The 56783-nt window shown below is 70.9% G+C and carries 53 protein-coding genes (1 of these 53 cut by a window edge); 35 read left to right on the top strand and 18 right to left on the bottom strand.

Annotated elements, in window-relative coordinates:
• Both ABKW26_RS05905 and ABKW26_RS05900 read left to right on the top strand, forming a co-directional pair.
• Positions 1–3286, top strand: the 3' portion of a protein-coding gene (locus ABKW26_RS05905; RefSeq protein ID WP_348591741.1) for a helix-turn-helix domain-containing protein. It extends 665 nt beyond the left edge of the window; only the last 3286 of its 3951 coding nucleotides appear in the window; its start codon lies off the left edge, out of view; the stop codon is at positions 3284–3286.
• Positions 3287–3368: 82 nt separating this feature from the next.
• Positions 3369–3830, top strand: a complete 462-nt coding sequence (locus ABKW26_RS05900; protein ID WP_348591739.1) for a hypothetical protein — start codon at positions 3369–3371, stop codon at positions 3828–3830.
• Between the two features lie 25 nt (positions 3831–3855).
• Here ABKW26_RS05900 and ABKW26_RS05895 read toward each other — a convergent pair whose 3' ends face one another.
• Entirely contained in the window at positions 3856–4230 is a 375-nt protein-coding gene (locus ABKW26_RS05895) for a helix-turn-helix transcriptional regulator (RefSeq protein WP_348591737.1), read from the bottom strand.
• 501 nt (positions 4231–4731) lie between these two features.
• Between ABKW26_RS05895 and urtA the strand changes: the two genes are divergently transcribed.
• From urtA to ABKW26_RS05830, 13 genes are all read left to right on the top strand, one after another.
• Complete coding sequence (gene urtA / locus ABKW26_RS05890; RefSeq protein ID WP_348591735.1) at positions 4732–5985, top strand: urea ABC transporter substrate-binding protein; 1254 nt, start codon at positions 4732–4734, stop codon at positions 5983–5985.
• A 95-nt stretch (positions 5986–6080) separates the two neighbouring features.
• Complete coding sequence (gene urtB / locus ABKW26_RS05885) at positions 6081–6965, top strand: urea ABC transporter permease subunit UrtB (RefSeq protein WP_348591733.1); 885 nt, start codon at positions 6081–6083, stop codon at positions 6963–6965.
• Positions 6962–8161 carry an urea ABC transporter permease subunit UrtC gene (urtC, locus tag ABKW26_RS05880; RefSeq protein WP_348591732.1) on the top strand — a complete coding sequence of 400 codons (1200 nt, stop codon included), beginning with the start codon at positions 6962–6964 and terminating at the stop codon, positions 8159–8161. The genes urtB and urtC overlap by 4 nt, the downstream gene beginning before the upstream one ends.
• Positions 8154–9152: an urea ABC transporter ATP-binding protein UrtD gene (gene urtD / locus ABKW26_RS05875; protein ID WP_348591730.1), complete on the top strand. Its 999-nt coding sequence runs from the start codon at positions 8154–8156 to the stop codon at positions 9150–9152. The genes urtC and urtD overlap by 8 nt, the downstream gene beginning before the upstream one ends.
• A 1-nt stretch (position 9153) precedes the next feature.
• Positions 9154–9846, top strand: coding sequence for an urea ABC transporter ATP-binding subunit UrtE (gene urtE / locus ABKW26_RS05870; protein ID WP_348591728.1), 693 nt, complete (start codon positions 9154–9156; stop codon positions 9844–9846).
• Between the two features lie 127 nt (positions 9847–9973).
• Entirely contained in the window at positions 9974–10708 is a 735-nt protein-coding gene (locus ABKW26_RS05865) for a hypothetical protein (RefSeq protein ID WP_348591726.1), read from the top strand.
• 252 nt (positions 10709–10960) lie between these two features.
• Positions 10961–11263: an urease subunit gamma gene (locus ABKW26_RS05860; protein ID WP_348591724.1), complete on the top strand. Its 303-nt coding sequence runs from the start codon at positions 10961–10963 to the stop codon at positions 11261–11263.
• 9 nt (positions 11264–11272) lie between these two features.
• A complete protein-coding gene (locus ABKW26_RS05855; protein ID WP_348591722.1) occupies positions 11273–11674 on the top strand; it encodes an urease subunit beta in 402 nt (133 codons plus the stop codon).
• Positions 11667–13382, top strand: a complete 1716-nt coding sequence (locus ABKW26_RS05850; protein WP_348591720.1) for an urease subunit alpha — start codon at positions 11667–11669, stop codon at positions 13380–13382. The genes ABKW26_RS05855 and ABKW26_RS05850 overlap by 8 nt, the downstream gene beginning before the upstream one ends.
• Positions 13382–14146 (top strand): urease accessory UreF family protein, encoded by a 765-nt coding sequence (locus ABKW26_RS05845; RefSeq protein ID WP_348591718.1) that lies wholly within the window; start codon positions 13382–13384, stop codon positions 14144–14146. The genes ABKW26_RS05850 and ABKW26_RS05845 overlap by 1 nt, the downstream gene beginning before the upstream one ends.
• A complete protein-coding gene (gene ureG / locus ABKW26_RS05840) occupies positions 14139–14936 on the top strand; it encodes an urease accessory protein UreG (protein WP_348591716.1) in 798 nt (265 codons plus the stop codon). Before ABKW26_RS05845 ends, ureG begins: the two co-directional genes overlap by 8 nt.
• 11 nt (positions 14937–14947) lie before the next feature.
• A complete protein-coding gene (locus ABKW26_RS05835; protein WP_348591714.1) occupies positions 14948–15724 on the top strand; it encodes an urease accessory protein UreD in 777 nt (258 codons plus the stop codon).
• 23 nt (positions 15725–15747) lie between these two features.
• Positions 15748–16761: an energy-coupling factor ABC transporter permease gene (locus tag ABKW26_RS05830; RefSeq protein ID WP_348591712.1), complete on the top strand. Its 1014-nt coding sequence runs from the start codon at positions 15748–15750 to the stop codon at positions 16759–16761.
• Here the strand turns inward: ABKW26_RS05830 and ABKW26_RS05825 are convergent.
• From ABKW26_RS05825 to ABKW26_RS05770, 12 genes are all read right to left on the bottom strand, one after another.
• The gene (locus ABKW26_RS05825) at positions 16724–17005 is read right to left on the bottom strand and encodes a DUF4031 domain-containing protein (RefSeq protein WP_348591710.1); all 282 of its coding nucleotides are present in this window, start codon (positions 17003–17005) and stop codon (positions 16724–16726) included. The two genes, ABKW26_RS05830 and ABKW26_RS05825, sit on opposite strands and share 38 nt — an antisense overlap.
• A gap of 123 nt (positions 17006–17128) precedes the next feature.
• Positions 17129–17419 (bottom strand): WXG100 family type VII secretion target, encoded by a 291-nt coding sequence (locus tag ABKW26_RS05820; RefSeq protein WP_348591709.1) that lies wholly within the window; start codon positions 17417–17419, stop codon positions 17129–17131.
• 160 nt (positions 17420–17579) lie between these two features.
• Positions 17580–18335: a hypothetical protein gene (locus ABKW26_RS05815; RefSeq protein WP_348591707.1), complete on the bottom strand. Its 756-nt coding sequence runs from the start codon at positions 18333–18335 to the stop codon at positions 17580–17582.
• Between the two features lie 141 nt (positions 18336–18476).
• Complete coding sequence (locus ABKW26_RS05810) at positions 18477–20090, bottom strand: HAMP domain-containing sensor histidine kinase (protein ID WP_348591705.1); 1614 nt, start codon at positions 20088–20090, stop codon at positions 18477–18479.
• Positions 20087–20815: a response regulator transcription factor gene (locus ABKW26_RS05805; protein ID WP_348591703.1), complete on the bottom strand. Its 729-nt coding sequence runs from the start codon at positions 20813–20815 to the stop codon at positions 20087–20089. The genes ABKW26_RS05810 and ABKW26_RS05805 overlap by 4 nt, the downstream gene beginning before the upstream one ends.
• A 68-nt stretch (positions 20816–20883) precedes the next feature.
• Positions 20884–21462, bottom strand: a complete 579-nt coding sequence (locus ABKW26_RS05800) for an NYN domain-containing protein (protein WP_348591701.1) — start codon at positions 21460–21462, stop codon at positions 20884–20886.
• A 23-nt stretch (positions 21463–21485) separates the two neighbouring features.
• The gene (locus ABKW26_RS05795) at positions 21486–23561 is read right to left on the bottom strand and encodes a TPM domain-containing protein (RefSeq protein WP_348591699.1); all 2076 of its coding nucleotides are present in this window, start codon (positions 23559–23561) and stop codon (positions 21486–21488) included.
• 4 nt (positions 23562–23565) lie between these two features.
• On the bottom strand, positions 23566–24339 hold the full coding sequence (locus tag ABKW26_RS05790; RefSeq protein ID WP_348591697.1) for a PspA/IM30 family protein: 774 nt from the start codon (positions 24337–24339) through the stop codon (positions 23566–23568).
• A gap of 77 nt (positions 24340–24416) precedes the next feature.
• Positions 24417–26477, bottom strand: a complete 2061-nt coding sequence (locus ABKW26_RS05785; RefSeq protein ID WP_348591695.1) for a TPM domain-containing protein — start codon at positions 26475–26477, stop codon at positions 24417–24419.
• An 81-nt stretch (positions 26478–26558) separates the two neighbouring features.
• Entirely contained in the window at positions 26559–28253 is a 1695-nt protein-coding gene (locus tag ABKW26_RS05780; protein ID WP_348591694.1) for a DNA repair helicase XPB, read from the bottom strand.
• Between the two features lie 87 nt (positions 28254–28340).
• Entirely contained in the window at positions 28341–30767 is a 2427-nt protein-coding gene (locus ABKW26_RS05775; protein WP_348591693.1) for a helicase-associated domain-containing protein, read from the bottom strand.
• 228 nt (positions 30768–30995) lie between these two features.
• Complete coding sequence (locus tag ABKW26_RS05770) at positions 30996–32054, bottom strand: hypothetical protein (protein WP_348591691.1); 1059 nt, start codon at positions 32052–32054, stop codon at positions 30996–30998.
• Between the two features lie 444 nt (positions 32055–32498).
• Here ABKW26_RS05770 and ABKW26_RS05765 point away from each other — a divergent pair, with 444 nt between their 5' ends.
• From ABKW26_RS05765 to ABKW26_RS05755, 3 genes are read left to right on the top strand one after another with little or no spacing between them, the layout of a single operon-like run.
• On the top strand, positions 32499–32882 hold the full coding sequence (locus ABKW26_RS05765) for a cold shock domain-containing protein (protein WP_348591689.1): 384 nt from the start codon (positions 32499–32501) through the stop codon (positions 32880–32882).
• 4 nt (positions 32883–32886) lie between these two features.
• Complete coding sequence (locus ABKW26_RS05760) at positions 32887–33756, top strand: DUF3027 domain-containing protein (protein ID WP_348591687.1); 870 nt, start codon at positions 32887–32889, stop codon at positions 33754–33756.
• A complete protein-coding gene (locus tag ABKW26_RS05755; RefSeq protein WP_348591685.1) occupies positions 33753–36971 on the top strand; it encodes an ATP-binding protein in 3219 nt (1072 codons plus the stop codon). Before ABKW26_RS05760 ends, ABKW26_RS05755 begins: the two co-directional genes overlap by 4 nt.
• 9 nt (positions 36972–36980) lie before the next feature.
• Here ABKW26_RS05755 and ABKW26_RS05750 read toward each other — a convergent pair whose 3' ends face one another.
• The 5 genes from ABKW26_RS05750 to flgN are packed head-to-tail and all read right to left on the bottom strand — an operon-like array spanning position 36981 to position 41501.
• Complete coding sequence (locus ABKW26_RS05750) at positions 36981–38258, bottom strand: HDOD domain-containing protein (RefSeq protein WP_348591683.1); 1278 nt, start codon at positions 38256–38258, stop codon at positions 36981–36983.
• Between the two features lie 58 nt (positions 38259–38316).
• Positions 38317–38703 (bottom strand): flagellar assembly protein FliW, encoded by a 387-nt coding sequence (locus tag ABKW26_RS05745; RefSeq protein ID WP_348591681.1) that lies wholly within the window; start codon positions 38701–38703, stop codon positions 38317–38319.
• On the bottom strand, positions 38700–39596 hold the full coding sequence (flgL, locus tag ABKW26_RS05740) for a flagellar hook-associated protein FlgL (protein ID WP_348591679.1): 897 nt from the start codon (positions 39594–39596) through the stop codon (positions 38700–38702). Before flgL ends, ABKW26_RS05745 begins: the two co-directional genes overlap by 4 nt.
• On the bottom strand, positions 39593–41011 hold the full coding sequence (gene flgK / locus ABKW26_RS05735; RefSeq protein WP_348591677.1) for a flagellar hook-associated protein FlgK: 1419 nt from the start codon (positions 41009–41011) through the stop codon (positions 39593–39595). The genes flgL and flgK overlap by 4 nt, the downstream gene beginning before the upstream one ends.
• A gap of 7 nt (positions 41012–41018) precedes the next feature.
• Positions 41019–41501: a flagellar export chaperone FlgN gene (gene flgN, locus ABKW26_RS05730; RefSeq protein ID WP_348591675.1), complete on the bottom strand. Its 483-nt coding sequence runs from the start codon at positions 41499–41501 to the stop codon at positions 41019–41021.
• Positions 41502–41859: 358 nt separating this feature from the next.
• On the opposite strand from flgN, the gene ABKW26_RS05725 reads away from it, so the two are divergent.
• The 17 genes from ABKW26_RS05725 (at position 41860) to ABKW26_RS05645 (ending at position 56714) form a co-directional block, all read left to right on the top strand.
• Positions 41860–42753 (top strand): sigma-70 family RNA polymerase sigma factor, encoded by an 894-nt coding sequence (locus ABKW26_RS05725; RefSeq protein WP_348591673.1) that lies wholly within the window; start codon positions 41860–41862, stop codon positions 42751–42753.
• Positions 42754–42969: 216 nt separating this feature from the next.
• Entirely contained in the window at positions 42970–44145 is a 1176-nt protein-coding gene (locus ABKW26_RS05720; protein WP_348591671.1) for a flagellin, read from the top strand.
• A gap of 161 nt (positions 44146–44306) precedes the next feature.
• Complete coding sequence (gene fliD, locus ABKW26_RS05715; protein WP_348591669.1) at positions 44307–45692, top strand: flagellar filament capping protein FliD; 1386 nt, start codon at positions 44307–44309, stop codon at positions 45690–45692.
• A 42-nt stretch (positions 45693–45734) separates the two neighbouring features.
• The gene (gene fliS, locus ABKW26_RS05710) at positions 45735–46196 is read left to right on the top strand and encodes a flagellar export chaperone FliS (protein WP_348591667.1); all 462 of its coding nucleotides are present in this window, start codon (positions 45735–45737) and stop codon (positions 46194–46196) included.
• Positions 46186–46533: a hypothetical protein gene (locus ABKW26_RS05705; protein ID WP_348591666.1), complete on the top strand. Its 348-nt coding sequence runs from the start codon at positions 46186–46188 to the stop codon at positions 46531–46533. Before fliS ends, ABKW26_RS05705 begins: the two co-directional genes overlap by 11 nt.
• A 153-nt stretch (positions 46534–46686) precedes the next feature.
• Complete coding sequence (locus tag ABKW26_RS05700; protein WP_348591665.1) at positions 46687–47028, top strand: flagellar basal body protein; 342 nt, start codon at positions 46687–46689, stop codon at positions 47026–47028.
• A complete protein-coding gene (gene flgC, locus ABKW26_RS05695) occupies positions 47028–47432 on the top strand; it encodes a flagellar basal body rod protein FlgC (protein WP_348591663.1) in 405 nt (134 codons plus the stop codon). The genes ABKW26_RS05700 and flgC overlap by 1 nt, the downstream gene beginning before the upstream one ends.
• The gene (fliE, locus tag ABKW26_RS05690) at positions 47432–47761 is read left to right on the top strand and encodes a flagellar hook-basal body complex protein FliE (protein WP_348591661.1); all 330 of its coding nucleotides are present in this window, start codon (positions 47432–47434) and stop codon (positions 47759–47761) included. Before flgC ends, fliE begins: the two co-directional genes overlap by 1 nt.
• The gene (gene fliF, locus ABKW26_RS05685; RefSeq protein WP_348591659.1) at positions 47761–49359 is read left to right on the top strand and encodes a flagellar basal-body MS-ring/collar protein FliF; all 1599 of its coding nucleotides are present in this window, start codon (positions 47761–47763) and stop codon (positions 49357–49359) included. Before fliE ends, fliF begins: the two co-directional genes overlap by 1 nt.
• The gene (fliG, locus tag ABKW26_RS05680) at positions 49356–50369 is read left to right on the top strand and encodes a flagellar motor switch protein FliG (protein WP_348591657.1); all 1014 of its coding nucleotides are present in this window, start codon (positions 49356–49358) and stop codon (positions 50367–50369) included. The genes fliF and fliG overlap by 4 nt, the downstream gene beginning before the upstream one ends.
• Positions 50359–51018, top strand: coding sequence for a FliH/SctL family protein (locus tag ABKW26_RS05675; protein ID WP_348591655.1), 660 nt, complete (start codon positions 50359–50361; stop codon positions 51016–51018). The genes fliG and ABKW26_RS05675 overlap by 11 nt, the downstream gene beginning before the upstream one ends.
• Entirely contained in the window at positions 51015–52358 is a 1344-nt protein-coding gene (locus ABKW26_RS05670; protein ID WP_348591653.1) for a FliI/YscN family ATPase, read from the top strand. Before ABKW26_RS05675 ends, ABKW26_RS05670 begins: the two co-directional genes overlap by 4 nt.
• Entirely contained in the window at positions 52355–52762 is a 408-nt protein-coding gene (locus ABKW26_RS05665) for a flagellar export protein FliJ (protein ID WP_348591651.1), read from the top strand. The genes ABKW26_RS05670 and ABKW26_RS05665 overlap by 4 nt, the downstream gene beginning before the upstream one ends.
• Positions 52759–53475 (top strand): C40 family peptidase, encoded by a 717-nt coding sequence (locus ABKW26_RS05660; RefSeq protein WP_348591649.1) that lies wholly within the window; start codon positions 52759–52761, stop codon positions 53473–53475. Before ABKW26_RS05665 ends, ABKW26_RS05660 begins: the two co-directional genes overlap by 4 nt.
• Before the next feature lie 5 nt (positions 53476–53480).
• A complete protein-coding gene (locus tag ABKW26_RS05655) occupies positions 53481–55031 on the top strand; it encodes a flagellar hook-length control protein FliK (RefSeq protein WP_348591647.1) in 1551 nt (516 codons plus the stop codon).
• 12 nt (positions 55032–55043) lie between these two features.
• Positions 55044–55517 carry a flagellar hook capping FlgD N-terminal domain-containing protein gene (locus ABKW26_RS05650; protein ID WP_348591645.1) on the top strand — a complete coding sequence of 158 codons (474 nt, stop codon included), beginning with the start codon at positions 55044–55046 and terminating at the stop codon, positions 55515–55517.
• A gap of 24 nt (positions 55518–55541) precedes the next feature.
• The gene (locus tag ABKW26_RS05645; protein WP_348591643.1) at positions 55542–56714 is read left to right on the top strand and encodes a flagellar hook protein FlgE; all 1173 of its coding nucleotides are present in this window, start codon (positions 55542–55544) and stop codon (positions 56712–56714) included.
• Positions 56715–56783: the final 69 nt, after the last annotated feature.

Below are 56783 nucleotides of genomic sequence, written 5' to 3'. Positions count from 1 at the left end.
TTGGATCTCTGAGCGGCTCGGATTGCATCCTCGGGACGCGCAAACGTTGGCGAGGTGGTGGGACTCCTTCCAAGGGCGATCTAAGCACGCTCTCCCTGCTGAATTCTTCACGGCCGGCCGCGCCAAAGAGGTTGATGGATTGCTCGCCGGACTCAAGAGCGGGGGAGTGGACGAAACCATCATCACTGTGATGGCTCCCTGGCGTGACGAGGCGCTGGCATTTGTATACGCCTCGCTGGAGACGCAGCCAGCATTGCTCCGTCGGGCGGTGATTGTGACAGATGCCGCAGCGTGGGATCGTCTGGCGGCCTCTAAGCAGCAGATGATCCTCGTGCCGCAGTTCGAAGGGGCCGACCTCAAGGCGGCGGAGGACGAAGGGCATCGAGTCGTTCTAGCAGCCGGTGGCGAGGTGCCTTTGCGAACCGCGAGAGTCATTGAGTTGCCCAAGGTCGATCGGACGAGCGCAACTGAGGCGCTCAGGAGCTCGAAGATACCTTCTGACAAGGCTGACTCCATCGTGGCTATGGCCAGGCGCAGCGTGCCAGCGATGTTGCGCTCGATCGCACGCGATCCGCGCGCTGCTCCAGCGTGGGCGCAAGATCCTAAGACTTCCTCGGTTTTGGCGCCCTTGGTGCTGGCCAGCTCGTGGGAGCGGTTGCCGGGCGACGGGCAGATCATTCAGAGGTTGACGGGCGTCCCCGCCGACGAGGTCGAGCGCTTGCTCAAGTTGCTCGCGAAGCGTGCCGACCCTCCGTTCGTTCTCTCAGGCGGTTTGTGGCGTCTCGCGTCGCCGGCTGAGGCCGCGTTCCTGCTACTTCGTGATATCGAGCAGGAGACGCTCGAGCGCTGGGCGCAGGTCGTACCCTCTGTGCTCTTGGAGGAGGCTCCGCTGCTAGAGGCATCCCCCGCTGAGCAGATCGCGGCTAGCGAGAAAAGGCTTGCGACCACCTACTCAGCCACACTCCGGGAACACATCGCGCAGGGCCTCGCGCTTGCAGCTTCGACTGCAGCTGATCTGCCAGGTGAGCTCAAGATGCGGGCGAGGCTCGATGCGATCGTGAACCGGATACTCGAGGCGGCTTCTGCGGATGAAACAGGAGCGACGTGGGTCCGACTGTCCCAGTATCTGCCGTCACTTGCTGAGGCCTCTCCCGAAGTGTTCTTGGATGCGATAGACGACGACCTCGCCCGTCAGCGCCCTCTGCTGAGCGCGATGTTCACCGACCGGGACGGAGACGCTGACTTCTTCGGACCGTCTTCGCCGCATCCCAGTCTGCTGTGGGCGCTCGAAACCCTCTGTTGGGCTCCCGAGTACTTCGGTCGCTCGAGCTGGTTGCTATCGAAACTGGCTACGATCGATCCTGGCGGGAGGTTGAGCAACCGTCCTCTCGGAAGCCTCGTCAATGTCACCACGGGGTGGATCGCGAACAGCGGCGCAACCACTCAGGACAAGGTCGAAGTGATCAGGCGCGCACTCGAGCGCTTCCCCGAGGTGGGATGGTCGTTGCTGCTAGAACTCTGGCCTGGAGGTCACCAGTTCGCATTCCCCCCGCAGCGCGCGACGTTCCGCGACTGGGCTCCCGCCACACAAGCGGTCACCTACGCCGACTGGGGCCACTTCGTCCACGAACTCGTCCGGCTCGCTGTAGACGGAGCTCGAGACCGGGCAGAGCGCTGGGCCCAATTGGTGCCCAACATCGATGATGTGCCTCCCGTTGAACGGAACGTGATGATCGAGGCGCTGCGAGGCGTTGCCACAGAATCTGAGTGGACCTCCGAAGAGCGATATCGTGTGTGGGAAGCGCTGAGTTCCGAGATTGGACGACACGAGAGACACCCGGACGCAGCATGGGCGCTTCCTACAGAACAACTCGAGCCGCTCGTCAATCTCGCCGCGAAACTCGAGCCTTCTAGCGATCCGCGCCGGCTCTCCAACCTGTTCGGGTGGAACCCGCCCGTTCCAGGCCTGAGTCTGGATGACGACCGCTTTAGCGAAGCCCTCTCTGATCTCCAGCGCAATGCGATCACAGACTTGCTGGCGCACGGAGTGGATCAGCTAGAGTTGCTGATCGCCGACGTCAAAGCCCCTCACACTATCGGCTGGCACCTAGCTCGGATGACCGACGCTCCGGAGGGTGCCGTCGTCGCCTGGCTCGATTCCGAGGTGCCCAATCTTAGAGAAGCTGCCCTCGCTTACGCGCGTTGCAGGATTCTCGACGACGGGATGGGCTGGCTGCGATCGATAATCCTGGTCTACCAACAGCTCAGCGTTGACGCGCTCTCGTCGTTGATGAAGGCGGTCCCATTCTCGATGGACTACTGGACTGAGGTCGACACGCTAAATGAGGAACTAGTTGCTGCCTATTGGGCAAGCGTCGAGCCCTACGGCGTGCCGGAGGTCGAGCGGCGCGAGGCGGCCGCGAAGCTCCTCGAGAAGGGTCGCCCCTGGCAAGCAGTCAATCTCGTCAGCGGAATGCTTCACAGCAAACAAGATCCTGGTGTGGACCTCGTCAAATCGGCACTCAACGGCGTGCTCGAGTCAAACGGGCCAGTCGAAGACCGTCAAATGAGCGGATACAACGTTGAGATGCTCCTAGAATATCTTGAAGAGACGGCCGCGACCGATCCCGATCTACCTCAACTTGAGTTCTGGTTCTTCCGCCTTGTGCCGGACCATCGACCCTCAGCCGCGCTCTATCGCTCGCTGGGCCAGGACGCAAACCAGTTTGTAGAATTGATCAAGCTCGTCTTTCGCAGGGAGGATGAACCAAGGCGTGAGGCTTCGGAGCAGCAGAAGGCGCATGCTGGCCTTGCCTGGAGCGTGCTGCACGAGTGGTCATTGCTACCCGGCCTCAGGCCTGACGGGACGATCGACGGCGAGCATTTGAGTACCTGGGTTAGAGATGTTCGCAACGCCCTTGCGGACGTCGGGCGCGCAGCCATCGGCGACGAGCAAATCGGTCAGGTCTTGGCATCGAGCCCGCAAGGAAGGGACGGTGTGTGGCCCGCGGAGGAGGTCAGGGACATCGTCGACAACCTCGTCAATAGGAGAATCGAGACCGGGCTAATCATCGGCCGAACTAACCAACGGGGCGTCACGACTCGTGGAATCTACGACGGTGGCGACCAGGAGCGTGCGCTTGAGAACGAGTACCGCGACATGGCCGCACGTATCGCCACCCGGTGGCCCCGGACGGCGCGCCTGCTTCGGGACATCGCTGACAACTATCAGCGGGAGGCGAGCTATAACGACGCTGACGCTGAGAGACTCGGGGATCAGGGGTGAAATCCTCGGCGACAGGTAGGCGAGAATATGCCCAGTGGACCAAACTTCGGCTTTCCCTGCCTCGGACCGTGGAGTCAGCGCCATGAACAGGAAGCGCAAATTGGCCTCGCCGGTTCAGCCGCGGTCCGGCCCGCTGCCTTCGGACCCTCACGAGATTGTCTTCTACAAAGATTCCGCTGGGGTGTTACCGGCGCAGGAATTCATCGACTCCTGCCCCGAGACCATCCGAGCGCGGATTCGCGAAACCGCAATCACCGTAGCTGCGTCCCCGCCTAATCGATTCTCCGGGGGCGGGAAGTGGGAGGCGATGCATGGAGCGATGTCCGGGTGGTTCGAGATTCGGATCGACGGCACACCGAGCCGGACTCACTACCGCGTCTATTGTCTGCTCGATTACGAGGCGGCGGGTGCGGTGAAGCCTTACCTCGTTCTCGTCGATGGGCGCAAGAAGCCTTTCCGTACCACGCTCGCTCCGTCAGAGTATGACAAGGTGAAGTTGCTAGGTGGGCGTTACCTGAGCAGCAAGGACCGCTCGATTGGATGATCGAGCGGTCCTTCACGGTGCGAGCTCAGGCTGCGATAGTTACCTTCTTCACCAACGGCGCCTTAGCGGCAGCGACCATTGGCTTCGTGATCGCGTCACGCTCGCTTCGCCCCATAGGCTCGAGTGTGATCTTGAGGCCGAGCGCCGCAGCGATCTCGGAGAGCGTTCCCAAGGTCGGGTTCACCGATTCGGCATTGAAGATTCGACGCACCACGGCAGGGTCGGACCCGATTGCCCGTGCAAGAGCAGCCTTGCTCAGCCCGCTCTCCTCGAGTGCGTGATCGAGAGTATTCATTACCTCATCGATCGTACGAGTGCGGATCGACTCGGCCGCAAACTCTCGGGCGTACTCGGGGGATTCCATGTCACGCTGGTGGTCGTCCCAGAAAGCACTACGCATGCGGTTCACCTCAGATCGGGTCGCGAGTCGACCTCTCGCCGACCTCCGCAACGTAACATAGAAGTCCTGCCTCGACCAAGGTTGACATGCGCTTGTCGCCCGCCGCGGACCGAACGTCTGTTGAGTGTCCGCGGCTGGGTCCGCCCCTGTTCGGGGCGTCATCGAGTGTGTGCGGAGAGGGGCGACACGTCACTAGTGTCTCGCGGTCACGACCTGGCTTGAGCCGGTCGCCGGGACTCTCGTGCCGATCATCTCGCCCCCTGAGACCCCTCTGTCTGCCCGCACCCGCCAGGATCGGCCCCTCGCCGTCAGCGTGTCTGGATCGTGACACTTTGAAATCTTCTGTTCACGTGAGTCGGTCACCCCCGAAACAGGGCGTCCTTAGCGTCTACCCACGTGAGCGGCACGAACGTACAGGTCTGGTCCCCGGATCCCCGGAGACCGTCCGTCGCTCACGTCGGCTGATTCCCGGTGGCTCCGGCCACGGCGAAAGGACCCCCGATGACCTCATCGCGACGACTGGCCCGCGTTCTGCCGGCCTCGGCACTCGTTCTCGTGCTCGGCCTCTCCGGCTGTGGCGCCAAGGCAGGCGACAGCGCCGCTGGAACCTCTGCCGCGGCCTCCTGCGTGGAGACCGACGGCGAGACCGTGAAGATCGGTTTCCTCAACTCCCTCTCGGGGACGATGGCGATCTCCGAGCAGACCGTGCGTGACTCGCTCGACCTCGCCGCCAAGGAGATCAACGCCGCGGGCGGCGTCATGGGCAAGGAGCTCGAGATCGTCGCGGAGGACGGGGCGTCCGAGCCCACCGTCTTCGCCGAGAAGGCCGAGAAGCTCATCACGAGCGACTGCGTCGCCGCCGTCTTCGGCGGCTGGACCTCCTCCAGCCGCAAGGCCATGCTCCCGGTGTTCGAGTCGAAGGACTCGCTCCTGTTCTACCCCGTCCAGTACGAGGGCCTCGAAGCGTCCGAGAACATCTTCTACACGGGCGCGACGACGAACCAGCAGATCGTCCCCGGTATGGACTACCTCAAGGAGCAGGGCAAGACGAAGGTCTTCCTCGTCGGCAGCGACTACGTGTTCCCGCAGACCGCGAACAAGATCATCAACGCGTACGCCGAGGCGAACGGCATCGAGATCGTCGGCGAAGAATATGCGCCGATGGGTCACACCGACTTCTCGACGATCGTCAACAAGCTCAAGGCCTCCGGCGCCGACGCCGTCTTCAACACCCTCAACGGTGACTCCAACGTCGCCTTCTTCAAGGAGTACAAGAACGTCGGCCTCGCCGCCGAGACCACCCCGGTCGTCTCCGTCTCCATCGCCGAGGAAGAGGTCGGCGGTATCGGCATCGACAACGTCGAGGGCCAGCTCACCGCCTGGAACTACTACCAGACCGTCGACAGCCCCGCGAACACCGCGTTCGTCGAGGCGTTCAAGGCCGAGTACGGCGAGGAGCGCGTGACCTCCGACCCCATGGAAGCCGCCTACACGTCGCTCTACCTGTGGAAGAACATGGTCGAGAAGGCCGAGTCCTTCGACGTGGCCGACATCCAGGCCGCCGCCGACGGCGTCACCTTCGACGCCCCCGAGGGCACCGTCACCATCAACGGCGACAACCACCACATCGCCAAGACCGCGATGATCGGCAAGATCGGCGCCGACGGCCTCATCTACACCGAGTGGAGCTCCGACGAGCCCATCGAGCCGGACCCCTTCCTCGAGGGCTACGACTGGGCTGCCGACCTCTCCTGAGCACCTGAGCCGCACCTGAGCGAGGGAGGGAGCGCACGCTCCCTCCCTCGCCCCGAGCCGGGACCACCGGCCGACACGACCCTCGGAGGCGCTCGATGGATGTTCTCTTCTCCCAGCTCTTCGCAGGACTGAGCCTCGGCTCCGTCCTGCTCCTGGCCGCACTCGGCCTCGCCCTGACCTTCGGCCAGATGGGCGTCATCAACATGGCGCACGGCGAGTTCATGATGGCCGGCGCCTACACCGCCTACGTCATCCAGGGGATCGTCTCGAACGCCGGAGCGTCCCTGCTCATCTCGCTCGTCATCGGCTTCCTCGTCGGCGGCACGCTCGGGCTCATCCTCGAGATGACCCTCATCCACCGGATGTACCGGCGACCGCTCGACACGCTCCTCGTCACCTGGGGCGTCGCGCTCATCCTCCAGCAGGCCGCCCGCAACATCTTCGGCGCACCCAACGTCGACGTCCGCGCCCCCGAGTGGCTCCAGGGAGCGTTCGAGATCGTCGGCCTCGCCGTCCCACGCACCCGCCTCTTCATCATCGCCCTCGCGATCGTGTGCGTCGTCGCCCTCGCGCTCGTCCTCAAGCTCACGCCGCTCGGGCGCCGCATCCGCGCCGTCGTGCAGAACCGCGACCTCGCCGAGACCAGCGGCATCTCGACCAAGGCCACCGACCGCCTGACGTTCTTCATCGGCTCCGGCCTCGCGAGCGTCGCCGGCGTGGCCCTCACCCTCCTCGGGTCGATCGGCCCCACCCTCGGCACCAACTACATCGTCGACGCGTTCCTCGTCGTCGTGGTCGGCGGGATCGGGCAGATCAAGGGCGCCGTCATCGCCGCCTTCGCCCTCGGCATCCTCCAGGCCACCATCGAGTACTCCACGACAGCGAGCATCGCCAAGGTCCTCGTCTTCGTGGTCATCGTCGCCTTCCTCCAGGCCAGGCCCCAAGGCCTCGTCTCCGTCCGACAGAGGGGGATCGCATGAGCACGCTCACCGGGCTGCTCGCCCGCCCCGGCCGCACCCGCACCCTCGCAGGCTTCGCGCTCGCCGCCGTCCTGCTCTTCGCCGTCGCACCGGTCGTCCTCTCCGACTTCCGCCTCAACCTCCTCGCCAAGTTCCTCTGCTTCGCGATGGTCGCCGTCGGCATCGGCCTCGCCTGGGGACGCGGCGGGATGCTCACCCTCGGCCAGGGCGTCTTCTTCGGCCTCGGCGCCTACATCATGGCGATGCACCTCAAGCTCGCCGACGCCGGGCCGGGCGGTGTGCCCGACTTCATGCTGCTGTACGGCACCGGAGAGGTCCCCGGCTGGTGGGAGCCGCTGCGCTCCGCACCCGTCGCGATCCTCGCCATCGTCCTCGTGCCCTGCGCGCTCGCCGCCGTCCTCGGCTTCGCCGTCTTCACGCGGCGCGTCCGCGGCGCCTACTTCGCGATCCTCTCCCAGGCGCTCGCCGCCGCCTTCGCCATCCTCCTCATCGGCCAGCAGCAGGTCACCGGCGGCACCAACGGCCTCAACGGCTTCCGGTCCTTCTTCGGCTACGACCTCGCGGACCCGATCAACAAGCGGATGCTCTTCTTCATCGCCGCCGGCGTTCTGCTCCTCATGGTCGCCCTCGTCCGCCAGCTCATGGTGTCCCGGTTCGGCGAGCTCCTCGTCGCCGTGCGCGACCAGGAGAACCGCGTCCGCTTCCTCGGCTACGACCCAGCCGTCATCAAGGTCGTCGCCTACGTCGTCGCCGCCGGCATGGCCGCGATCGGCGGGGCGCTGTTCGTGCCCATCGTCGGCATCATCTCCCCGGCCGACGTCGGCGTCGTTCCCTCCATCGGCTTCCTCGTCGGTGTCGCCATCGGCGGACGAGCCACGCTCCTGGGCCCCGTGCTCGGCGCGATCGCCGTCTCGTGGGCACAGACGTCGCTCTCCGAGTCGTTCCCGTCCGGGTGGATCTACTTCCAGGGGGCGCTCTTCATCATCGTCGTCGCGTTCCTGCCCGGCGGGCTCGCGTCGCTCGTCGGCAAGCTCCGGCGCGCACCGCGAGAGCCGGCCGCGCCGAAGCCCGGCACGGCGCCGCCGAGCGCGGCGAGCCCGTCCGCGACGAGCCCGACCGGCCCCACCACGACCACGGCGCCCGACGCACCCGCCACGTCACCCGTCACTGCGACCACCGGAGGCCACGATGACTGACCCGACGCCCACCACCGCCGCGCCGGTCACCGGTCCTGACCGGGCCGTTCCCGACGCCATCAACCCCGACGCAGTCGGGCTCGGCCTCGAGGGCGACGGCATCGACCTCTCGTCCGCCGAGGCGGTCCTCGGCGGCGACGCCGAGCGCTTCCGCCACGACTACCTCGAGGTCCGCGGCCTGCACGTCGAGTTCGACGGCTTCGTCGCCGTCGACGACGTCGACCTCACGGTCGTCCAGGGCGACCTGCGCTTCCTCATCGGCCCCAACGGCGCAGGCAAGACGACCATCGTCGACGCCATCACCGGCCTCGCGAAGGCGAGCGGGTCCGTCCAGTTCGGCGGCACTGAGCTCCTCGGTCGCAAGGTGCACAAGGTGGCGCGCGCCGGGGTGGGGCGCACGTTCCAGACCGCGAGCGTCTTCGAGGAACTCACGGTCCTGCAGAACCTCGACATCGCCGCCGGCGCCGGCCGCGGCCCCTGGGAGCTGCTGCGCCGACGCGGCGGCGTCCCCGAGAACGTCGAGGCCGCCATGGAGACCATCGGCCTCACCCACCTGCGCGACGTCCAGGCCGGCATCCTCGCCCACGGCCAGAAGCAGTGGCTCGAGATCGGCATGCTCCTCGTCCAGGACGCCCGCCTGCTCCTGCTCGACGAGCCCGTCGCCGGCATGAGCCACGCCGAGCGCGAGCAGACCGGACTCCTCCTCCAGCGGATCGGCGAGCAGCGCACCGTCGTGGTCGTCGAGCACGACATGGAGTTCCTCCGCGCCTTCGCCTCCTCGGTCACCGTGCTCCACATGGGCTCCGTCCTCTCCGAGGGGACGTACGCCGAGGTCCAGGCCGACCCGCGCGTCCAGGAGGTCTACCTCGGCACCGCAGGCGCCTCGCGCGGCGCCCGCCGCACCCGGCCGCGGGCCGGAGCCGCAACCAGCCCTGCGACGACGAGCCCGGCGAAGCCCGCTCCCACGACCGCGCCGACGACGGAGGCCTGACATGCTCGAGATCCGCGACCTCCACGTCGGCTACGGCCGCAGCCTCGTCCTCTACGACGTCTCGGTCACCGTCCCGGCCGGGGGAGTCGCCGCCGTCCTCGGCCACAACGGCGCCGGGAAGTCGACCCTGCTCCGCGCGACGCTCGGCCTCCTCAAGCCGCGCTCGGGCACCATCACGTTCGACGGCGAGGACATCACCTCCATGCCGACGTACCAGCGGGTGCGCCGCGGGCTCGCGTACGTGCCGCAGGGCCAGCAGTCCTTCGGGGACCTCACGGCGCGCGAGAACCTCCAGCTCGTCGCCGACACCCGCAAGGACGGGGCGAAGCGGCTCGACGAGGCGCTCGACCTGTTCCCGGCCCTGCACGGACTCCTCGGACGGCGAGCCGGTCTCCTCTCCGGCGGTCAGCGCCAGCAGCTCGCGATCGCCCGCGCGCTCATCACCGGCCCGCGCCTGCTTCTCCTCGACGAGCCGACCGAGGGCATCCAGCCGTCCGTCGTCACGGAGATCGAGGACGCGATCGTCGCGCTCACGGACTCCGGGGAGATGTCGGTCATGCTCGTCGAGCAGCACGTCGGCTTCGCCCTCGGGGCGGCGGACGCGTACTACGTCGTCGAGTCCGGCCGCGTCGTCGACTCCGGCGGCGGTGGCGTCGAGGCCGAGGACCACGTCCGCGCGGCGATGGCGATCTGAGGGGTTGGTGCCCGGTGGACCAGGTACGCCCGTCGTCCTCCGAGGCCTAGGACGCACGCCTACCACTCGAGGACTCTGTGGCGGTTTGTCCTATGCTCAGCGCATGACTCGACCTGGCGTGGCGCGCGTGCTCCTCATCCTCGGTCCGGCGCTCGTCGCGCTCGCGGTCACGCTGTCCACGCTCGTCCGCGACGACGAGGGATACGCGCTCCTCGAGAACGTTGCCGTGGGATACCGAGGAGACCCCTACTACTTCCCGACCTCCGACTTCCTCTCGATGATCAGTCTGGCGCTCGTCGGCGTAGCGCTTCTCGTCTTCGCCGTGTCGATGAAGCACTCTGGGCCGGGCGACACGGAGCTCCACGTGTCTCGTGGCGACGTGACGCACGCACTCTTCATTCTGGGCTCTGCACTTCTCGCGATGGCGGTCGTGCTCTCCGTGCTCATCCCTGACGGCATGGGAAACACGCTCGTTGGTGCACTGGTGGAGGGGTATCCCAACTACTCTCCGACATCTTTGCGAGTGTCGACGATCGTCCTGACGTCGCTCGGTGCAGGCATTCTCATCGTGGCCGTCGAGATGAATCGACCTGGGCGGGAAGCCCTCGGCCGCTCGGGCACTCGCGCCGATGTGGCGCGCGCACTCCTCGTTCTGGGATCTGCACTTGTAGCGGCAGCAGCAGCGGTCTTCGCGCTCGTCCCTGAGGACTACCCGAGAATCACGCTTCTCGACTCTGTCGTGAAGGGATCCTCCTCCTATCCGCCGTCGTTCCTGCGTGACTCGACGATCATCGTTGCTGCGTTAGGCGCCGGGATCGTCGTCATCGGCGCAGCACTGAGGGCGGACAGCCAGCGAACCTGAGAGCGGGGCGACGCCGCGGCCGATGCCCGCGCATCGATTCCGAGGAAATCTCGTGTTCACACGACGGCGCTCCTCCCGAAACAGCACGTCCCTACGGTCGAGCCAGCGAACGGCACGCACGTACAGGTCTGGCGTCTGACCCATCAGGGGTGCAGCCTGGTCGTGCCGGCCGATCCAGACGGCTCCGGCCACGGCGAAAGGACTCCGATGCGCTCACCGCGACGACGGCACCACACCCGAGGGGCGATCTGAATGCACTTCTCACCAGCGGACCAGGAGAAGCTCCTCCTCGCCGTCGCCGGGATGGTCGCTCGCGACCGCCGTGCCCGCGGGATCAGGCTGAACTACCCCGAGACCGTCGCGCTGCTCACCACGTGGGTCATCGAGGAGGCCCGCGCCGGGGGGAGCGTCGCCGACCTCATGGTCTCCGGCCGCGAGGTCCTCGGGCGCGACGACGTCATGGAGGGCGTCGCGGAGATGCTCCCCGACGTCCAGGTCGAGGCGACCTTCCCCGACGGGCGCAAGCTCGTCACCATCCACAACCCGATCGCCTAGGAGCCCGCCATGGCTGGAATCTCCACCACCGGTCCCGGCGCCGTCCGGCTCGGCTCCGACGCGCCGATCGTGCTCAACGGGGACCGCACCCCGGCCGAGCGCCTCACGCTCGTCATCGAGAACACCGGCGACCGTCCCGTGCAGATCGGCTCCCACGTCCATCTCCCGGACTCCAACTCGGCGCTCGCCTTCGACCGCGAGGCCGCCCGCGGCTTCCGGCTCGACATCCCGTCCGGGACCTCGCGCCGCTTCGAGCCCGGGGCGTCCGCCGAGGTCGACGCCGTCGCCCTCCGCGGTCTGCGGCGGGTGCCCGGGATCCAGCGGGACAAGACCGAGGCCGACGTCGACGTCTCGCAGCCCGCCGCACCGGCAGCGACCGTCCCCACCGAAGGAGACCGCACCGATGGTTGAGGTTCCCCGCGCCCAGTACGTCGCGCTCTACGGTCCCACCACAGGCGACCAGGTGCGCCTCGGCGACACCGACCTGTGGATCGAGATCGAGGAGGACCGCACCGTCGGCGGCGAGGAGGCCGTGTTCGGCGGCGGAAAGTCCATCCGCGAGTCCATGGCTCAGGGCACGACGACGCGCGCCGACGGGGCCCTCGACACCGTCATCACCAACGCGATCGTCCTCGACTGGTGGGGGATCGTCCGCGCCGACGTCGGCATCCGTGACGGCCGCATCGTCGCGCTCGGCCGCGCCGGCAACCCCGACATCGCCGACGGCGTCCACCCGCAGCTGCACATCGGCCCGAGCACCGACGTGGTGAGCGGCGAGGGCAAGATCCTCACCGCCGGCGGCATCGACTCCCACGTCCACCTCATCTCCCCGTCGCAGATCGTCGAGGCGCTCGCCACCGGGCTGACCACCGTCATCGGCGGCGGCACCGGTCCGAGCGAGGGCACCAAGGCGACGACGGTCACGCCGGGTGCCTGGCACCTGCGGAACATCCACCGCAGCCTCGACCGGCTGCCGGTCAACGTCATCCTCTTCGGCAAGGGCAACACCGTGAGCGCCCAGGCGCTGCGCGAGCAGGCCATGGCGGGCGCGGGCGGCTACAAGGTCCACGAGGACTGGGGCTCCACGCCCGCCGCGATCGACGCCGCTCTCACCGCCGCGGGGGACTGGGGGCTGCAGGTCGCACTCCACTCCGACTCCCTCAACGAGGCCGGCTTCGTCGCCTCCACCCTCGCCGCGATCGGCGGACGCTCCATCCACGCGTTCCACGCCGAGGGCGCCGGCGGCGGCCACGCGCCCGACATCCTCACGGTCGCGAGCCACCCCAACGTCATCCCCGGCTCGACGAACCCGACCCTCCCGCACACCGTGAACACCGTCGCCGAGCACCTCGACATGCTCATGGTCTGCCACCACCTCAACCCGCGCGTCCCCGAGGACCTCGCCTTCGCCGAGTCCCGCATCCGCGCCACCACCATCGCGGCGGAGGACATCCTCCACGACATGGGAGCCATGTCCATCACGTCGTCGGACGCCCAGGCGATGGGCCGCATCGGCGAGGTCATCACCCGCACCTGGCAGGTCGCCCACGTCATGAAGGCCCGCCGCGGAACCCTCGAGGCACCCGGACCCGGCGTCCTGCCCGCCGACAACCTCCGCGCACGCCGCTACGTCGCCAAGTACACGATCAACCCCGCCGTCGCGCACGGCATCGACGCCTACGTCGGCTCCGTGGAGCCCGGCAAGATCGCCGACCTCGTCCTGTGGGAGCCCAGGTTCTTCGGCGTGCGGCCCTCCGTCGTCATGAAGGGCGGCGCCCTCGTCTGGGGCGCCCTCGGTGACCCCAACGCGTCGATCCCGTCCCCGCAGCCCGTCCTCATGCGGCCCGCGCTCGCGGACGCGACCGCCGCCGACGTGTCCTTCACGTTCGTCTCCCCGGCAGCGCTCGACGACGGCCTCGCCGAGCGCCTCGGCCTCGACCGGAGGCTGCTCCCCGTCGCCGACACCCGCGGGGTCGGCAAGGCGCAGATGCGCAACAACGACGCCCTGCCCACCATCGACATCGACCCCGAGACCTTCGCCATCCACGTCGACGGCGAGCTCGTCGAGCCCGCCCCCGCCGCGAGCCTCCCGCTCGCCCAGCTCTACTCGATGTTCTGATGCACCAGGTCACCGGCACGAGCCCCGACGTCATGATGATGCTGCTCGCCGACGCGCGCCTGCCCACGGGCGGGCACACCCAGTCGGCCGGTCTCGAGCCCGCGCTGCGCGCCGGTATGCCGGCCCGTGACGTGCCCGCGTACATCGCCGCGCGCCTCGCGACGACCGCTCGGGTCGAGGCAGGGACAGCCGTCGTCGCTCGGCACGTCGCGCTCCAGCGCTCCGGGTCGGCGGCGCCGACGAGGCCCGACCTCGCCGACGTGCGCGCCGCCTGGGCCGCCCGGACCCCGAGCCTCGCGCTCCGCGAGACGTCCGAACGGCTCGGCCGCGGCTACCTGCGCCTCGTCCGGCGGCTCTGGGCGGACCACCCGGCCCTCGCGGCGCTCGAGCACGACCTCCCGTCCCGCGGGCGACGACCCGGCGGTGTCGTCCCGCTCGTCGACCGGGTGAGCCGCACCGGCGTGCCCCGCCCGGTCGTCCTCGGCGTGCTCGCCGCCTGCTCCGGTCTCGACGCCGGTCGCCTCGCACGCCTCGTCGCGTACGACGACGCCCAGACTGTCGCCGCGGCGTCGCTCAAGCTCGAGCCCGTCGACCCCGCCGACGCGACCGCCTGGGTCCTCGCGGCGGGACCCGACATCGACGACCTCGTCCAGAAGGTCGAGCCCCTCACCCACCCGGACCACATCCCGGCCCACGGCGCGCCGCTCATGGAGCAGTGGGCCGAGCACCACGCCCGCACCACGGAAAGGCTCTTCAGTGCCTGAGAACAACGTCACCGACGTCACCGCCGACACCACGGCACCCGCACCCGTCCGGACCCGCTCGCTGCGCCTCGGCGTCGCCGGGCCGGTCGGCACCGGCAAGAGCTCGCTCATCGCCCTCGTGTGCCGCGAGCTCGCCGGCGAGCTCGAGCTCGGCGTCATCACCAACGACATCTACACCGACGAGGACGCCCGCTTCCTGCGCTCCGCCGGCGTGCTCGAGCCCGAGCGCATCCGCGCCGTCGAGACGGGCGCGTGCCCGCACACCGCCATCCGCGACGACATCACCGCCAACCTCATGGCGGTGGAGGACCTCGAGGAGGACTTCGCGCCGCTCGACGTCGTCCTCGTCGAGTCCGGCGGCGACAACCTCACCGCGACGTTCTCCCCGGCCCTCGTCGACGCGCAGATCTTCGTCCTCGACGTCGCGGGCGGCGGCGACGTCGCCCGCAAGGGCGGGCCCGGCATCGCGCGGGCCGACCTCCTCGTGGTGAACAAGACCGACCTCGCGCCCTACGTGGGCGTCGACGTCGAGCAGATGGTCGCCGACGGCGAGACCGCCCGCGAGGGCCGGCCCGTCCTCGCGCTCTCCCGAGACGACGCCGCGTCGCGGGCGACCCTCAAGGCGTGGGTCCTCGAGATGCTCGCCGCGCACACCGGCGGCAACCACGTCCCCCAGGACCCGGGACCGATGGCCCCGCACTTCCACGCCGACGAGGACGAGGCGCACGAGCACGGCGACGGGACCCACACCCACGACCACGAGCACCCGCACGACCACACCCACGCCTGATCGCTGACGTCATGACACGGATCGAGGTGCACGTCGACGGCGGCAGGGCCCGGTGCTCGTTGAGCACCGGGCTCCTCAGCCCGCGCGTGCTGTCCTCGGACGCGTCGGGGGCGCGGGTCGCTCTCGTCGCGACCGGGGCACTGCTCCTCGCCGGAGACCACGTCCGCATCGACGTCCACGTCGGTGCGGGCGCGTGGCTCGAGGTCGTCGAGACCTCCGGGACCGTCGCCTACGACGCACGCGGCGGCACGGCGGCCTGGGACGTGACGGTGGACGTCGACGAGGGAGGCACGCTCGTGTGGGAGGGGCTGCCGTTCGTCGTCGCGGCGGGCGCCGACGTGACCCGTCGCACCACGGTGACCCTCGCGCCCGACGCGGCCCTGCTCCTGCGCGAGACGCTCGTGCTCGGCCGGACCGGCGAGGTCGGCGGCGACCTGAGATCGACCACCCGGTGCACGATCGACGGCAGGCCCGCCTTCGTCGAGGACCTCCGGCTCGACGCCTCGCGTACCGCTCCCGGGGTGCTCGGGCCGGCGCGGGTCCTCGACTCGATCCTCTGTCTCGGGACACGTCCGCCGGCGAACGCGCCGGTCGCCGGCCAGGTCCACCTCGACCTCGACGCCCCCGGGGCCGTCCTGCGCTCCGTCGGGCAGCGCGCGCACACCGGTTCGCTCGCCGCGCAGTGGCCCCGCTGGACCTCGCACGTCCGACAACGCTCACCGACTGCCGTCGCCGCTGGTCCCGCGCCGGCGCCCGCGCCCCCGACCGTCCCCGCCACCTCCGCCTAGCCTCGACCCGAAGGAGCACCACCATGCACGTCCCCGACCATATGATCGACGACCCCACCTCGGTCGCGACCGCGACCGTGGCCTGCGCGACCCTGGCGTACGCCGCCTACCGCTCCCGCGGAGAGATCACCCGTCGGATGATCGCGATGACGGCCGCCACCGGAGCCGTCGTCTTCGCCCTGCAGATGGTCAACTACCCCGTGAGCGCGGGCACGAGCGGCCACCTCATGGGCGGGGTGCTCGCCGCAGCCCTCGTCGGGCCGTGGCTCGGCATGATCAGCGTGACGCTCGTCCTCATGGTCCAGGCCACGCTCTTCGCCGACGGAGGGCTCACCGCGCTCGGCACGAACACCCTGCTCATGGCCGTCCTCGGGACCGCCGCGGGCTGGGCCGTGACCCGCGGGGTCCAGCGGGCGCGAGACGGCCGTCTCGCCGACTCCCGCTACGCCCCGCTCGCGGGTGGTCTCGGTGCTCTCGTGAGCGTCCCGGCGACGGCTGTCGGGTTCGTCGTCCTCTTCGCTGTCGGTGGTGCCGTCGCGGTCCCGCTCGGCGAGCTCACGGTGTCGATGCTCTCGGTCCACGCCCTCATCGGGCTCGGCGAGGGACTCATCACGGCCCTCGTGGTGACCGTCGTCGTGGCTGTCGCCCCCGGTGCCGCGCGCATCGACTCACGGCGTGAGAGCGCCTCCGTCCAGGGGACGGTACCCGTGTCCGTGCGTCGCGCCGTCGTCGCCCTGTCCACGCTCGCCGCCGCCAGCGCGATCGTCCTCTCGTCGTTCGCCGCCGCGTCCCCGGACGGCCTCGAGGCCACGGCCGGCGACCTCGGCTTCCTCGACGCTGCGGGGACGCACGCGCTCGCGAGCCTGCCGTTCGCGGACTACGGAGCCGCGAGCGGGAGCCCTGTCGGTGCTGCTGGTCTGCTCGGCATCGTCGTCGTCGCGGCGCTCGCGGCCGGGCTGCTCGCCGCGCTGCGCGGGAACGGTCCCGTCGGCGTGACCGTCAGTGCGCGGGGCGCGAGCGACGTTCCTGCGCCGTGACACGCAGCCCGGAGGCACGCAGGCGCCGGATGAGCTCACGCCGCTCCACGCGGACCGCTCCGAGGCGCACGAGCTCGTCGTAGCGCTCCACGGGGACGTCGTAGTGGTCCAGGTCGAAGCTTCGCGGGGGCAGCCCGGCTGCCCTCGCGAAGGCATGGAGCTCGTCGAGCGACTCGTCGCTCACGAGGTGGCCCCAGACGGTCGAGTGCCGCGGCCACAGGGGAGAGTCGAGGAGAACGGTCACACGGCATCATCTCACCGGTCAGCAGCGCAGCGAGGCCGTCTCGGGAGGGGGCGGGCCGGCCATGGAGCGGTGGCGAGCAGGGGGATGGATGCCCCCGCCCCATGGTCGGGATCGTGGGGCCGCCTAGAGGGAGAAGTTCCCCGCGGCCATGCTCTCGGCGTCCTCGTAGGTCGCGGCGGTGCGGCTGAGCGCCGAGGTGATGGCGTCGAGGCCGGCCTCGACCTGGGTCTGGGTGACCTGCCACTGTGAGACGACACCCGAGAAGGCGAGGGCCGCTCCACCCGTCCACGAGCTCTGCAGCTCGGTGAGGTTGCGCATCATGGCGGCCACCTCGGTGCGGATGGACGTGACCGAGATGTTCACGGCCGTGCTCGCGCTGGCCACCTGGCTGACGTCGACGCCGAACTTGCTCATTGCTGCCTCCTGTTCACGCACCGCCCCGGGACGGGCGGTGACGGTCGCCGTCGGTCACCCGGCGCTGTGGAGACGACGCTACGGTTCGTGGCCGAGACCCGGCCTGCGACCGACCACGCCCAGGGAGCAGGGCGCGCAGGCTCGCCCTGTGGGCGGGCTGTCAGGAGGTGGACGTGCTCGCGGAGGTGGAAGTGGAGGTGGAGGAGCTGGACGGCTCGGGGCCGAGCTTGCGCAGCTCCTTCTCGATGCGGGACGCCTCGGCACCGAGGTTCTGCCGTGCAGCCTCTTCCCACGCGGTGCCCAGCGGGCTCACGTAGAGGGCCTTCCGGTTGAGGAGCTTGGTGAGGATCCTGTGCCGTGCCGTGAGGTAGTCGCGCACGGGGATGTGCTCGTACTCCTTGCGGATGTCCTCGAGGTACGCCTTGTACCGCTGAGGCTCGGTCGCGAGGATCCCCATGTCCGCGTCGCAGAGGACGGCGCAGTCGAAGTCCTGCGGGATCGACTTGTGCCGCACGAGCGCGGTGACGAGGGACGTCACGCGCTCCGCGTCGCGGTCGGGGACACCGAGCCCGAGGAGCTCCTCGCGGGCGAGCGCCGCGCTCGCGACCTCGTCCTCGCCACCGTGCGCGGCGTACGCCGCACCGGACGCCGCGCTGAAGATCGCGCCGTGGTACCAGGCGGCGAGCCGCACGAGGTCGGGCTCGTGGGTCTCCTCGGCGAGCTCGTCGACGCGGCTGAGCACGTCGGCCAGGTGTCGCACCGTGTGATAGACCCGGCTCGGCTCGCTCCAGCGGTCGAGAAGGGAGTTCCCGACCTGCTGGATCTCGGCTACGGGTGCGGTGGCACCGGCAGCGACACAGCTCCGGACCCAGGAGGACAACAGCCACTGAGGCGCATCTGCGCTACCAAGAGGCATGGGCCAGCTTTCGACGGGTGGGTGCTCGTGCACCCACGTGTGATCTGCGACCCGCAGTCGTCGCTCCGGATCGTCCATTGATGTACCTGGGGGACTGTACCTCGCATGCGAGGTCGAGGCGAAGGGCACATCGGGGTCCGGCTACTGCTCGGCCTGTGCAGGGAGCTCGATCCGGACGGTGAGCCCCCCTCCCGGCGTCTCGCGGACCTGCGCGGTCCCGCCCAGCCGCGCGACGATCGCCGCGACGATGGCGAGCCCGAGCCCAGAGCCCCCGGAGTCGCGGTTGCGCGAGGAGTCGACGCGGAAGAACCGCTCGAAGACGCGCTCCGCGTGCTCCGGCGGGATACCCGGCCCGTGGTCGCGGACCTCCAGGACCGCGGTCCGCTCGCCGTCGGGGGAGGTGTCGAAACCGATCGCGACCTCGACCGGGGTCCCCGCCGGGGTGTGTCGTGCGGCGTTGCCGACGAGGTTCCCGAGCACCTGCCGGAGGCGACCCTCGTCGCCCACGACCACGCACGCGCCCGTCTCGCCCTCTGGTCGCAAGGGCACGAGGCGCACCGGTCGCGACGGGTCGAGCGCGTGCAGGTCGCTCATGGCATCGGCCGCCACGACAGCAAGGTCCACCGGGGTGCGCTCGAGCTCTCGGCCCTCGTCGAGCCGTGCCAACCGCAGCAGGTCCTCGACGAGCGAGCCCATGCGGGTGGCCGAGTCCTCGATGCGCCGCATGGTGTCGGCCACGGCCTCCGGAGTCGTCAGGGCGCCCATGCGGTAGAGCTCGCCGTAGCCCCGGACCGTGGCGAGCGGGGTCCGCAGCTCGTGGCTCGCGTCGGCGATGAAGCGTCGCATCCGCGCCTCGGACGCCTCCCGCACGGCGAAGCCCTGCTCGATCTGGGAGAGCATCGAGTTCAGGGAGCGGGCGAGGCTGCCGACCTCCGTGGACGACGGCGCCTGCGGCACGCGACGGCTGAGGTCGCCCTCGGCGATCGCCGCCGCCGTCCGCTCGATCTCCGCGAGCGGACGCAAGGACTGGCGGACCGCGAGGTAGCCGACGACCGCACCGAGCGCGGTGATCGCGAGCGCGGACAGCGCGAGGAGCTTCTGGATCTCCCCGACCGTGTCACGGACCGAGGCGAGCGGGAGGCCGACATAGACGACACCCTGGTCCTCGCCGCTTGCCTGGACAGTGAGCGCCACGACGCGCCACTGCGAGTCCGACGGGATGCCGGCTCCGGAGACGTCGACAGCGGCCGTCGTGAAGGGGCCAGGCGGGAGGTCAGCGTCCGAGAACGTGTACGGGCCGACCTTCGGAACTCCGTGCAGCTCGACAGTCTCCTTCTGGTACCGCGGGACCGAGCCGCCGGAGTACGGGAAGAACACGATGTAGTAGTCGCTGGGAAGCGTCTGCTCCTGCTGCGTCGTGAGGGAGTTGAGCGCCTGGTTCGCGAGCTGCTCGGCCGTGCTCTCGAGCTGGCTGTCGATCTGTTCCTCGAGCGTGCTCGAGACGAGGGTGTTCGTCACGGCTGCCGCGATCCCGAGGCTCGCGAGGAGCATGAGCGTGACGATCCCGACGAGCCGTACCCGCAGAGGTGTGCGGGCCCAGGCGGCGAGGACCGGCCCGACGTGCCGGCCCTCGCTGTCGGTGCCCTCGCCGTCGGGAACCCCGGGAGCGTCGATCTCCTCGAGCTCCCACGGGCGTCCCGCCCCCGGCGGAGGTGGGACCGGCCCCGTGCCACCGGGACGGGTCTCGGTGCTCATGCCTGCTTCTTGGGAGCAGGCTGACGCAGCAGGTACCCCACCCCTCGCTTCGTGGCGATGAGCGGCTCGGGCATCGAGCCGTCGGGCAGGGGAGCGTTGTCGATCTTGCGTCTCAGGTACGAGATGTAGGACTCGACGATGTTCGCGTCGCCGCCCCAGTCGTACTGCCACACGTGGTCGAGGATCTGCGACTTCGACAGCACGCGCCCGGGGTTGAGCATGAGGTAGCGCAGGAGCTTGAACTCGGTGGGGGAGAGCTCGACGACGCGGCCGGCGCGGCGCACCTCGTGGGAGTCCTCGTCGAGCTCGAGGTCGGCGAAGCGCAGCACCGCGTCGTCGACGGGCGCGGGCTGCGTCCGGCGCAGCACGGCACGGATGCGCGCGACGACCTCCTCGAGGCTGAAGGGCTTCGTCACGTAGTCGTCACCGCCGACCGTCAGACCGGTGATCTTGTCCTGGGTGTCGTCGCGCGCAGTGAGGAAGAGGACCGGCATGTGCTGGCCCTTCTCCCGGAGCCGGCGCGTGACCGTGAAGCCGTCCATGTCCGGGAGCATGACGTCGAGGACGACGAGGTCCGGCTCGGTGTCCCGGATGAGGGTGAGCGCGCTCATCCCGTCCGCCGCGGCGAACACCTCGAAGCCCGCGAACCGCAGGGACGTCGAGAGCAGCTCGCGGATGTTCGGCTCGTCGTCGACGACGACCAGGCGCGCTTCTGATTCCGTCATGCTCCCAGTGTGCGACGCGGATCTGGATGTCGCCTGGGAGCCGCCTGTGCCCACGTGGGGCACGAGGATCAGATGTAGCGGAGCGGGTTGAACTCTTCGATCGGGATGATCCGCACGCGCGGCAGCTGCGTGGTGAACGCACCGACGCTGTCCTCGAGGTCGTAGAACTTCAGCCCACGCGACGACAGCTCACCGAGACGGCTGTTGACGAACTCGCGGAAGCACAGGATGCCCACCTTGCGGTTCCCGTCGAGCAGCGTCTCCACCTGCGGGAGGAAGTCGCCGTCGTGGCTCGCGAGGAGCACGTCGCCGTCGACGTCGGCGATGGCCTCCAGCGTGCGCTGGATACCGATGTCGACGACCTTCTCGTGGCTCGCGCCGGCGAGCGGGATCGGCCGGTACCCCATCGCGAGCAGCGCCTGCACGAACGGCATGGGCATCTGCCCGGAGGACGCGTTGAGGAAGAACAACGGTGTGACCGGCTGCCCCCACAGCGACGAGGCGAACTCCGTGATGCGGTCCCACCGTGGCCGCTCTTCAGGGTTGGGGCGGTGCCCCAGCACGTTCATGCCGAGCGTGGCGTCGATGTTCTCGCCGTCGACGAGCAGGTACGTGGGACGCACTGTGTGCAGTTCTGTGCCGGACATGGGTCAACTGTATGGCGAATTCTTCAGAACCGGCCCCCGCCCCCGCTGCGCCCGCGGCTGCTCCTGCTCCGTGACGGGCTGCTGCGACGCGACGAGCTGCTGCGTCTCGACGAGCGAGATCGCGACGAGCTCGAGCGGGACGACGAGCGGCTGGAGCCGGACCCGGAGGACCACGACGACCCGGACGAGCCGCCCCAGCCGTTGCCCGAACCGCCGAGGAGGACGGAGAGGAACGAGGGCTCGTCGGCCGGCGGCGCGTCGTCGCCCGAGCTGGTCCACGAGGGGCGCCGAGCGATGTCCGCCCGGGCCAGCGCATGACCGTCGGTCACGGCCTTCTCGGCCGTCTGGGCGGCAGCCAGGGCGGCCGCCGGGTCCGCGGCGCGGGCGGCGATCGCGACCGCGAGCGACTCCCGTGCAGCCGCGAGCCGGGCCCGTGGCGCCTCCGTCAGTGCCGAGCGGTGCTGCTGGACGTACGCGTCGAGCCTCCCGACGGACACCTGCACGCGCCGGACCGCTGCGTCGGCGCGTTCCCGGACACGCAGGCGGGCGACCTCGGCCTCTCGCGCCGGGGCCAGAGCCGCGTCGAGCACCTCTTCCGCGGCGCGCAGACGGTCGAGTGCGGCCAGGGGGTCGCTCCCGGGCGCGCGGGCCCCGGCGATCGCGTCGCGTGCGGCAGCGCTCGCGGAGGCCGTCCGGGCGTGGTCGGGCATCGTGGGCCCGGGTGCCCCGGGCCCATCGGGAGTCCCGCCGAGCCGCTCGACGTCGGCGAGGTCCGCCTCGATCGACGCGACGGCCTCGGTGATGAGCGTCTGCGACGCCGCGAGGTCCTCGACGCCGTCGTGGACGTCCTGGAGGAACGTCGACGCGTGGGCGACCGCTTCTTGCGCGACGCGGTACCGCGCAGCGGCCCCGCGCCGGGACCCGCCCGCCACGAGGCTCAGTCCCTCCTCGACGGACGGCCCGACCGTGTCGAGCAGAGCCGTGGCCTGCGGGATCTTCTGCTCCAGGCTCACCAGCGCCGAGGGCGGGTACATGATCCGGAGGTGACGGAGGGCGTCGGTCGCGGGTCCGATCCGGGCCCGAACCTCGTCGGAGCGCTCGAGAAGCTCGGGCAGGAGGGTGTCGAGCCTCGCCTGGAGGTCACGCAGGGCGGTGAACGCGTCGGCCTGCTCGTCGAGCAGGCCGTCCGCCTCGCCCGTCAGCGCGAGGACGCGGGTGAGCACCTCGCGCGTCTCGTGGTCGGAGACCTCGTGCGTCGGGCGGTCCACGAGCGCCGTGTGGAGAGCGAACGCCTCGGCGAGCCGCGAGCCCGCTTCCTCGAGCGCGACGACGAAGCCGTCGGTCGCCGCGAGCCCGAACTCCGCCCTCGCGAACTCGAGCTCCTGCGCGGAGGACCGCACGGCGTCGTCGAGCGCGACCAGAGCGGCGGACGCCTCCTCACGGAGGGTGGCGGTCGTCGCTCTCGGCGGTGCGCTCACGTCGGTGGTCGGGCCGGCCGGTGCGGACGACGCGTCCGTGCGCCGCCGGGGACCGCGGGAGCCGAGCGCGCCGACGACGAGCACGAGCACGCCGCCACCGACGATCCACGTCCACGGGCTGTCCCAGAACGATCCCGTGAGCATCTCCGTGTAGCCGTCGGCGGCGGACAGCGCCGCCTGAGGCCAGTCGCCCGCACGGAGGTCGGGCTCGATGAGGTCGGTCCGTACCTCGGCGAGATCGTCCTCGTCGTAGACGCCGTCGGTCACCGAGATGCCGTACGCGCGGTCCTCGGTCGCGACCGCGAGGAGGATGTCCTGCTCGCGCAGGTCGGAGAGCTCGGCCGTGCGGTTGGCCCAGTCGATCCCGTCCTGCCCGTCGAAGCTCGGCACGTAGACGACGTAGAGCTGGGCGTCGGTCTCGTCGGCGAACTCCTGCAGACGCAGCCGCACCTCGGAGGAGTCGCCACCGAGCACGCGTGCAGGATCGCTCACCGTCCCCCCGACGGGGGACGGTGCGTCGGCTGACAGCGCGCCAGCCGGCCGCGCCGCCCCGGCGACGAGCGCGCCGGCCACGAGCACCGCCCCGAGCGCCGAGAGGACCGCGCGGCGCGCTCGCCTCACAGCGTCAGCGCTGCTCGATCTCCGGCGTCACCGGGGTCGGGGTGATCTGCGGCGCCGCGGCGGTGCTGCCGTGCTTGAGGGCGGCGAGCCGCGCCTCGATCTCGATCTGCGCCCCCGACGTCTCGAGCTCCTCGAACTGGGCGTCGAGCGACGACGCGGCGACCTCGGCCTGGCCCAGGGCCTTCGCCTCTTCCCGGCGCACCTTGTCCTCGAAGCGCGAGATCTCGCTCGTCGGGTCGAGCACGTTGATCGAGCTGATCGCGCCCTGGACGGTCTGCTGGGCCTCGGCCGTCTTCGCACGCGCGACGAGGGTGTCGCGGCGCGACTTGAGCTGCGAGAGCTTCTCCTTCATCTGCCCGAGCCCGGTCTTGAGCTTGTCCACCGTCTCGCGCTGCGAGGTGATGAACGGCTCGGCCTGACGGACCTCGGTCTCTGCGTCGATCTGACGCTGCAGCGCCACCTTGGCGAGGTTGTCGAACTTGTCGGCGTCCGCCGTGTTGCCGGCGCTCCGGTAGTGGTCCGCCCGCTGCGACGCCGCGACCGCCTTGCCGCCCCACTCCTGGACCGCGGCGACGTCGGCGTTGTAGTCCTGCTCAGCCAGGCGCAGGTTGCCGATCGTCAGCGCGACGGCGTCCTCGGCCTCGGCGATGTTGTTCGTGTAGTCGCGGACGAGCTGGTCCAGCATCTTCTGCGGGTCCTCGGCGTTGTCGAGGAGCGCGTTGATGTTCGCCCTCGCGAGCTGTGAGACCCGACCGAAGATGCTCTGCTTCTCTGCCATGGAAATGCCCTTCTGAGTGCTGGATAGGTCGTGCTGTGCGTGCCGCTGTCTGTTCTGCTGGGCCGTGCCCGTGGACGCTAGAAGCGTCCTCCTCTGCCGCGGCTCCCGCCGCCTCGACCGCCGCCGCCGAAGCCGCCACCGCCTCCGCCGCGGAAGCCGCCTCCACCGAAGCCACCTCCACCGCCGCCGAACCCACCCCCGCCGCCGAAGCCGCCTCCGCCGCGCAGGATCGAGTCGATGAGGATGCCGCCGAGGATCATGCCGCCGACGTTGGAGCCGCCCGAGCCACCGGTGCCGCCCATGCCCCCGAACCCTCCGCGCTGCTGGTCGTCCCAGCGCTGGACGTCCGCCTGGGCGAGCTGCTGGGCCGAGACCACGAGCTGCTCCGCTCGGGCGGCATGCTCGAGGGCAGCCACCGCGTCGTCCGCGCCGAGAGCGCGAGCCTCGGCGAGCAACCGGGAGCCCTCGGAGAGCCGGGTGCGCGCCTCTGGCCCCACCGCGCCCTTGCGCGTCGAGATGAAGTCGTCCACCGCGCGCACCTGGGACTCGAGGCGTCCGAGCGTCTCGCGCAGGAGCGTCGACGCGCGCTGCTGGCGCTCGGCGTCCTCCCGAGCGGGTGCGAGGGCCGCGTCGAGACCCGCCTCGGCCTCGCCCAGCTCGCGGATCGCGGCCAGCGGGTCGCCACCGGAACGGGCTGCCTGCGCGGACACGACAGCGCCCTGGGCGCGGCTCGCCGCAACCCCGACCGACGGGTCGTCGGCCCCGATCGTGCGTGCGTCTGCAAGGTCGGCCTGGATCGACGCGAGCGCCGCGTCGAGCCGGGCGCCGGCCTGCGCCAGGTCCCCGCCCGCGCTGTCGACGGCGTCGAGCAGGATGGCGGCCTGCGCCGTGGCGTGGGTGGCGGCCCGAGCGTGGGCCACCGCGGTGCCGCGGTCACCCGCTGCCACGCTCGCCTCGCCGGCACGGACCGACTCGACCGCGGCGTCGAGCAGCTGCTCGGCCTGGTCGGGATTGAGAGAGACCGAGGCGAGGGACGACGCCGGGTGGGTCACCGAGAGCGTCTCGAGGGTGGCCCGCGCCGGGGCGAGGCGAGCACGCAGCGTCGTGACACGCTCGGTGGTCTCCGCGAGGACCTGCGGGACACGCGCCTCGAGGTCACGGAGCTCGTCGAACTTCTTCGCGTCAGCCGCGAGCGCCTGAGAAGCGGCGGCGCAGAGCGTGATGATCTCGGCCATCATCGTCCGGGCCTGCGGCTCGGCCTCGGGTGTCGAGTCGTCGAGCTGCTGTCGCAGCGTGAACGCCCGGGTGACCTTTGTCTTCGACTCGGCGAGAGTGCGCGCGAACGCGTCGGTCGCCTCGTTGCCGAACTGCGCCTGGGCGAAGCCCAGCTCCTGCTCCGAGGTCTTGAGCTCGTCGTCGATGGCCACGAGGGCGCTGCTGGCGCGCTGGTTGAGCTTGGTCGTGGAGAGCCGCGCCAGCTCGCCCTGCGGGCCGGCGCCCGGCCGGCGTGCCGTGCCGCGTCGCCTGCTGGCCAGCCAGGCGACGACGAGCACCACGGCGATGAGGACGAGGCCCCCGACGAGGAGCCACGTGCCGATGCCGCCCGCCGCTCCGCCGCCCGTCTCGGTGCGCAGCACGTCGACCGCAGCGGTGACGGCGCCGGCCCAGTCGTCGTCCCTGAGGTGGTCCTCGATCGCGGAGGCGAGGTCGTCGTACTGGGCGTCGGTGATCGGCGCGTCGAGGGAGATCGCGAGCCCGTACTGCCGCTCGTCGACAGCGACGGCGAGGAGCGCATCCTCGGTGCCCATCCCCGAGAGCCGGTACGTCTCCTGGGCCCAGTCGACCGGGTTCACCCCGTCGAACTCGTCGACGAACACGACGAAGAGCTGCATGTCCGTCTCGTCGCGCAACCGGTCGAGCTGCGCCTGGACGGCGGACGTGTCGTCACCGAGCACGCCTGCCTCGTCGGTGATGTCCGACGGCACGTTCAACGGGTCGGACGCGCTCGCTGGAGTGACCGCGACGAGGCCTCCGGCGGCGAGCAGGATCGTGACCAGCAGCGTGCGGACCGCGTGGCGGACCGTCACGCCCCGGCGACGGGACGGTTCGGACAGCTGCGACGACGACCTGGTGAGCACACTGCGATCCTCGACCAAGCGCGGGTAAAGCGCAACGCGGCGACGTGCCACGAGATGCCTGCTCAGCGGCGGTGAGCGGTGCTAGGCGCGGCCCGCCGCACCGTCCGCGTCGGCGGCACCCTCGAGGTCCTCCGCGTCGATGATCCGGTACGCGTAGCCCTGCTCCGCGAGGAACCGCTGCCGGTGCGCAGCGAAGTCCTGGTCGACCGTGTCCCGGGACACCACGGCGTAGAAGTGGGCGGTGCGCCCGTCGGCCTTGGGTCGCATCACGCGTCCCAGACGCTGCGCCTCCTCCTGGCGGGACCCGAAGGAACCGGACACCTGGATGGCGACGGAGGCCTCGGGCAGGTCGATCGAGAAGTTCGCGACCTTGCTCACGACGAGCTTCGTGATCTCGCCGGTGCGGAACGCCTCGAACAGGCGTTGGCGCTCGCGGACCGTCGTCGCGCCGGTGATGACGGGCGCGCCGAGGTGCTCGCCGAGCTCCTCGAGCTGGTCGAGGTACTGCCCGATGACGAGGGTCGGGTCGCCCTCGTGCTGGGCGACGAGCTGCTCGACGATGCGCATCTTCCCCGGCGCGCAGGCGGCGAGGCGGTACTTGTCCTCGGGCTCGGCCGTCGCGTAGAGCATCCGGTCGCGCTCCGGCATCGTGTGCCGGACCTCGACGCAGTCCGCGGGGGCGATGTAGCCCTGCGCCTCGATGTCCTTCCAGGGCGCGTCGTAGCGCTTGGGGCCGATGAGGGAGAAGACCTCGTCCTCGCGGCCGTCCTCGCGCACGAGGGTGGCGGTGAGACCGAGGCGTCGGCGTGCCTGGAGGTTCGCCGTCATGCGGAAGATCGGTGCGGGCAGGAGGTGCACCTCGTCGTAGATGACGAGGCCCCAGTCGCGGGCGTCGAGCAGCTCGAGGTGCGTGTAGACGCCCTTCCGCTTCGTCGTGAGCACCTGATAGGTCGCGATCGTCACCGGGCGCACGTCCTTGCGGGCGCCGGAGTACTCGCCGATCTCCTCGTCCGTGAGCGTGGTGCGGCGCAACAGCTCGTCGCGCCACTGCCGGGCGCTCACGGTGTTCGTCACGAGGATGAGGGTCGTGGTGCTCGACTTCGCCATCGCTCCCGCGCCGACGATCGTCTTGCCCGCCCCGCACGGCAGCACGACGACGCCGCTGCCGCCGTGGAAGAAGCCGTCGACGGCGTGCCGCTGGTAGGGACGCATGTCCCACGGCTTGTCGTCCTTCGCCGGGTCCGTCGGGGACAGCTCGATGGCGTGCTTCTCGCCGTCGACGTAGCCGGCGAGGTCCTCGGCCGGCCAGCCGAGCTTGAGCAGGACCTGCTTGATGTTGCCGCGCTCCGACGGGTGGACGAGGACGGTGTCCTCGTCGATGCGGTCCCCGAGGAGGCCGGCCGTGCGCTTGGACTTCATGACCTCGGCGAGGACGGCGCGGTCCGTGGCCTGGAGGACGAGTCCGTGCACCGGGTGGGTCGAGAGCTGCAGGCGGCCGTAGCGGGACATCGTCTCCGCGACGTCGACGAGCAGGGCGTGGGGGACCGTGTAGCGGCTGAAGGCCAGCAGGACTGCGACGACCTGCTCGGCGTCGTGGCCCGCGGCCCGCGCGTTCCACAGGCCCAGCGGCGTGAGGCGATAGGTGTGCATGTGCTCAGGCGCACGCTCGAGCTCCGCGAACGGCGCGATCGCGCGCCGGGCCGCGTCCGCCTGCGGGTGGTCCACCTCGAGGAGGAGCGTCTTGTCGCTCTGGACGATCAGTGGTCCGTCGGTCATCCGGGACTCCTTCGCTCTCGTGCCTGCTCGTGCTCGTGCTCGTACGGTCGTGCGCGTGGGTGCGCCCGGTGGCGCGCCCACGCCGGCTCAGGTGCCGACGGGGACGAGCTCGACGCTGATGATCCGGTGGACGGCGACCGTGAGCTCGGACTCACGGGCCACGTCGACGGCGCGCAGCCGACCGGCGTCCACCCGCAGGGGCCGGACCCGACGTCGTTGGTGCTCACCGACCGGGCCAGTCATGTCGAGCCACACCTCGCGGCCGTCCGCTGCTGCCTCGCGCAACATGCCCAACGCGACGACGGGCTCGGTTGTTCCGGGCAGCGCGCTGCCGCGCACCGAGTCGCGGTGGCGGTACTCGCCCGCCCCCCGTGCGCGGGCGGCGACCGACGCCAGGCCCGGGTCGCCGGCGTCCACACCGGTGGCGGCCTGCGCGTCCGGCGCGGGCGTGTCCCGCCGCAGCGCGGCGACGAGCGCGGCGAGCCGCGCCGACCGGTCCTCGCGCTCGGCCCGAGGCGTGGTCGAGCGGTCCGGCAGACGCACGACGGGGCGCGCGCCCGGTCCTGACCCTGGCCGACGGCTGCGTCGGGCCGGGACGCGGACGCGTGGCGTGCGCCGGTCGGCGAGGACGATCTGGCCGTCCGGCCCCTCCATCGCGGGAGCCATCCCGCGCTCGCGCAGCGCGGCGAGGAGCTGACCGATCGGGGCGGTCGCGGCGAGCACGGTCGGTGCGATGCGGAAGAGCCCCAGCGGCCGCAGCCGGGCGTCGTCGATGAGGCCCGCGAGCAGCGCCGGGTCCTCCACGCGCACGTAGCTCGACGCGACACCGAGCCGGACCTGTCCGTGGCGCCGTGCGGCATCGCGCACGAGGTACTCGAGCGGCTGCGGTACCGGTGTCCGTGAGTGCAGGGCCAGCTCCGTGAGGAACTCCTCGCCCGTGCGACCGGCGTCGAGCGCACGGGTGACCGAGGACGGCGTGAAGCGGACGGTGATCGCCGAACCGCGGGACTCGACGTCGGCCGAGTCCGCGAGCAGCGCCTCGAGCGCGGGGGAGGGGCGACCGGGGACCACGCCGGTGAGGTCGCCCTGGAGGAGGATCTCGTCGACCGCGTCCGGCAGCATCGCGGCCAGGCTCGTCGTCAGCTCGACGAGGACGGTGTCGTCCGGCACCGTCTGCCGCGGGACGCCCGCGAGGACGAGCCCGCCGGGCGCGAGGGCGCCGGCGCCCGTCACCCCGAGCACCTCCGCCTCCGCCATGAGCGCGACGACCGACTCGATCGGCGGAACCGACCGCGGCGTGCGCCACCGCAGCACCGCGAGGACGTCGTCCGGCGACAGGGCGGTGCTCGGCGCCCCGGCGAGGACGTCCAGCACCTCTCCGCGCAGTCGCGGGACCCACGCCCGGTGGAGCTCGGGCTCGAGAGCGTTGCGCAGCGCCCCGCGCTCGTCCCGGGACCCGACGAGCCAGGGCGCGCGAGCGGTCGCGAACCACGCCGTGACGATCGCAGCCCAGCGCGAGGGGACGTCGGCCGCCAACCACTCGTCGGCGTCGAGGGTGGGTGAGTAGGACGCCGGGTCGTCGCCGTCGTCCACGACGAGGCCGGCGACGAGCGCGAGCTCCGCGACGAGCGCCGCGGTCGTGTCGCTCGTCTCGAGCCGCTGCGCCAGCCGACGAAGGTCACGCACCCCCAGCCCACCGGACTTGAGCACCGACGGTGGCGCCACCTGCCATGCGCCGATGAGCTCGGTGACGAGCCGGACCGCCTCCTGGGCTGCGCGGACCGACTCCGCCTCGACCGTGGCGGAGGACCGCTGCAGGGTGCCGGGCGCCGGTTGCAGCGGCGCGCACGACAGCCGCTGGTGCGTCCTGCCGCCCCGGAGCGCCATCGCGACGCGGCGCGGCAGCACCACGTGCTGGGCGTCGGCCTGCTTGACGAACCCGTTCTGGACGAGCCACCGCGTCGGGGCGGCAGCCGGCCCACCTCCCGCGGCGGGGATCCGACCGATCGGCGGACCCCACGTGAGCGCCGAGAGGATGCTGCGGGCGCCGGGCGGGGCCTCCGCGAGCAGGTCGGGGTGCGGGACGACGTCGTGCGCCTTGCCGACCGGACCGAGGCCGCCGGGGTAGGGGTCCTGGACCTCGTCGACCCCGGGCGCCGGGCGCAGCGCAGTGCCGTCCGGGGACCACACGAGCGCCATCTCGTCCAGCGCGGCGAGGATGGCGCGGACGGCGGCGACGTCCTCCTCGGGAGCCCCGCCGGTGATCGCCTCGACCACACGGTCGGCCGTGATGTGCTCGCCGACGCTGTCGAGCACGGTGACGGACTCGAGGACCTCGAGGTGCGCGGCGTCGAGCGTGTTCGTCGCACGCTGGAGGCTCGCCCGGCTGGTCGCACGGGCCGCGAGGGACAGCAGAGTCGCAGGCGAGGGCGATGCGAGGTCGGGGCGGTGGGTGAGCAGCGCGACGAGGTGCTCGTCGCTCCGAGCACGGATCGAATCGCTGAACGTGGCCATCCGCACGATTTTACGCGCCAGGTTGCGGCGCACCTCACGCTCCCGCGGCTGATCGGGCCAGATTTCGCCCGCTGCGTGCTGCAGAGGAGTCGGTACCGACGGGCCGGTGAGGGCAGCGGCCGACCGTCCGCCGAGATCGGGCATCTCTCTCCAGCTCGGGCGGTCAGGCGCCCGATCTCGCGAGGGAAGCCCGAGGTCGGCGACGGCGGCCGGCCGCTGGGTGCACTCTCAGAGTCCGTGGAGGAGGTGCGGCAGCGGCCGCAGCCTGTCGAGCGCACCCGTCGGCACGACTCTGCGCAGGCGCTCGCGGAGACCCTCCGGAGGCCGCAGGTCGGCGCGCGTCACGCGGAGCATCCGCCACCCTGCCTCCACGATCGCGTCGTGCCGCCGCTTCTCGTCGAAGATCACCCGTCCGCGATCGCCCGAGGCGAGCGTCGTGTACTTGACGAGGCCGTCGAACTCGAGCGCCACCTTCCAGTGCTCCCACCCCATGTCGACGAAGAAGGTCCCGAGCCGGGTGGCGACCGGGACCTGCGTGGAGGGTGCAGGGACGCCGGTCGCCAGGAGCACGAGCCGTGTCACGGACTCCCACGGCGACTCCGCACCAGCGTCGGCGAGCTCGACGACGGCGCGGGCGAGCCGTACGCCTCGCGCAGCACCGAGGCTGAGCAACGACGAGACGAGGGCGTCACGCTCGACGCCACGACGCAAGGCGGCGTCGGCGACGACGAGACCCGAAGGAGCGCTTGAGGATCGCGCACAGTCGACGACGGTCCGTTCGAGGGATGTCACCCGGAGACCCGAGCGCTTCGTGACGTCCGGTGGATCCAGGCGTGCCGAGTGCCGGGCGACGTCCTGTGAGGCATGGCCTGATCGCAGCGATCGTTGGTTGATGTGGACGATCGTGGGCGACCGCCACCGCGGAAGGCCCCAGAGGGTCGCCGCCGAGTCGTGGGTGAAGATCACGTCCGGCGCGACCTGCCGGGCGACCGCGGGGATCCGAGAGACGTCCCAGGCGGTGCGGGTCGCATGCTCGGGCCGAGACGGCGGGCCGGGCGTCCCGGCCGGACGCGACACCTCCGGGCGCTCCTGCTCAGCCGGGCCCGGCAGGAGGTCAGAGGTGGCCACACAGGCCCCGCGGCGCACTCGCGTCCACTCGCCCGAGGCCACCTGGGCCTGGACCAGCTGCGGTGAGAGCTCGCGGGCGAGATAGACGGTCGGGAGACGGAGCTCGTCGACCTCTCGTGGTGAAGGACGGCGTCGCACGACGGCACTCTGGGGATTCATCCCGGCAGCACACAGGGAGACGCCGCACGCGCGTGGTCGGGTCCCGCCGAGCACGGGTGCGGACGGTCCGGAGAGCGCCCTGTGCACGAGTGTCGCGCCCTGGCGTCACCACGCTGGATGAGCAGACAGCCTGGTGGGCGATCCGGCTCCTGGCTCCGGTCGTCCCCTCCTCGACCTCGGGCGCTCGGCTCGAGATCGGGCGTTCGAAGGGTCGATCTCGAGACGTATGCTCGAGTTCGAGCGTGCATGTGGGAGAAGCGGGAGCAGCGAGACGCGGCGGGGCTCGGATCGTGCGGAGCCGTGAGGTGACGGGGCTCTCGGGCCCGCGTTAGGTGCGCGGTCGTCGTGGACCGATAATGGGTGGGACTCACTGCCGCGCCACGGAACCATACGTAGCCCGGTATCCTGTGAGGTCACATCCCGACGAGCACTCCGAGGTTCCACGTGCCCACCGGCAAGGTCAAGTTCTTCGATGCCGAACGCGGCTTCGGTTTCATCGCCAGCGAAGAGGGCGAGCAGGTGTTCCTGCACGCGTCCGCGCTGCCCGAGGGCATCACCGCGCCCAAGCCCGGGACCCGCGTCGAGTTCGGCGTGGCCGACGGCCGCAAGGGTCCCCAGGCGCTGTCCGTGAAGCTCCTCGACCCTGTGCCGTCGGTTGCCAAGGCGCAGCGCAAGCCCGCCGAGGACATGTCGATCATCATCGAGGACGTCATCAAGCTCCTCGACGGCGTCGGCAACTCCTTGCGTCGCGGGCGATACCCGGAGAAGGCGGCCGCGTCCAAGGTCGCCACGGTCCTGCGCGCCATCGCGGACGACATCGAGGCCTGAGACCATGCCTGCACCCACATCCACCCCCACCAGGGCAAAGACGGCCCGGCCGAAGCCGGACGCCGTGCTCCTTGCCGCCGTCGACGTCGCCCTCGCGGCGGCGCGCGCCGGAGCCGAGCACGCCGACGACGTCGGCGAGCACCTCGGCGCCACGACCGACGCCGAGCGGCTCGTCTCGCACCGGTTCGCGTGCACGATGCGCGGCTACCGCGGCTGGCACTGGACCGTCACGGTCGCGCGTGCCCCGCGCGCCAAGGTCGCCACGGTCTGCGAGGTCGAGCTGCTCCCCGGGGACGGCGCGATCCTCGCTCCAGACTGGCTGCCGTGGTCCGAGCGGCTGCGCCCGGGCGACATCGGCCCCGGAGACGTCCTGCCGTTCCAGCACGACGACCCCCGCCTCGAGCCCGGATGGACGCCGTCGGGCGACGAGGACGAGGACCGCGTGGCCATCGAGGAGCTCGCGCTCGCCCGTGCCCGGGTGCTGTCTCCCGAGGGACGGGACGAGGCCGCTCAGCGCTGGTACGAGGGGATGCGCGGACCGACCGCGCCCGGCGCCATCCAGTCGGCGGCCGGCTGCGGCTCCTGCGGCTTCATCATCCCGCTCCAGGGCCCGCTCGGTCAGCTCTTCGGCGTCTGCGCCAACGCCTGGTCCGACGACGACGGCAAGGTCGTCTCCCTCGACCACGGGTGCGGGGCGCACTCCGAGACCGAGGTCGCTGCCCACCCGACCGACTGGCCGGCCCCCGACCCCGTCATCAACGAGATGAACCTCGAGATGGTGTCGATGCCCGGCGACCCGGCCGTCGAGGAGGCGCCCGCGCCGTCCGAGACCACCGGCACCACGTCCGTTGTGGAGCCGGCTCCCGAGCCGTGACACCCGGTCCAGCCGCCACGCCGGACGATCCTCCCGGTACCGCGGAGGACCCGTTCGGCACGGCGGAGCTGCGCTCGGCCGTGCTCGCCGCCTGGGAACGGTCGCCCGCTCGCTTCCGGGAGGACGCGAACACCGAGGAGGACCACGGTCGCGGGTACTACCGCGACCGGGTCGTCGTCGAGCTCGCCCAGAACGCCGCCGACGCGGCCGCCCGCCACGGGCAGCCCGGCCGGTTGCTCCTGCGCCTGACCGACGACGGTACCGAGGGCGCGACGCTCGTCGCGGCCAACACCGGTGCGGCCCTCGACGCGTCCGGTGTCGCGTCCCTCGCCTCGCTGCGCGCCTCCGCCAAGCGAGCCGTCGGCGCAGACGGCGCCGAGCCGGTCCCACGGACCGTCGGACGCTTCGGCGTCGGCTTCGCCGCAGTCCGGTCGGTCTCGGACGACGTCGTGGTCGTGTCGGCCGGTCGCGGCGTGCGCTTCTCGCTCGAGGCGGCGAGCGCCGCACTGGCCGGACCGGTGGGCCGGTCGCCCGGGCTGCGCGCCGAGGTCGAGGCCCGCGACGGCTCCCTGCCCGTCCTGCGGCTCCCGGTGCCTCTCGACCCGGACAGCCAGGACGCTGTGCCTGCGGGCTACACGACCGCGGTCGTCCTGCGGTTGCGCGATCCCGCGGCCGCAGCGGCGGTGCGCGCCCAGCTCGCCCAGCTCGACGACGCGCTCCTGCTCGCGCTCCCGTCCCTCGACGAGGTCCGTGTCGAGGCGGGCGACGGGCCGCGGACTCTCGCCGACGCGCCGAGCCGCTGGCTCTCGGTCACCCGGTCCGGGGTGGTCCCGCCCGCGCTCCTCGCCGACAGGCCGGTCGAGGAGCGGTCGGCAGCGGCGTGGTCCGTCACGTGGGCGGTGCCACGTGACGGTGCGATCCGTGAGGGTGTGCTGCACGCGCCGACGCCGACGGACGAGCCGTTGACGATCCCTGCTCTGCTCGTCGCGTCGTTCCCGCTCGACCCGTCCCGCCGCCACGTGGCGCCCGGCGCCCTCGCCGAGCTCGTGGCGAGCGAGGCTGGTCGCACGCTCGCGGAGCTCGCACTCGTGGTGCCGCAGCCGCTCGACCTCGTCCCGACGGGCCTGCCCGCGGGTCGGCTCGACGCCGAGGTCCGTGACGCGGCTCTCGCGGCGCTGCGGGGTGCGCCGATCCTCGGCGGACGGGTCGCGTCGGACGCGGTCGTGGTCGACGGTGAGGTCTCGGACGATCTCGTCGACGCGCTCGGCGTGACCGGCCTCGGGGTGGTCGCGGTGCCGGTACGGCACCGTGCGGCCGCGCGCCTCCTCGGTGCGACGACGATGTCCCTCGCGGACATCGTCGACACGCTGCCGGACGGTCTCAGCGCGCCGCAGTGGTGGCGCCTCTACGACGCGCTGGCGCCGTATGCCGACGGAGACCGCGCCGTGCGTGAGGCGCTCGGCGGGATGCTCGTGCCCCTGGCGGACGGTACGACGACGCGCGGACCTCGTGGGCTCGTCGTCGCAGGCCGGCTCGTGGAGCTCGTCGCGCCGCTCGGTCTGCGCGTCGTGCACCCGGAGGCGTCCCACCCGCTCCTCCTGCGCCTCGGCGCGATGGCGTCCGACGACCCCGAGGTCCTCGCCCTCCCGACGGTCGAGGCGGTCGCGCGCGATGCTGCCGACGACCTGCTCGACACCGATGTCGACGTGGACGCCGGGTGGCCCGACGACGTCGCTGCGCTGCTCGCGCTCGTCGCCGGCGTCGCGGCGGCCCACGGAACGGCTGCCGGGCACGAGCGGGCGTGGCAGGTGCCGGCGTGGCTCGGTGGTCTCCCGCTGCCTGCGGACGACGGCTCGTGGCGGGCCGCGGACGAGCTCGCGTGGCCGGGCTCGTGGTCTGCGGAGCACCTTGATCTCGCGCTCGTCGACGTGCCGGACGACGACGTGTGGGCTCCTGTCGCGCTCGAGACGGCCCGGATCCTCGGCGTCCGGGAGCGGCTCGTCGTCCGGACGGTCGAGGAGCACCGCACCGGCCAGGACCCGCGTCTCGGCGGTGACGACGACCACTCGCCACGCGACGGCACGGCACCGGGGCACGAGATCGCCGGCTGGGACGACTACGAGGAGTACCTCACGGCCGTCCTCGGGCCGGACCGGCCGGTGGGAGACCTGCTCGTCGTCCCCGACCTCGAGGCCGTCCACGACGACTCGTGGGGCGCCGTCGTCGACGTGCTCACGCAGGAGCCCGGGCTGCGCGAGGCGCTGCTGACCCCCGTCCGCTCCCGAGGTGGCCCGGGGAGCGGTGCAGGGACGGGCGGACCAGACGCCGTCCGCTCCCGCCCGGGAGCGCAGCCTGCCGCCGTCTCGTACGCCGCGTGGTACCTCCGGGACGTGCTGCGCGCACCCTTCGTCGCGCCGTCGTCGGCCCTGCAGGCCGGAGGGGCAGCCGGCTCCGGGCCGGCCGCAGGGCTGGGCGCAGTCCTGCCCGAGGCTCCGACGGAGCTCGCCGGAGTCACCGATGCGCGCGTGCTCGAGGTGCTCGGGGCGATCAGCACCGCCGAGGGGCTGGAGTCGTTCCTCTGCGTCGCGGACCCCGCCGGCTGGGACGCCTTCTGGTCGGGGCTGCCGGACGTGGGCACTCCGGTCGCGACACCGGTCGCGCGGGCGGTGTGGTCGGCCCTCGCGTCGGCGGCCGCGGCCGGGCTGGAGCTCGACCCGCTGCCCGAGCGGGTCGTCGCGCTCCAGGGCGGGGTCGCGCGGGTGGTCGAGGCGGACGACGTCGTCGTGGCGGGGCAGCCCATGTGGGCTCAGGTGCGAGCCGTCGTCCCCGTCGCGGAACCGGAGCTGGTCGACGCGGTCGCCGACGCTCTCGACGCGGCGGTCGCCGACGCGTCCGCCGTGGCGGTCCGTGCGAGCGAGGACGCTGAGGAGCGCTCGGTACCGGAACAGCTCGCGCTGGTCCTCGGAGGTGTCAGAGACACCCTGCCGGCGACGTGGAGCATCCACGACGAGCTGACGGTCGACGGGAAGGCCGTCGAGTGGTGGGTCACCACGGACGGCGGGGTGCACGTCGCGACGTCCGAGAGCCCCGAGGCCTCGGGCTCCCGCGGCCTGGCGCAGGCAGCCGGCCGGTGGGCGTCGCGCCACACGATCGAGATCGTGCTCCGCGACGCCGGCCGGGGCGCCGACGCCGCGGCAGAGAACGCCTGGGCGTAGCGCCGCGCGTCAGAGGTTGAGCTGGCGGACCGTGTCGAGCGCCCAGGGGAGAGCGGAGAGGTACGCCCGGGAGACCTGCTCCGGTGTCCAGGCGGTCTCCATGATGCTCTGGAGGTCGCCCTGCTCGTGGGCGACGACCGCACGGAGCGTCGCACCGAGGTCACCCTCGTAGTTCGACAGCGCGGCCGCGACCTCGGCCGAGACGAGCGTCTTCTCGATGAGGACGTCGACCGGGATGCCGGTCTCCTCCGCGAACGCCGAGAGGAGGCCCACGGTGTAGCCGGTGTCGTCGCCGATGAGCTCGCGGCAGGCGGCGGCGCGGGCGAGGAGGAACCAGAGCGCATCCATCTGCTGGACCCGCGAGCTGATGAGGGACGCCATGACGAGCGTGGTCAGACGCGTCGGGCCGAGCATGACGATCGACCGGTGCAACGAGTCGACCCGCTGGGGGAGACCGATGGCGACCGAGTTGACGAGGTGCAGGACGCGCACGGCCATCTCGGGGTCGCTGCCGAGGACGTCGGCGATCTTCGTCGTGTCGACCTCGGCCTGCGAGAGCAGACGGACGACCTCGAGGCACTGGATCTCTCCCGGGGCGAGGGTGCGCTGGGAGACCGGACGCTCCTGCTGGTAGATCGAGCCCATGATGTAGTCGACGCCGAGCGTCCACGCCTTCGCCGGCCCGGACTTGCCGCGGACGTTCTCGGCGATGACGCTGATCCCGGCGTTGTGGGCGATCTCGATGAGGCCGGGCAGCTCGAGCGCCGGGTCGGAGATGTCGACCATGACGTGCGTGACGAACGGTAGGAGCGCCCGCTGGCCCGGAGCGCCCGAGAAGTTCACGAGGATGGTCGGCACCTTGTGCTCGGACAGGGCGATGACGTGCTCGGCGCCGTCGGCGCGGAGCGTCGCGCTGGGGTGGATGAGCAGCCCGAGCCCTCCGGCCGCCAGCGGCAGCGACTGGGTACCGTCGAGCATCTCGGCGGTGCCCCAGATGAACGCCGGGCGGTCGGCGATGTACTTCTCGAGGTCGAGAGACTCGTACGCGTCGTGGAGCAGCTCGCTGAGGTCGGCGGGCGTCCGCCCGGCGGCGTTCGTGATCGGGAGCGCGTAGGCGAGCACCTGGCGCTTGCGGTCGACGATCGCGAGACGGCTGAACGTCGGGGCTGCGGTGGCCGCCGACGACGCCGAGGTGCCGGTTGTGGCGCTGCGGTCGGCGCCCGTGGTGCGCGGTGCACGGGGCGCGTACGACGTCGGCATCGGAGACGGCGAGCTGGTGAGATCCATGGAATTCCTCAGGTGGTGTGCTGTGCCGGTCGTGGGGCCCGCGCGGCAGAAAGGTGGGTCAGGCGGCCACGAGCGGAGCCCGCAGCGGCCAGGGCTCGCCGTCGAGGATGACCTGGAGCGCGTCGCCGGTCTCCGTGTTGAGGACGATGGGCGCCAGGAGGTTGGCGGTGGTGGGCGACGCCTCGGAACCGGGGGTGACGATGACGAGCACCGCGCACCGGTCGTCGTCGGCCGTGAGGCCCAACGAGGTGAGGGCCTCGCCGGCGATCGTCGGCTCGTACTCCGCGAAGTACGGTCCGGGCTGCACCATGAACAGGCGCGGGGCGCCGTCCGTCCCGGCGCGCAGCGTGTAGAGCAGACCGTCGTCGTCGAGCGGCGTGAGGACGTACTCCTGGGATCCGGGCAGGCCGGCGAGGGACTCGAGGAAGTGCACCGACGAGATCATCGCAGGTAGTCCAGGAGGCTCGGCTGGAGGACCCGGGCCGTCGCACCCAGCGCCGCCTTGTAGCCCACCTCCTGCATCTGCAGCTCGATGATGGTCTGGGCGAGGTCGATGTCCTCGACGCCGGAGAGGTCGCTCTTGAGGGTCATGGTCTGGGTGCTCAACGCTTCCTGTGCGGCCGTCAGCTGGTTGGTGCGCGCGCCGATGCTCGACGCCTGGCTGAGCATCGACGAGATGCGCGTGTCGATCTCTGTGATGCGGGAAGACACGTTCACTCCTGGGTCCCGGAGGTCGGCTGCGATGGAGGTGAGGAGGGCGAAGGCCGAGGTGGCGCCGTCGCCGAACACCTGGGCGCCGTCGGCGTCGACGCGGACGGTGGTGTTCTCCCCGACGCGACGCTCGACGGTCCCGTGGGACGTCGCGGCGACGTACTCGCCGGTCACGGCGTCCTTGGTGAACGCGCTGCCGTTCGCCGTCCCGGCGAAGACGGACCGGCCGATGTAGGTGGCGTTCGCCTGGCCGAGCAGCGCGTCCCGGATGCCTTCGACCTCGACGGCGAGCGCCTCCCGGGCCGCGAGTCCGACTGCACCGGTGTTGGCGCCCTGGACCGTGAGGTCACGGGCCCGCTGCATGAAGTCGACCGACGACTGGATCGCGGTGTCGACGGTGGTCAGCCAGCTCACGCCGTCCTGGGCGTTGCGCGCGTACTGCTCGGCGGCGCGCTGCTCCTTGCGCAGGGCCATGGCCTCGGCAGCCTTGGCCGGGTCGTCGGACGCCTTGTTGATGAGCTTGCCGCTGGAGGCCTGCGCCTGGAGCGCGGCCATCTTGGCGAGGTTGTCCTGAAGGTTCGCGAGCGACGTGCGCTGCGCTGACTGGTGCGTGACGCGGGTGATCATCGTCCAACGACTCCCGTTCGGTTGATGAGCTGGTCGAGCATCTCGTCGATGGCCGTCATGACACGAGCGGCTCCCTGGTAGGAGCGCTGGAAGGCGAGCATGTTCACGCTCTCCTCGTCGAGGTCGACGCTGGTCTGGGCGAGCTGGAGGTTGTCCGCGGTGGCGCGGGCGGTCTCGGCGACCACCGCGCTCTGCGTCGCGGCCTTGGCCTTGACGCCGGTCGCGACCACGAACGAGGACCATGCCTCGTCGGGGCTGCCGGGGGCGTTGCCGATCTGCGAGATCTGGTCCGCGATCGATCCGTCCTCGCCGCCCTGACCGGGGTTGATCTGGGAGGGATCGGTGACGGCGACCGTGAGCACGAGGGCCGGCGGGCCGGCGGGGGAGATGCTGAAGATGGGGCCACCCGTCGATCCGTCCGCGCGGACCGTCTCGTGGATGGAGTTGACGCTCGTCGCGACCTTGGTGGCGAGGGCGTTGTAGGACGCCGCGGCCTCGGCGAGCAGTCCGCCCGTGCCTTGGCCGTCGGCCGGCGCGAGGACGCTGAGGACACCGGCGAGCTCACCGCCGCCGAGTGCGGCGGTGGTGCCTGCCGGGACGCGGTCCCACTCGACGCGGACGGTGTCCGCGCCGGTCGCGCCGACCATCGTGGTGCCGCCGACGACCGTGAGCTTCTGGGCCCTGATCCCCGAGACGATGGGGTTGCCGCCGATGCTCACGTCCGAGGTGCCGTCCGGGTGCTCACGGACGGTGGCGCCGGCGAGGGAGGCGAGGGACGTGGTGAGGACGTTGCGCTGGTCGATGAGCTCGTTGGCGTTCCCGCCGGACACGCTGATGGAGCGGATCTTCTCGTTGAGCTCGGCGACCGACGCTGCGGTCGTGTTGATCTCGGAGACGAGCGCGTCGGCCTTGCCGCGGGTCTGCTCCCACTGGGTGGAGACGGCGGAGTAGCCGGTCGAGATGGCGCGCTGGACGGAGTGTGCGCCCTCGATGAGTACCTGTCCGGCCGCGGCGCTCGTCGGGTTGTTCGAGACGTCCTGCCACGTGGCCCAGAAGTCGTCGAGCTGCTTGGCGATCCCGTTCGTGCCGGGCTCGGCGATGGTGGACTCGAGGCGGCCGTACGCCTCGGCGCGCGTCGCGAGGAAGGCGGCGGAGGAGGTGGTGGTGCGCACGCGGGCGTCGAGGAACAGGTCGCCGAGGCGGCTGATCCCGCTCACCTGGACCCCGTTGCCGACCGAGCTGCCCTGGGAGAACATCGTCGCGCTCTGGCCGGATCCGACCGACTGGAGCTCGGCGCGCTGGCGGGTGTAGCCGACGGTGTTCGCGTTGGCGATGTTCTGGCCGGCGACCTCGAGCGCCTGGCGCTGCGCTGTGAGGGCGGTGAGCGCGGTGGACAGTCCGGAGAAGGTGCTCATGGGGTCCTCAGAGGCTCTGGTCGAGGAGTCGGGCAGCGACCTCGCGGGGTGCCGTCGAGCCTGACGCGTCGTAGGTGTGGGAGTCGTGCTGCAGGTTGGCGAGCGCCTCTTGCGTCGCGCGGTGCGACGTGAGGAGGAGCTCGCGGTTGCCCGCGGCGAGCGAGTCGATCTGGTTGGTGAGCTCGAGGAACGCCTGGCGGTGGGCGCGGAGGAGCTCGTCCCACGGCTCTGGTGCCTTGTCCGCGAGCTCGTAGAGGCTGCGACCCGGGTCGAGGCCGAGACTGCGGGCGACGGTGTCCGACTCCACGGAGCGTCCGAGCTCGACCTCGCGGATCTGCTCCAGGACGTTCTCGACCTCGCGGGTCGCGTGGCTCAGCCAGCGCGTCCGGCCGGAGGTCAGCAGCAGCTGCTCTTCCTCGAGCTTGAACAGCAGGAGCTCGAGGAGCTGGCGCTCGCGCCACAGGACGCTGGTCAGCGCTTGCAGGCTCATGGGTGCTTCAACTCCTCAACGAAGGTCACGACCGACGGGGTGGTGGGTCGTTCAAGGCTCATATCGGACGTCAGGGGGGTCCCATGAGGGATTCGACGGGGCGGATCCCTCGATGGGGACCCCATGGGGACTCGATGGGGACCTTCCACCCAGGATATGGCTGATTTTCCTCGGACGCGCGGTGGCAGTTAGGTGCATCTGTGCAGGTGAGAGCGTTGTGAGCGGTGTGTGGAGATCCTCCATGGGGACTGCATGGGGAGTTCTCCCCATTGCGGGTAGGTAACGGATGTGTACGGCGTCGGGTGAAAACGGTTGTCAGGGTCTTGAGTTCTGGCGGTTGCGCCCTGATATTTGACCCATGCAACCGATGGACACGGACCGCTCCGAGCTGGTCACCGAGAACCTCCCGCTGATCGGGTACCACGTCAGCGAGATGCTCATGCGAGTCCCGAGCCACGTGTCCCGCGACGACCTGGCCTCGGCCGGCGCTCTCGCTCTCGTCCAGGCCGCACGGGCCTACGACGCGACGACGGGGGTGCCGTTCAACCGCTACGCGGCGATCCGCATCAAGGGCGCCATGGTCGACGAGCTCCGCTCCATGGACTGGGTCTCCCGCGGAGCCCGCCAGCGGGTGCGCAAGCTCACCACCGTGGCCGACGAGCTCACCGCCCAGCTCGGCCGCACGCCGAACCGCGAAGAGATCGCCGCCTCGCTCGGCGTCGAGGTCACCGAGGTCGACACCGCCCGCGAGCACGCCGCCACGCGCGTCCTGTCCCTCGAGGGCTACGACGGAGCGCTCGCCGAGGTGCTCCCGACCCGCGAGGTCGGTCCCGAAGAGGCGCTCCTCACGGACGAGCGCCTGCGCTACCTCCACGCTGCCGTCGCCACGCTGCCCGAGCGCCTGCGCGAGGTCGTCGAGCAGGTCTTCTTCGAGGACCGTTCGGTCACCGACATCGCCAAGGACATGGGCGTCACCCAGTCCCGCGTCAGCCAGCTCCGCGCCGAGGCGATGATCCTCCTCCGCGACGGGCTCAACACCCACCTCGACCCGTCGCACGTGCCCGCGCCGGCGCAGCCGGACGGCGTCGCACAGCGTCGCCGCGAGAAGTACTTCGCCTCGATCGCCGAGCGGGCATCCCGCAACGTCGCGAGCGTCGCGATCGCCGGTGCATCGGTCGCCTCGGCGAGCCACGCCGCGCACACCTCGCACGCTGCTCGCGCCGCACAGCCGGGTTTCGTCGCGGTCGGTTAACGCTCACACGCTCCAACGAGAAGGCCATGCCCGCACACGGGGGCGTGGCCTTCTCGCCGCACAGAACAACACTGCACGATCCCGGGCACGCACCGACCGGGTGAAGAAAAAGATCTCTCGCAAAACTCTTATGGCCTACCGGTCACCACCGATAGGCACAGTGGCAGCCCACGGACGGGCGTCGCACCTCGGCCCCACTCACGGAAGAAGAACATCATGGGTCTCTCGATCAACCAGAACATCGCGGCAGTCAACTCCTACCGCAACCTCTCCAACACGCAGAACGACCTGAGCAAGTCGCTCGAGAAGCTCTCCTCCGGTTTCCGCATCAACCGTGCCGCTGACGACGCTGCCGGTCTTGCGATCTCCGAGGGCCTGCGCTCGCAGGTCGGTGGCCTCAAGGTCGCGGCCCGCAACGCTCAGGACGGCATCTCGGTCGTCCAGACCGCAGAAGGCGCACTGACCGAGACCCACGCGATCCTCCAGCGAGTCCGTGACCTCGCCGTCCAGGGCGCCAACGACTCCAACAACACGGAGGCGCGTGCCAACATCAAGACGGAGTCGGACAGCCTCGTCGCCGAGCTCGACCGCATCGCGAAGTCCACGAACTTCAACGGCACCAAGCTGCTCGACGGCTCGACGTCCGAGCTGAAGTTCCAGGTCGGTGCTGACGGCGACGCCGACAGCCAGATCACGGTCTCCCTCGCGGGTGCCAACGTGAAGGCCATCGCCCAGAACCTCACGGGTGGCGACCTCACCACGACGGGTACCTCGTTCGCGATCGCCGACGTCGCCCTCCTGGACGGCGCTGCTTCCTTCACCACCTCCAGCGGTGGCGTCGAGAAGACGGTCACCACCGGCAACCTCGGTGCGGCCGGCTCGTTCGACAGCGTCGAGGGCTACGCCGACGCGCTGCGTTCGGACGCCAACTTCGCCGCCAACTTCACCGTCTCGGTGGAGAAGGACGCGAACGGTGCCGGTACCGGCATCGTCGTCACGGCGAACGACGGTGGCACCCTCGCCGCCGTCGACAACGCCACTGCGGGTACCGGCCTTGCTGCCGGTGTCGCGGGCACCGCCGTCACCGGTGGGCTCAACTACACCAACGCCACCAACGCACAGGCCTCGATCAACCTGATCGACGCCCAGATCGAGTCCGTCTCGACCGCTCGTGCAGGCCTCGGTGCACTGCAGAACCGCTTCGAGCACACCATCAAGAACGTCAACGTCGCCGTGGAGAACCTCTCGGCTTCCGAGAGCCGTATCCGCGACACCGACATGGCGTCCGAGATGGTCAGCTTCACCCGTGCGCAGATCCTCTCGCAGGCCGGCACGTCGATGCTCGCTCAGGCCAACCAGATCCCTCAGGGCGTCCTCTCGCTCCTGCGCTGATCCGGTCGCACCTGACTGAGTCGAAGCACACAGCACAGCAGTAGCAGTACCGCAGCATCGACCGGCGGTGGTGGGACAACCGTCCCGCCACCGCCGGTCGGCATTCTGGCCGTGCCCGACCCGCGTGGCCCGCACGACACGACGTACGACAGGAGCACCTCATGGCAGCGATGGGCATCGACGGACTCGTCAGCGGTCTGGACACGACGGCACTGATCTCGCAGCTCATGCAGGTCGAGGCCATGCCTCAGACGCTGCTCAAGTCCAAGGTCTCCTCGACCCAGACCTTCATCTCCGCGCTCCAGTCCCTCAACACCAAGGTGTCCTCGCTCGGAGACGCGGCGAAGACCGCCGCCAAGCCCGAGTCGTGGAACGCCGTGACGGCGTCGAGCTCCGGGAAGTCGGTGACCGCGACCGCCTCGTCGGGCGCGCAGGCCTCCTCGTTGAGCTTCACCGTCGACAGGCTGGCTGCCGCGCAGACGTCCGTGACCGGGAACGTCACGTCGCTCGAAGGGCTCCTCGGCGACCCGCTCCCGACGAGCGTCACGATCGCGACGGGGTCCGGCGCGACCGCGAAGGCCACGGTCGTCGACCTCACCGACGTCACCGACCTCGCAGGCTTCGCCAAGAAGCTCAACTCGTCCGACGCAGGCATCACCGCGAGCATCGTCAAGATCTCCGAGACCGAGTCGCGCCTGCAGCTCACGGCCAAGGGCTCGGGGGAGGCCGCCGCGTTCGACCTGCACGTCGGCACCGTCGCCGAGGCAGACATCCAGGCGGGCACCGCGCCCGCCGCCCTCATGAAGCGTGCCGACGCGATCGTCGCAGCCGGCGACGCGCAGATCACACTCTGGGGCAACCAGGCCGTCACGTCGGCGACCAACACGTTCAGCGACGTCCTCTCCGGAGTCTCGATCGCTGTCACGGCCGTCGAGACGGCGCCGGTCACCATCAACATCACCCGGGACGACGCAGCGGTCAAGAAGCTCGCCTCCGGACTGGTCGGCGCGCTCGGCGTGGTGCTGTCGGACATCAAGTCTCGCACCGCGACCACCACGACGACCGCGGCCGACGGCGGGACCGTCATCACCGCCGGGATCCTTGGTGGTGACAGCGCCACGCGCGCGGTCAACCAGCAGGTCGTCAGCGCTGCGTCCTACCCCGTCGACGGCATCTCCCCCTCCGAGGTCGGGATCGTGCTCGGACGCGACGGCACCTTCACCTTCGACGAGGCGAAGTTCACCAAGGCGATGGCCGAGGACCCGGCCAAGGTGCAGAAGGTCATCAGCGGGATCGCCGAGCGCGTCGCCGAGGTCGCGACGCGAGCATCGGACAAGATCGACGGAAGCCTCACCCTGAAGATCCAGAGCCAGGAGAGCTTCAGCAAGAACCTCTCCTCTCAGGTGGAGGACTGGGACCGCCGCCTGGCCGTCCGCAAGGAGGGTCTGCAGAAGACGTACTCGGCCCTCGAGGTCACGCTCAGCAACCTCAACTCGCAGTCGTCCTGGCTCGCAGGTCAGCTCTCCTCGCTGCCCACCTGGAGCTAGGAAAAGCCTCACACCAGCGCACTCGCCGCCGATAGGTCGGGTATGAGCCAGCAGATGAACTCCGACGCCCAGCGCGCGCAGTTTCTCAACGACACGGTCCTCAGTGCGAGCCCCGCCCGGCTCCTGACGATGCTCTACGACCGTCTCGTCCTCGACCTCGATCGTGGTGCCAAGGCACAGCTCTCAGGCGACTTCGTGGAGGCGAACACCCAGCTCACCCACGCTCAGGACATCGTCGTCGAGCTCATGGTGACGCTCGACGTGGACGCATGGGCCGGGGGCCCGGGCCTCAAGGCCCTCTACTCCCACCTGCTCAAGCAGCTCGTCGAGGCGAACGTCACCCGCGATCCCGAGCAGACGGCCGGGTGCCGCGCGATCGTCGACCCTCTGCGGATGGCGTGGCACGAGGCCGCCGCGGAGCTCGCCCAGTCCGCCGCGCCGAAGGTACCTGTCGGCGCGGGCGTGGCCTCCTCCTCCGGAGTGGGGTTCCTCGGTGTCGGCTGACACGCTCCAGGCGGAGCCCGCCCCGTGGATCGACGCATGGTCCGCAGCCCTCGACAGCGTCGAGATGAGCCTCGCGGAGGCTGAGCGGCTCGTCGTCACAGGGCACCTCATCGACTCGGCCTTCGAGTCTGCGAATCTCGCGTGGAGCGCGCCGACCGACCTCGGTCCGCTGCCCCCCGCGCTCAAGGACCGGGCGACCGCGATCCTCGACCGCCAGCTCGAGATGGCGTCGCGTCTCGCTGAGGCGGCGCGCTCGACGCGCCAGCACATGCAGGTCGTGGACACCGTGAGAGAACGACGCCCCTCCACCCCGGTCTATATCGACCTAGTTGGCTGATATGCCCGGGTGAAAGCGCTCGTGAGAACGAATTCATGGGCCCTTGGACCTCTTATGGCACCCCCTGCACGACCGATAGAGACATTGAGCCAGGAAGGCTCGAGCATCAGGCCACGGATCGGCCGCACCATCCACATACCTTTAGGGGTTGGCGTGTTCGATTCTGTGGCCTTTGTCGCGCTCAACAGCGCGCTCGACGGACTAGCTCTCCGTCAGCGAGTGATCGCCAACAACGTGGCGAACATCAACACGCCCAACTACCTTGCCGGCAAGGTCTCCTTCGAGAAGGAGCTGGCCTCCGCGGTGTCCCGCGGCGACGGCGCCGTCACGGCGACCGAGGGTCGCTCCCTGGAGCCCACCCGCCTCGACGGCAACAACGTCAACCTCGACTCCGAGACGCTGCTCAACGTCGACACCAACCTGCGCTACCAGCTGGCGACCCAGGCGGTCGACGGCACCTTCTCGTCCATCCGCATCGCGATGAGGACCAACTGATGACGACCTTCGGAGCCATCGGGATCGCCTCGACCGGCATGACCGTCAACCGCAAGTGGCTCGACGCCGTGAGCGACAACCTCGCGAACATGAGCACCGTGACCGCGACCAACGAGGACGCGTTCCAGGCCCGCTACGTCGTGGCCAGCGCCGTCGGCTACCCCGAGAACGGCCAGGGCGTCCAGGTCGCCGGGATCGCCCTCGGCAGCGCCGAGGGCCGCATGGTCTACGAGCCCGAGCACCCGCTCGCCGACGCCGAGGGCTACGTGAAGTACCCCGACATCGACATGTCGAGCCAGATGACCCAGATGATCATGGCGCAGCGTGGCTACCAGGCCAACGCCGCCGTGGTCGACCGCGCCAAGGCCACCTACGAGGCCGCCCTCCAGATCGGACGAAACTGATGAGCATCTCCGCACTCGAGAGCGTCACTGCTCTGAGCTCCCTCGGGACCGTCGCACCGAGCGGCTACATCGACCCGACGGAGGGCAGCGGGAGCACCGGCGGCGCCTCCGGGGCGTTCGGCGGGATCCTCTCCGACGCCGTCACGAACCTCCAGGGGCTCCAGAAGACGTCGAACGACCTCGCCGTCCAGGCCGTCACCGGTGACCTCGACGACATCCACGACTACACGATCGCGGCCACGGAGGCGAAGGTCACCCTCGAGCTCACCGCCGCGATCCGCAACAAGGCGGTCGAGGCGTTCAGCGAGATCATGAGGATGCAGGCCTGATGCCCGCGCAGATCACGTCGGCCCTCGGCCGACTCACGACCTCGATCCGCGAGTTCACCGTCGCCCAGCGGACGCTCGCCCTCATCGGCGCAGCGGTGCTCGCCGTCGGCATCATCGCCCTGAGCACGTGGTTCTCCAGGCCTCAGTTCTCCCCGCTCTACACCGACCTCGCGCCTGCCGACGCCAGCGCGATCGTCGACCAGCTCACCGCGCAGGGCGTGGCCTACGAGCTGACCAACGGCGGCACGACCGTCATGGTCCCCTCGGAGACTGTCTACGACATGCGCCTCAAGGTCGCCGCGAGCGGCATCTCGCCCACGAGCGACGGCGGCTACGCGCTGCTCGACGACATGGGCATGACGTCGTCGGAGTTCCAGCAGGACGTCACGTACAAGCGGGCGCTCGAGGGCGAGATCGCCAAGACGGTCTCCGCGATGCAGGGTGTCGAGCTCGCCACGGTCAAGCTCGCCATCCCCGAGGAGACGGTGTTCGTCTCCGAGTCCGCCGCCCCCACCGCGTCTGTCTTCATCGAGGCGACCTCCGGGACGTCTCTCTCCGACGACCAGGTGCAGTCGATCGTCAACCTCGTCTCCGCGAGCGTCGAGGGCATGAAGACCACCGACGTCGCGGTCATCGACTCGAGCGGTGCCGTCCTCTCCGCCGTCGGCGGCGGGACCTCCGGTGGTGGCACCAACAAGCAGACCCTCGCCTACGAGGACCGGGTCGCGGCCTCCATCCAGTCGATGCTCGACCCGATCGTCGGACCGGGCAAGGCGGTCGTCTCCGTCACGGCCGACCTCGACTACGACGCGACCGAGAGCACGCAGGAGACGTTCACCGCCACCGAGGGCGTCCCGGCGCTCATCGAGAAGAACACCCTCGAGGAGTACACGGGAGGCAACGCCATGGCTGCCGGCGTGCTCGGCCCGGACAACATCGCGGTCCCTACGGGTGAGGGTGGCGGCGGGGACTACCGGAACGAGACGAGCGAGTCGAACAACGCTGTCGACAAGCTGACGACCCACACGGTCGCGGCTCCCGGCACGGTCCGCCGGCAGTCCGTCTCCGTGGCCGTCGACCAGGTCGCAGCCGCAGGGATCGACATGGTGACGCTCCAGGCCATGGTCGCAGCAGCCGCCGGTGCCGACCCGGCCCGCGGCGACGTCGTCACCGTCTCGCCGATGCTGTTCGACACCGCCGGTGCCGAGGCCGCCCAGGAGGCGCTCGAGGCCGCCGCGGCGGACGAGGCCGCTGTCGCCGAGGCGGAACAGCTCCGGAACATCATCATCGCCGCCGCCGTGCTCGTCGCGCTCGTCATCCTCGGGATCGTGCTGGCGCTGCGCAAGCGGCGCAAGCCGGACCCCCGCGAGGCGGTCGACCTCGGCGAGCTCACCCGCCTGGACGACGCTCGTGCCCTCGAGGCCGCGCAGATCGCTCAGGAAGAGATGCTGGCACTGGCCGACGTGCCCGACGTGCCGGACCCGGGCCAGATCGCGATCGAGCGCAAGCGCAGCGACGTCGCCGCACTCGTCGACGACCAGCCCGAACAGGTCGCTGAGCTGCTCCGCGGCTGGATGGACACGAAGGCGAACGCATGAGCACCGCCACCCTGAGCGGCACCCAGAAGGCTGCTCTCGTGCTCATGCAGATCGGACGCGACCGCGCCGCGAAGATCATGTCTCGTCTCGACGAGACGGCCGTCGAGGAGCTGACGGCGGAGATCCTCCGGATGGAGCGTGTCGACCGGGACCTCGCCGACGGCGTGATCTCCGAGTTCCACGACATCACGATCGGTGGCGGCTCGAGCATCAGCAACGGCGGCCTCGGCTACGCCCAGCAGCTGCTCGAGGCGACGATGGGCAGCGACCGGGCGCAGACGATGCTCGACCGGCTCGCCACCTCGATGGCCGGTCAGCCGTTCGAGTTCCTCCAGCAGGCCGACGCCCGTCAGATCCTCGCGCTCCTCACCGGTGAGCACCCGCAGACGATCGCGCTCGTCCTCGCGCACCTGCGTCCGGAGCACGGTGCCGCGATCCTCGCGGGCCTGCCCCCGCAGTCCCAGGCGGAGGTCGCGCACCGGATCGCCCTCATGGAGCGTGCGGCCCCGGACGTCGTCACGGTCATCGCGGACGCGCTGCGCCGCAAGGCCTCCACCGTCCTCACCCCGCGCGAGACCTCCGCGATCGGTGGCCTCGACCCTCTCGTCGAGATCATCAACCGGGCCGACCCCGGCACGGAAAAGCTCATCCTCGAAGGTCTCGAGGCGCGCGACAGCGCGCTGGCCGAAGAGGTTCGCAGCCGCATGTTCGTCTTCGCCGACATCGTCCTCCTCGAGGACCGCGCCCTCCAGCTCGTGCTGCGTGGCGTCGAGTCGGCGAGCCTGGCTCTCGCGCTCAAGGGCGCTGGGCCCGGGCAGCGCGACGCGGTCCTGCGCAACCTCTCCGAGCGGGCGAGCGAGAACCTCCTCGAGGAGATCGACGTCCTCGGCTCGGTCCGCATGTCCCAGGTCGAGGAGGCCCGTGCGGCCATCGTCCAGGTCATCCGTCGTCTCGAGGAGAGCGGCCAGATCGTCATCCGACGCGACGGGGAGGACGAATATGTCGACTGACACGTCATCCACGTCCGCGTTCAGCGCCGCGCGCCTCACGGTCGTCACCGACGACCGTGTGCGCGACGCCCAGGAGAGCGCACGGGTCTCGGGGTACGCCGCGGGCTTCGCCGCAGGCAGCCGTGCTGCCGCTGAGAGCACCCGCATCCTCCAGGAACGTCTGCGCGACCAGGCGGCTGCCGCCGAGGCTGCGCGCGACGCCGAGCACCGCGCGGCGGTCCTCACGCTCGAGCGTGCGGCGCGCGCCGCCGAGGCGCGCGTCCTGCCCGTGCTCGACGAGGCGCGTGCGCTCCTGCACACCCTGGCGTTCGACCTCGCTCGTGCGGTCGTGGGCCACGAGCTCGCGGACGCCGAGACCTCCGCCCGGGGCGCTCTGCACCGGGCCCTCGCGGTCCCGCACGACATCCGTACCCAGACGGTCCGCCTCCACCCGTCCGACATCGCCACGCTGCGCGCTGCCGGGACGGACGACATCGACGGTCTCGAGCTCGTCGCGGACCCGTCGCTCTCGCCGGGCGACGCGGTGAGCACGTTCGAGGGCGGCTTCTTCGACGCCCGGATCCGCTCCGCGTTCGAGCGGGCGCTCCTCGCGCTCGACGAGTCGGCCGTCAGCACGTCCACGCCCACGTACGCCGGAGCCGTGTCGTGAGCGCGTCGACGAGCGCCTGGGCGGACGTCCTGCTCGCCGCCGCGCCGGAGCGCGTCGGTCGTGTGAGCGCTGCCGTCGGTCTGTCGCTCGACGTGGTCGGCCTCGACTGCGCGCTGGGTGACGTCATCACCCTCGGCGACCCTGCGACGACAGGCTCCGAGAGCGCCGAGGACTCGATGCTCGCCGAGGTCGTCGCCCTGAGCAACGGCTCCGCGCGCTGCATGCCGCTCGGTGCGATGAGCGGCGTGCGCCCCGGCCTCGCCGCCCGATCCACCGGTGGTTCGCTCCGCGTCCCGGTCGGGGCAGGGCTCCTCGGCCGCGTCATCGACGGGCTCGGCCGCCCGCTCGACGGTCGGGGCCCGCTCACCGGCACCACGGTCGTCCCGCTCGAGGGGCGCTCACCGCACCCGCTCGAGCGCCAGCGCGTCGCCCAGCCGCTCAACCTCGGTGTGCGGACCCTCGATACCCTGACGACCGTCGGTCGCGGGCAGCGCATGGGCCTGTTCGCCGGCTCCGGCGTCGGCAAGTCGACGCTCCTGTCGATGATCGCCCGCGGCACGGACGCAGGGATCTCCGTCATCGCCCTCGTCGGCGAGCGCGGTCGTGAGGTGCGCGAGTTCCTCGAGGACGACCTCGGCCCCGAGGGTCTCGCGCGCTCGGTCGTCGTCGTCGCGACCTCCGACGAGCCCGCGCTCGTCCGCCTGCGTGCGGCGTTCGTCGCCACGCGCATCGCGGAGTTCTTCCGCGAGGCCGGCCAGGACGTCGTCCTCATGATGGACTCGCTCACCCGTGTGGCGATGGCCCAGCGCGAGATCGGCCTCTCCGTGGGGGAGCCGCCCGCGACCCGTGGCTACCCGCCGTCGACCTTCTCGCTCCTCGCGGCGCTCCTCGAGCGCGCGGGCACGTCCGCCAGGGGTTCCGTCACGGGCATCTACACGGTCCTCGTCGACGGCGACGACCACAACGAGCCCATCGCGGACGCTGCACGGTCGATCCTCGACGGGCACGTGGTCCTCGACCGCAAGCTCGCCGTCGCCGGGCACTTCCCGAGCATCGACGCGCTCGCCTCGATCTCGCGCGTCGCGAACCGGGTGACCACACCCGAGCAGCGCACCGACGCCACGACGCTGCGCAAGGTCATGGCCGCGCGGCGCTCCGTGCAGGACCTCGTCGACGTCGGCGCCTACGTCACGGGCAGCAACCCGCTCGTCGACTCGGCGCTCGCCCACCAGGGCGCGATCGACGCCTTCCTCCAGCAGGGTGTCGACGAGCACGCCCCGGCCGGCGCGTCGTGGGCGAGCCTGCGGACCCTCGTCGGCGGGCTGGGGGTGGCAGCATGAGCGCTTTCCGCCTCTCCGGCCTCATGCGCTTCCGCAAGCTCCAGGAGGACCAGGCTGCTGCGGACCTCGCCTCGGCACGCCGGGCCGCTGCTACGCGCGACCTGACGATCCACGAGTTCCAGACCGACCTGGGCGTCGCGGTGTTCCGTGCGTCCGTCGCGTCCCGTGCTGCGCTGCGCAGCTTTGCCACGGAGGCGTCGGTGGCCGTCGAGGTCGCGGCCACCGAGGTGCAGCAGCGCGAGCTCGCGTGGAGCGACGCCCGCAAGCGGTCCGTCCCTCTCGAGAAGCTCTCCGAGCGTCACGCGGAGCGCGAGAGCGTCGAGGACCTGCGCGTCGAGCAGCTCGCTCTCGACGAGATCGCGGGACGCGCCCCGTCAGGCACGGTCCCTGGGAGCGACGCGTGACGGGCGTCGCCGCGGTCCTCGGTCGCATCCAGGAGATCGAGACCGTGACGAAGACCTTCGCTCCTGCCGCAGCCTCGAGCGCTCCGACGGCGACGACCGCGACCGCGAGCACGGCGTCGGCTCGGACGACCTTCGCGTCGGTGCTCGACGCGCTCACGGTCGAGGGCGCGGCCAGCACCGTCGACGAGCCCGCCGCGGTGCCGGCCCCCGGTGCTGCGACGCCGGCCGTGCCCGCAGCCTCGGGCGACGCGCTCGTCGCGGAGGCCCGGAAGTACCTCGGTGTGCCCTACGCGTGGGGCGGCGAGTCCATGAGCGGCATCGACTGCTCCGGCCTCGTCCAGCGTGCCCTCGGCGCGCTCGGCGTGGACATGCCGCGGGTCGCCCGCGACCAGATGAAGGAAGGGTCCGCGGTGGCGTCGATGGCTGACGCACGGGTGGGCGACCTCCTCGTCTTCAACGGGGGCAGCCACATCGCCATCTACCTCGGCGACGGTCGGATGATCGACGCCCCGAAGCCCGGCGACGTCGTGCGCGAGCGTGACGTGTACGAGACCCCGTCGGCGATCCGGCGCGTGCTGCCGGACGTCACCGCGGCCTCCTCGGCCGTCCCGACCGCACGCCAGACCGGCCCGACCACCCAGATCGACGAGCTCCTCGCCTCCAGCGCGGCGCAGCGGTCTTCCCTCTCCCTGATGCTCGGAGCTGCAGCATGACACCCATGACCGCCCTCCCGGCGCGCTCGGCCGACGTCTCCGTGCAGGGAGCCGCCCGCCCCGGGCGCGCGCCCTCGGTGCGCGAGGACCTCGCCCGGTCGCGCGACGACTTCGCCCGCACGCTCGAGCGCGAGTCCTCCGCGCCGGACCGCTCGGCCTCGCGCGCTGCAGACACCGCTGCCGCGGCTCGTCGTTCTGCGGCGCGGGACGCCGCCCGGGACGGTTCCGAGCGGGACACCGCAGGCACGGACCACGCGGCGAGCTCGACGGCGATGGGCCAGGCCGTGCGCGCCGCAGAGCGTGCCGCCGCCGCCCGCGCTGCCGACGGCTCCTCAGAGACCTCCGGGACCATCCCGGCCGACGACGCCACCCCGACGACCGTCGAGACCGGCGACCTCGCCTCCACGGACGGCGCTACGGCAGGCGCAACCACCGGCGTCGTGCCCGAGGTCGCCGTGCCGGTCGTCCCGGCAGAGGCCACCGCGGTCCCCACCGACCTCCCCGCCGGAGCAGGTGCTGCGGAGGACCCCGCTGCACCCGTCGCCGCACCTCTGGCGGCCGCGCTCGCGACGGCGGCCGGCGCCGAGGCGCTCACCGCTCTCGACGCTCGGGGCGCAGCCGGCGCGCGTGCCGGCACGCAGCCGACCGCAGGCGCAGCCGCCGCGCAGGTCGCCGCTGCGCGGGCCACCCTCGTCGACGGTGCTCCCGCCGGCACGGACCGGTCGGCTGCGGCCACCGACCCCCAGAGCACTGCGGCACCCCTCGTCGTCGACGGCTCACGGGTCGTGCTCACCGGACCCGCTCAGACCGGTGCCGCACCGGCCGGTGCAGCTCTCCTGGGCCAGTCCGTCGGCGGGCAGGCGACCCAGGCCGGGGCCCAGCAGACGGTCGCACCGGGTGCGGACACGGCGGCCACCGCAGACGCCTCCACGGTGCGCGCCGACACGGCACCGGCGAGCGGGGCCGCCAGCACCCCGACGACGCCTTCCACGGCCTTCGCGCAGGCGCTCACCGGTGCGGCTGACCGCATCGCCCCGCAGGCCCCCGCGGCCCCGGCGACCCCCGCGAACACCCCGCACGTGCCGCTCGCCGAGCAGGTCCGCGGGCCGCTCGTCGCACTCCGGACCGCAGCGCCCGGGGAGCACATGCTCACCCTGCGCGTCGACCCGGAGAGCCTCGGCCCCGTCCAGGTCCGCGCCCACATCGGGGCCGACGGCATCCGCATCGAGCTCGTCGGAGCCACCGACGCCGCCCGCGACAGCCTCCGCGGGCTCCTCACAGACCTCCGTCGCGACCTCTCCGCGACGGGCATGAACGCGACCCTCTCGCTGGCGGCCGACACGGCCGGACAGCAGAGCCGCAACCCCGCAGGCTCCGGCGACCTCGCCGGCGGCCAGCAGGGAGCCCCCGGCCAGGGCGGCACGCAGGGCCAGGCAGGCACGAAGGCGCAGCGCGACAGCGCGGCCGGCGCCTGGACCACTCCCGACCAGACCACCGATGCGCGGTCCGCCGCCTCGACCACCCACGGCGCCCACGGCGTCGACGTCCTCATCTAAGGAAACCGACACATGACCGTCGACACCTCAGCCGTGAACAGCGCCGCAGGCCTGTACACCAGCTCGACCGGGACGACCGCGAAGAAGGAGCTCGACGGCGAGACCTTCCTGACGCTGCTCGTCGCCCAGCTCAAGTACCAGGACCCCAGCTCGCCGATGGACACCACCGAGATGATGGCGCAGACCACCCAGCTCGCCAGCATGGAGCAGCTCACCTCGCTCTCCACGACGATGTCCGAGAGCTTCGCCCTCCAGATGCGGGTCGCCGCCGCGAGCCTCATCGGCCAGGAGGTCACCTACGCCGGTGCCGACGGCGAGATGGTCACCGGCACCGCGTCCGCCGTCTCCTACGCCGGCTCCGTGCCCAGCGTGACCGTCGACGGCAAGAAGGTGCTGCTCGACGCGGTCGCCTCCGTCACCCAGCCCGGCACCACCCCACCCGTCACCGCCCCTCCTGCAGCCGCGGGCCAGTCCTCCGCGTCCTAGTCCGCATCCTCGAAGGGAACTCCCATGCTCCGCTCGCTCTTCTCCGGCATCTCCGGACTCCGCTCGCACCAGACCATGCTCGACGTCACGGGTAACAACATCGCCAACGTCAACACCACAGGCTTCAAGGCCTCGCAGATCCAGTTCAAGGACACCCTCAGCCAGGTGCTCACCAACGCCGGTGGCGCCCAGGCAGGCATCGGTGGCACCAACCCGGCCCAGGTCGGCCTCGGTGTCCAGGTCGCCGGTGTGACGACGAACTTCCAGCAGGGCGCCTCGCAGGTGACCAACCGCAGCACCGACATGATGATCTCGGGCGACGGCTTCTTCGTCGTGAGCAAGAACGGGCAGAACTTCTACACCCGCTCCGGCGCGTTCGACTTCGACGCGAACGGCAACCTCGTCACCGGTGAGGGCGCGCTCGTGCAGGGCTGGGCCGCGGCCCCCGACGGCACCATCAACGTCAACGGTGCGCTCGCGCCGCTCAAGCTCCCGACCACCACCCTGACGCCGGCGGCTGCCACCACCGCCGCGTCGCTCAGCGGGAACCTGCCGTCCGACGCCGTCGTCGGCAGCGAGCCGCTCACCCGCGACATCGAGGTGTACGACGAGCTCGGCAACGCACGGACCATCAGCCTGACGTTCACGAAGACCGCGACCGGCTGGGACATGACGTCCGGTGCGACGACGACGGCCGTGACCTTCGACGCCACGACCGGAGCCATGACCACGCCTGCCGCGGCCGTCGCGATCGACGGTGTCGACATCGACCTCACGGGCGTCACAGGATTCGCCAGCCTCTCGACGATCAAGGCGGAGAAGCCGAACGGCCAGCAGGCCGGCACGCTGCAGTCCTTCACCATCAACGCGGACGGCACGATCATGGGTGCGTTCTCCAACGGCCTGAAGTCGCCGGTCGGCCGCATCGCGCTCGGGACGTTCGCCAACCCCGTGGGCCTCGAGAAGGCCGGCGGGTCGCTCTACACGACGACGGTCAACTCCGGCGACGCCCAGATCGGCACCGCCGGCACCGGCGGGCGCGGCGGCCTCGTCGGCGGAGCGCTCGAGATGTCCAACGTCGACCTGTCCAGCGAGTTCACCAACCTCATCATCGCTCAGCGCGGTTTCCAGGCGAACTCCCGCGTCATCACCACCTCCGACGAGCTCCTCCAGGAGCTCGTCAACCTCAAGCGCTAGCTGCGGCGGCGTCGTCGCGGATCACCCGCGGCGGCGCCCTCGTCACCGGTGCAACACCTCATACCAGGC

This window comes from Sanguibacter sp. 25GB23B1, from assembly GCF_040012415.1.
In the GTDB taxonomy this organism is placed as follows: domain Bacteria; phylum Actinomycetota; class Actinomycetes; order Actinomycetales; family Cellulomonadaceae; genus Sanguibacter.
This window is presented reverse-complemented; position numbering and strand designations above follow the sequence as displayed.

What these genes read in the sequence shown, in the direction of transcription:
- fliF (WP_348591659.1), top strand. Translation starts at nt 47,761, where the DNA reads ATGCCCGCGCAGATCACGTCGGCCCTCGGCCGACTCACGACCTCGATC.
- flgL (WP_348591679.1), bottom strand. Translation starts at nt 39,596, where the DNA reads ATGATCACCCGCGTCACGCACCAGTCAGCGCAGCGCACGTCGCTCGCG.
- fliS (WP_348591667.1), top strand. Translation starts at nt 45,735, where the DNA reads ATGAGCCAGCAGATGAACTCCGACGCCCAGCGCGCGCAGTTTCTCAAC.
- ABKW26_RS05720 (WP_348591671.1), top strand. Translation starts at nt 42,970, where the DNA reads ATGGGTCTCTCGATCAACCAGAACATCGCGGCAGTCAACTCCTACCGC.
- urtE (WP_348591728.1), top strand. Translation starts at nt 9,154, where the DNA reads ATGCTCGAGATCCGCGACCTCCACGTCGGCTACGGCCGCAGCCTCGTC.
- ABKW26_RS05835 (WP_348591714.1), top strand. Translation starts at nt 14,948, where the DNA reads ATGACACGGATCGAGGTGCACGTCGACGGCGGCAGGGCCCGGTGCTCG.
- ABKW26_RS05860 (WP_348591724.1), top strand. Translation starts at nt 10,961, where the DNA reads ATGCACTTCTCACCAGCGGACCAGGAGAAGCTCCTCCTCGCCGTCGCC.
- ABKW26_RS05745 (WP_348591681.1), bottom strand. Translation starts at nt 38,703, where the DNA reads ATGATCTCGTCGGTGCACTTCCTCGAGTCCCTCGCCGGCCTGCCCGGA.
- urtD (WP_348591730.1), top strand. Translation starts at nt 8,154, where the DNA reads ATGACTGACCCGACGCCCACCACCGCCGCGCCGGTCACCGGTCCTGAC.
- ABKW26_RS05665 (WP_348591651.1), top strand. Translation starts at nt 52,355, where the DNA reads ATGAGCGCTTTCCGCCTCTCCGGCCTCATGCGCTTCCGCAAGCTCCAG.
- fliE (WP_348591661.1), top strand. Translation starts at nt 47,432, where the DNA reads ATGAGCATCTCCGCACTCGAGAGCGTCACTGCTCTGAGCTCCCTCGGG.
- ABKW26_RS05775 (WP_348591693.1), bottom strand. Translation starts at nt 30,767, where the DNA reads ATGGCCACGTTCAGCGATTCGATCCGTGCTCGGAGCGACGAGCACCTC.
- fliG (WP_348591657.1), top strand. Translation starts at nt 49,356, where the DNA reads ATGAGCACCGCCACCCTGAGCGGCACCCAGAAGGCTGCTCTCGTGCTC.
- ABKW26_RS05650 (WP_348591645.1), top strand. Translation starts at nt 55,044, where the DNA reads ATGACCGTCGACACCTCAGCCGTGAACAGCGCCGCAGGCCTGTACACC.
- flgN (WP_348591675.1), bottom strand. Translation starts at nt 41,501, where the DNA reads ATGAGCCTGCAAGCGCTGACCAGCGTCCTGTGGCGCGAGCGCCAGCTC.
- ABKW26_RS05675 (WP_348591655.1), top strand. Translation starts at nt 50,359, where the DNA reads ATGTCGACTGACACGTCATCCACGTCCGCGTTCAGCGCCGCGCGCCTC.
- ABKW26_RS05820 (WP_348591709.1), bottom strand. Translation starts at nt 17,419, where the DNA reads ATGAGCAAGTTCGGCGTCGACGTCAGCCAGGTGGCCAGCGCGAGCACG.
- ABKW26_RS05780 (WP_348591694.1), bottom strand. Translation starts at nt 28,253, where the DNA reads ATGACCGACGGACCACTGATCGTCCAGAGCGACAAGACGCTCCTCCTC.
- ABKW26_RS05900 (WP_348591739.1), top strand. Translation starts at nt 3,369, where the DNA reads ATGAACAGGAAGCGCAAATTGGCCTCGCCGGTTCAGCCGCGGTCCGGC.
- flgK (WP_348591677.1), bottom strand. Translation starts at nt 41,011, where the DNA reads ATGAGCACCTTCTCCGGACTGTCCACCGCGCTCACCGCCCTCACAGCG.
- urtB (WP_348591733.1), top strand. Translation starts at nt 6,081, where the DNA reads ATGGATGTTCTCTTCTCCCAGCTCTTCGCAGGACTGAGCCTCGGCTCC.
- ABKW26_RS05810 (WP_348591705.1), bottom strand. Translation starts at nt 20,090, where the DNA reads ATGAGCACCGAGACCCGTCCCGGTGGCACGGGGCCGGTCCCACCTCCG.
- ABKW26_RS05815 (WP_348591707.1), bottom strand. Translation starts at nt 18,335, where the DNA reads ATGCCTCTTGGTAGCGCAGATGCGCCTCAGTGGCTGTTGTCCTCCTGG.
- ABKW26_RS05855 (WP_348591722.1), top strand. Translation starts at nt 11,273, where the DNA reads ATGGCTGGAATCTCCACCACCGGTCCCGGCGCCGTCCGGCTCGGCTCC.
- ABKW26_RS05850 (WP_348591720.1), top strand. Translation starts at nt 11,667, where the DNA reads ATGGTTGAGGTTCCCCGCGCCCAGTACGTCGCGCTCTACGGTCCCACC.
- ABKW26_RS05770 (WP_348591691.1), bottom strand. Translation starts at nt 32,054, where the DNA reads ATGAATCCCCAGAGTGCCGTCGTGCGACGCCGTCCTTCACCACGAGAG.
- ABKW26_RS05645 (WP_348591643.1), top strand. Translation starts at nt 55,542, where the DNA reads ATGCTCCGCTCGCTCTTCTCCGGCATCTCCGGACTCCGCTCGCACCAG.
- flgC (WP_348591663.1), top strand. Translation starts at nt 47,028, where the DNA reads ATGACGACCTTCGGAGCCATCGGGATCGCCTCGACCGGCATGACCGTC.
- fliD (WP_348591669.1), top strand. Translation starts at nt 44,307, where the DNA reads ATGGCAGCGATGGGCATCGACGGACTCGTCAGCGGTCTGGACACGACG.
- ABKW26_RS05805 (WP_348591703.1), bottom strand. Translation starts at nt 20,815, where the DNA reads ATGACGGAATCAGAAGCGCGCCTGGTCGTCGTCGACGACGAGCCGAAC.
- ABKW26_RS05760 (WP_348591687.1), top strand. Translation starts at nt 32,887, where the DNA reads ATGCCTGCACCCACATCCACCCCCACCAGGGCAAAGACGGCCCGGCCG.
- ABKW26_RS05845 (WP_348591718.1), top strand. Translation starts at nt 13,382, where the DNA reads ATGCACCAGGTCACCGGCACGAGCCCCGACGTCATGATGATGCTGCTC.
- ABKW26_RS05725 (WP_348591673.1), top strand. Translation starts at nt 41,860, where the DNA reads ATGCAACCGATGGACACGGACCGCTCCGAGCTGGTCACCGAGAACCTC.
- urtA (WP_348591735.1), top strand. Translation starts at nt 4,732, where the DNA reads ATGACCTCATCGCGACGACTGGCCCGCGTTCTGCCGGCCTCGGCACTC.
- ABKW26_RS05800 (WP_348591701.1), bottom strand. Translation starts at nt 21,462, where the DNA reads ATGTCCGGCACAGAACTGCACACAGTGCGTCCCACGTACCTGCTCGTC.
- ABKW26_RS05750 (WP_348591683.1), bottom strand. Translation starts at nt 38,258, where the DNA reads ATGGATCTCACCAGCTCGCCGTCTCCGATGCCGACGTCGTACGCGCCC.
- urtC (WP_348591732.1), top strand. Translation starts at nt 6,962, where the DNA reads ATGAGCACGCTCACCGGGCTGCTCGCCCGCCCCGGCCGCACCCGCACC.
- ABKW26_RS05830 (WP_348591712.1), top strand. Translation starts at nt 15,748, where the DNA reads ATGCACGTCCCCGACCATATGATCGACGACCCCACCTCGGTCGCGACC.
- ABKW26_RS05655 (WP_348591647.1), top strand. Translation starts at nt 53,481, where the DNA reads ATGACCGCCCTCCCGGCGCGCTCGGCCGACGTCTCCGTGCAGGGAGCC.
- ABKW26_RS05895 (WP_348591737.1), bottom strand. Translation starts at nt 4,230, where the DNA reads ATGCGTAGTGCTTTCTGGGACGACCACCAGCGTGACATGGAATCCCCC.
- ABKW26_RS05790 (WP_348591697.1), bottom strand. Translation starts at nt 24,339, where the DNA reads ATGGCAGAGAAGCAGAGCATCTTCGGTCGGGTCTCACAGCTCGCGAGG.